51 protein-coding genes, 1 pseudogene and 2 riboswitches (1 of these 54 only partly in view) are annotated in these 56,664 nt (G+C 69.5%); of the genes and pseudogenes, 32 read left to right on the plus strand and 20 right to left on the minus strand.

Translation table 11 applies throughout. The features are described 5' to 3' along the window. The 5 genes from V6M37_RS02975 to V6M37_RS02995 form a co-directional block, all read right to left on the minus strand. Positions 1-1,390: FHA domain-containing protein (locus V6M37_RS02975; RefSeq protein WP_332670941.1), on the minus strand; the 1,390-nt coding region annotated here is incomplete at its 3' end. An 89-nt stretch (positions 1,391-1,479) separates the two neighbouring features. Beyond that, positions 1,480-2,970 carry an efflux transporter outer membrane subunit gene (locus V6M37_RS02980; protein WP_332670942.1) on the minus strand — a complete coding sequence of 497 codons (1,491 nt, stop codon included), beginning with the start codon at positions 2,968-2,970 and terminating at the stop codon, positions 1,480-1,482. 28 nt (positions 2,971-2,998) lie between these two features. Continuing rightward, positions 2,999-4,924 carry an HD domain-containing phosphohydrolase gene (locus V6M37_RS02985; protein WP_332670944.1) on the minus strand — a complete coding sequence of 642 codons (1,926 nt, stop codon included), beginning with the start codon at positions 4,922-4,924 and terminating at the stop codon, positions 2,999-3,001. Positions 4,925-5,109: 185 nt separating this feature from the next. Beyond that, on the minus strand, positions 5,110-5,403 hold the full coding sequence (locus tag V6M37_RS02990; protein ID WP_332670946.1) for a hypothetical protein: 294 nt from the start codon (positions 5,401-5,403) through the stop codon (positions 5,110-5,112). Between the two features lie 71 nt (positions 5,404-5,474). Beyond that, positions 5,475-5,762 (minus strand): hypothetical protein, encoded by a 288-nt coding sequence (locus V6M37_RS02995; protein WP_332670948.1) that lies wholly within the window; start codon positions 5,760-5,762, stop codon positions 5,475-5,477. 563 nt (positions 5,763-6,325) lie between these two features. Between V6M37_RS02995 and V6M37_RS03000 the strand changes: the two genes are divergently transcribed. Continuing rightward, a complete protein-coding gene (locus V6M37_RS03000; RefSeq protein ID WP_332670949.1) occupies positions 6,326-8,365 on the plus strand; it encodes a serine/threonine protein kinase in 2,040 nt (679 codons plus the stop codon). A gap of 11 nt (positions 8,366-8,376) precedes the next feature. Here the strand turns inward: V6M37_RS03000 and V6M37_RS03005 are convergent, their stop codons facing one another. Continuing rightward, a complete protein-coding gene (locus tag V6M37_RS03005) occupies positions 8,377-10,275 on the minus strand; it encodes an SUMF1/EgtB/PvdO family nonheme iron enzyme (protein ID WP_332670950.1) in 1,899 nt (632 codons plus the stop codon). A gap of 313 nt (positions 10,276-10,588) precedes the next feature. On the opposite strand from V6M37_RS03005, the gene V6M37_RS03010 reads away from it, so the two are divergent. The 3 genes from V6M37_RS03010 (at position 10,589) to V6M37_RS03020 (ending at position 12,316) form a co-directional block, all read left to right on the plus strand. Beyond that, complete coding sequence (locus tag V6M37_RS03010; RefSeq protein WP_332670952.1) at positions 10,589-11,005, plus strand: DUF4399 domain-containing protein; 417 nt, start codon at positions 10,589-10,591, stop codon at positions 11,003-11,005. Positions 11,006-11,060: 55 nt separating this feature from the next. Continuing rightward, entirely contained in the window at positions 11,061-11,495 is a 435-nt protein-coding gene (locus V6M37_RS03015) for a DUF4399 domain-containing protein (protein ID WP_332670953.1), read from the plus strand. A 230-nt stretch (positions 11,496-11,725) separates the two neighbouring features. Next, positions 11,726-12,316, plus strand: coding sequence for a hemerythrin domain-containing protein (locus V6M37_RS03020; protein ID WP_332670955.1), 591 nt, complete (start codon positions 11,726-11,728; stop codon positions 12,314-12,316). 77 nt (positions 12,317-12,393) lie between these two features. Here V6M37_RS03020 and V6M37_RS03025 read toward each other — a convergent pair whose 3' ends face one another. Beyond that, positions 12,394-12,942: a hypothetical protein gene (locus V6M37_RS03025; protein WP_332670957.1), complete on the minus strand. Its 549-nt coding sequence runs from the start codon at positions 12,940-12,942 to the stop codon at positions 12,394-12,396. A gap of 11 nt (positions 12,943-12,953) precedes the next feature. Beyond that, entirely contained in the window at positions 12,954-14,123 is a 1,170-nt protein-coding gene (locus V6M37_RS03030; RefSeq protein ID WP_332670958.1) for a zinc-dependent alcohol dehydrogenase, read from the minus strand. A 195-nt stretch (positions 14,124-14,318) separates the two neighbouring features. Between V6M37_RS03030 and V6M37_RS03035 the strand changes: the two genes are divergently transcribed. Next, positions 14,319-15,257: a YihY/virulence factor BrkB family protein gene (locus V6M37_RS03035; protein ID WP_332670959.1), complete on the plus strand. Its 939-nt coding sequence runs from the start codon at positions 14,319-14,321 to the stop codon at positions 15,255-15,257. Between the two features lie 100 nt (positions 15,258-15,357). Here V6M37_RS03035 and V6M37_RS03040 read toward each other — a convergent pair whose 3' ends face one another. Both V6M37_RS03040 and V6M37_RS03045 read right to left on the minus strand, forming a co-directional pair. Beyond that, entirely contained in the window at positions 15,358-16,566 is a 1,209-nt protein-coding gene (locus tag V6M37_RS03040; protein ID WP_332670960.1) for a hypothetical protein, read from the minus strand. A gap of 374 nt (positions 16,567-16,940) precedes the next feature. Next, positions 16,941-18,377, minus strand: coding sequence for a carbonic anhydrase (locus tag V6M37_RS03045; RefSeq protein ID WP_332670961.1), 1,437 nt, complete (start codon positions 18,375-18,377; stop codon positions 16,941-16,943). A 92-nt stretch (positions 18,378-18,469) separates the two neighbouring features. Next, a riboswitch (yybP-ykoY riboswitch) is annotated at positions 18,470-18,651 on the plus strand. Positions 18,652-18,657: 6 nt separating this feature from the next. Between V6M37_RS03045 and V6M37_RS03050 the strand changes: the two genes are divergently transcribed. The 3 genes from V6M37_RS03050 (at position 18,658) to thiC (ending at position 22,270) form a co-directional block, all read left to right on the plus strand. After that, entirely contained in the window at positions 18,658-19,245 is a 588-nt protein-coding gene (locus V6M37_RS03050; protein WP_332670962.1) for a TMEM165/GDT1 family protein, read from the plus strand. 67 nt (positions 19,246-19,312) lie between these two features. Beyond that, positions 19,313-19,413, plus strand: a riboswitch (TPP riboswitch). 44 nt (positions 19,414-19,457) lie between these two features. After that, entirely contained in the window at positions 19,458-20,303 is an 846-nt protein-coding gene (gene thiD, locus V6M37_RS03055) for a bifunctional hydroxymethylpyrimidine kinase/phosphomethylpyrimidine kinase (protein ID WP_332670963.1), read from the plus strand. Positions 20,304-20,353: 50 nt separating this feature from the next. Next, positions 20,354-22,270, plus strand: a complete 1,917-nt coding sequence (thiC, locus tag V6M37_RS03060; protein ID WP_332670965.1) for a phosphomethylpyrimidine synthase ThiC — start codon at positions 20,354-20,356, stop codon at positions 22,268-22,270. 79 nt (positions 22,271-22,349) lie between these two features. On the opposite strand, the gene V6M37_RS03065 is transcribed toward thiC, so the two are convergent. Beyond that, positions 22,350-22,763, minus strand: a complete 414-nt coding sequence (locus tag V6M37_RS03065; protein WP_332670967.1) for a type II toxin-antitoxin system VapC family toxin — start codon at positions 22,761-22,763, stop codon at positions 22,350-22,352. After that, positions 22,760-23,008, minus strand: a complete 249-nt coding sequence (locus V6M37_RS03070; RefSeq protein ID WP_332670968.1) for a type II toxin-antitoxin system Phd/YefM family antitoxin — start codon at positions 23,006-23,008, stop codon at positions 22,760-22,762. The genes V6M37_RS03065 and V6M37_RS03070 overlap by 4 nt, the downstream gene beginning before the upstream one ends. A gap of 58 nt (positions 23,009-23,066) precedes the next feature. On the opposite strand from V6M37_RS03070, the gene V6M37_RS03075 reads away from it, so the two are divergent. The 12 genes from V6M37_RS03075 to mgtE all read left to right on the plus strand — a co-directional run bounded on the left by V6M37_RS03075 (position 23,067) and on the right by mgtE (position 36,713). Next, a complete protein-coding gene (locus V6M37_RS03075) occupies positions 23,067-26,351 on the plus strand; it encodes a DEAD/DEAH box helicase (protein WP_332670970.1) in 3,285 nt (1,094 codons plus the stop codon). A gap of 103 nt (positions 26,352-26,454) precedes the next feature. Further along, complete coding sequence (locus tag V6M37_RS03080) at positions 26,455-26,988, plus strand: DUF2478 domain-containing protein (protein ID WP_332670971.1); 534 nt, start codon at positions 26,455-26,457, stop codon at positions 26,986-26,988. Then, on the plus strand, positions 26,988-27,263 hold the full coding sequence (locus V6M37_RS03085) for a YkgJ family cysteine cluster protein (protein WP_332671021.1): 276 nt from the start codon (positions 26,988-26,990) through the stop codon (positions 27,261-27,263). Before V6M37_RS03080 ends, V6M37_RS03085 begins: the two co-directional genes overlap by 1 nt. Before the next feature lie 74 nt (positions 27,264-27,337). Further along, positions 27,338-28,162, plus strand: a complete 825-nt coding sequence (locus tag V6M37_RS03090) for an undecaprenyl-diphosphate phosphatase (protein WP_332670972.1) — start codon at positions 27,338-27,340, stop codon at positions 28,160-28,162. Between the two features lie 60 nt (positions 28,163-28,222). After that, positions 28,223-28,807, plus strand: coding sequence for a YqiA/YcfP family alpha/beta fold hydrolase (locus tag V6M37_RS03095; RefSeq protein WP_332670974.1), 585 nt, complete (start codon positions 28,223-28,225; stop codon positions 28,805-28,807). Beyond that, positions 28,804-29,694: a methyltransferase domain-containing protein gene (locus V6M37_RS03100; RefSeq protein ID WP_332670975.1), complete on the plus strand. Its 891-nt coding sequence runs from the start codon at positions 28,804-28,806 to the stop codon at positions 29,692-29,694. Before V6M37_RS03095 ends, V6M37_RS03100 begins: the two co-directional genes overlap by 4 nt. Beyond that, positions 29,691-30,599: an EamA family transporter RarD gene (gene rarD / locus V6M37_RS03105; RefSeq protein ID WP_332670976.1), complete on the plus strand. Its 909-nt coding sequence runs from the start codon at positions 29,691-29,693 to the stop codon at positions 30,597-30,599. The genes V6M37_RS03100 and rarD overlap by 4 nt, the downstream gene beginning before the upstream one ends. A 116-nt stretch (positions 30,600-30,715) precedes the next feature. Further along, complete coding sequence (locus tag V6M37_RS03110) at positions 30,716-32,626, plus strand: ribonuclease catalytic domain-containing protein (RefSeq protein ID WP_332670977.1); 1,911 nt, start codon at positions 30,716-30,718, stop codon at positions 32,624-32,626. Between the two features lie 78 nt (positions 32,627-32,704). After that, a complete protein-coding gene (locus tag V6M37_RS03115) occupies positions 32,705-33,580 on the plus strand; it encodes a TonB family protein (RefSeq protein WP_332671022.1) in 876 nt (291 codons plus the stop codon). Between the two features lies 1 nt (position 33,581). Continuing rightward, positions 33,582-34,412: a shikimate dehydrogenase gene (gene aroE, locus V6M37_RS03120; RefSeq protein ID WP_332670978.1), complete on the plus strand. Its 831-nt coding sequence runs from the start codon at positions 33,582-33,584 to the stop codon at positions 34,410-34,412. Continuing rightward, positions 34,412-35,104: a monofunctional biosynthetic peptidoglycan transglycosylase gene (gene mtgA / locus V6M37_RS03125; RefSeq protein WP_332670980.1), complete on the plus strand. Its 693-nt coding sequence runs from the start codon at positions 34,412-34,414 to the stop codon at positions 35,102-35,104. The genes aroE and mtgA overlap by 1 nt, the downstream gene beginning before the upstream one ends. A gap of 166 nt (positions 35,105-35,270) precedes the next feature. After that, positions 35,271-36,713, plus strand: coding sequence for a magnesium transporter (mgtE, locus tag V6M37_RS03130; protein ID WP_332670981.1), 1,443 nt, complete (start codon positions 35,271-35,273; stop codon positions 36,711-36,713). Positions 36,714-36,987: 274 nt separating this feature from the next. Here mgtE and V6M37_RS03135 read toward each other — a convergent pair whose 3' ends face one another. After that, on the minus strand, positions 36,988-37,122 hold the full coding sequence (locus V6M37_RS03135) for a hypothetical protein (protein ID WP_332670983.1): 135 nt from the start codon (positions 37,120-37,122) through the stop codon (positions 36,988-36,990). A gap of 14 nt (positions 37,123-37,136) precedes the next feature. Here V6M37_RS03135 and V6M37_RS03140 point away from each other — a divergent pair. Beyond that, positions 37,137-37,619, plus strand: a pseudogene (locus V6M37_RS03140) (DUF481 domain-containing protein); the annotation flags it as partial. Positions 37,620-37,648: 29 nt separating this feature from the next. On the opposite strand, the gene hemL reads toward V6M37_RS03140, so the two are convergent. The 3 genes from hemL to thiD (V6M37_RS03155) are packed head-to-tail and all read right to left on the minus strand — an operon-like array spanning position 37,649 to position 40,433. Continuing rightward, positions 37,649-38,929 (minus strand): glutamate-1-semialdehyde 2,1-aminomutase, encoded by a 1,281-nt coding sequence (hemL, locus tag V6M37_RS03145; RefSeq protein ID WP_332670984.1) that lies wholly within the window; start codon positions 38,927-38,929, stop codon positions 37,649-37,651. A 36-nt stretch (positions 38,930-38,965) separates the two neighbouring features. Continuing rightward, positions 38,966-39,598 (minus strand): thiamine phosphate synthase, encoded by a 633-nt coding sequence (thiE, locus tag V6M37_RS03150; protein WP_332670986.1) that lies wholly within the window; start codon positions 39,596-39,598, stop codon positions 38,966-38,968. Beyond that, positions 39,591-40,433, minus strand: coding sequence for a bifunctional hydroxymethylpyrimidine kinase/phosphomethylpyrimidine kinase (gene thiD, locus V6M37_RS03155; protein WP_332670988.1), 843 nt, complete (start codon positions 40,431-40,433; stop codon positions 39,591-39,593). The genes thiE and thiD (V6M37_RS03155) overlap by 8 nt, the downstream gene beginning before the upstream one ends. 132 nt (positions 40,434-40,565) lie before the next feature. Between thiD (V6M37_RS03155) and V6M37_RS03160 the strand changes: the two genes are divergently transcribed. From V6M37_RS03160 to V6M37_RS03210, 11 genes are all read left to right on the plus strand, one after another. After that, complete coding sequence (locus V6M37_RS03160) at positions 40,566-40,718, plus strand: rubredoxin (protein WP_442880985.1); 153 nt, start codon at positions 40,566-40,568, stop codon at positions 40,716-40,718. 111 nt (positions 40,719-40,829) lie between these two features. Next, the gene (locus V6M37_RS03165; protein WP_332670991.1) at positions 40,830-41,216 is read left to right on the plus strand and encodes a response regulator; all 387 of its coding nucleotides are present in this window, start codon (positions 40,830-40,832) and stop codon (positions 41,214-41,216) included. 25 nt (positions 41,217-41,241) lie between these two features. Further along, positions 41,242-41,607, plus strand: coding sequence for a response regulator transcription factor (locus V6M37_RS03170; protein WP_332670993.1), 366 nt, complete (start codon positions 41,242-41,244; stop codon positions 41,605-41,607). Between the two features lie 5 nt (positions 41,608-41,612). Further along, positions 41,613-42,125: a chemotaxis protein CheW gene (locus V6M37_RS03175; protein WP_332670994.1), complete on the plus strand. Its 513-nt coding sequence runs from the start codon at positions 41,613-41,615 to the stop codon at positions 42,123-42,125. 70 nt (positions 42,126-42,195) lie between these two features. Further along, positions 42,196-44,331: a methyl-accepting chemotaxis protein gene (locus V6M37_RS03180; RefSeq protein WP_332670995.1), complete on the plus strand. Its 2,136-nt coding sequence runs from the start codon at positions 42,196-42,198 to the stop codon at positions 44,329-44,331. A 27-nt stretch (positions 44,332-44,358) separates the two neighbouring features. Continuing rightward, positions 44,359-50,418, plus strand: a complete 6,060-nt coding sequence (locus V6M37_RS03185; RefSeq protein WP_332670997.1) for a hybrid sensor histidine kinase/response regulator — start codon at positions 44,359-44,361, stop codon at positions 50,416-50,418. Between the two features lie 188 nt (positions 50,419-50,606). Then, positions 50,607-51,173: a YqgE/AlgH family protein gene (locus V6M37_RS03190; RefSeq protein WP_332670999.1), complete on the plus strand. Its 567-nt coding sequence runs from the start codon at positions 50,607-50,609 to the stop codon at positions 51,171-51,173. Beyond that, entirely contained in the window at positions 51,166-51,633 is a 468-nt protein-coding gene (gene ruvX, locus V6M37_RS03195; RefSeq protein ID WP_332671000.1) for a Holliday junction resolvase RuvX, read from the plus strand. Before V6M37_RS03190 ends, ruvX begins: the two co-directional genes overlap by 8 nt. Next, entirely contained in the window at positions 51,620-52,120 is a 501-nt protein-coding gene (pyrR, locus tag V6M37_RS03200; protein ID WP_332671001.1) for a bifunctional pyr operon transcriptional regulator/uracil phosphoribosyltransferase PyrR, read from the plus strand. The genes ruvX and pyrR overlap by 14 nt, the downstream gene beginning before the upstream one ends. Then, positions 52,113-53,087 (plus strand): aspartate carbamoyltransferase catalytic subunit, encoded by a 975-nt coding sequence (locus V6M37_RS03205; RefSeq protein ID WP_332671002.1) that lies wholly within the window; start codon positions 52,113-52,115, stop codon positions 53,085-53,087. Before pyrR ends, V6M37_RS03205 begins: the two co-directional genes overlap by 8 nt. Beyond that, positions 53,084-54,361, plus strand: a complete 1,278-nt coding sequence (locus V6M37_RS03210; RefSeq protein ID WP_332671004.1) for a dihydroorotase — start codon at positions 53,084-53,086, stop codon at positions 54,359-54,361. Before V6M37_RS03205 ends, V6M37_RS03210 begins: the two co-directional genes overlap by 4 nt. A 159-nt stretch (positions 54,362-54,520) precedes the next feature. On the opposite strand, the gene V6M37_RS03215 is transcribed toward V6M37_RS03210, so the two are convergent. The 4 genes in view from V6M37_RS03215 to V6M37_RS03230 are tightly spaced (at most 14 nt apart) and all read right to left on the minus strand, a layout consistent with a single transcriptional unit that may run on beyond the window. Continuing rightward, positions 54,521-54,820, minus strand: a complete 300-nt coding sequence (locus tag V6M37_RS03215) for a DUF167 domain-containing protein (RefSeq protein ID WP_332671006.1) — start codon at positions 54,818-54,820, stop codon at positions 54,521-54,523. Then, positions 54,820-55,398: a YggT family protein gene (locus tag V6M37_RS03220; RefSeq protein ID WP_332671007.1), complete on the minus strand. Its 579-nt coding sequence runs from the start codon at positions 55,396-55,398 to the stop codon at positions 54,820-54,822. The genes V6M37_RS03215 and V6M37_RS03220 overlap by 1 nt, the downstream gene beginning before the upstream one ends. A 6-nt stretch (positions 55,399-55,404) precedes the next feature. Beyond that, positions 55,405-56,217, minus strand: a complete 813-nt coding sequence (gene proC / locus V6M37_RS03225; RefSeq protein WP_332671024.1) for a pyrroline-5-carboxylate reductase — start codon at positions 56,215-56,217, stop codon at positions 55,405-55,407. Positions 56,218-56,231: 14 nt separating this feature from the next. Continuing rightward, a protein-coding gene (locus V6M37_RS03230) for a YggS family pyridoxal phosphate-dependent enzyme (protein WP_332671008.1) crosses the window boundary here: on the minus strand, positions 56,232-56,664 show its 3' portion. Its footprint extends 263 nt past the window's final position; 433 of the gene's 696 nt are visible here — the last part of the coding sequence; the start codon falls outside the window, past its right edge; it ends in the stop codon at positions 56,232-56,234.

The following is a 56,664-nucleotide window of genomic DNA, read 5'->3' on the forward strand; positions in this document are numbered from 1 at the left end:
CGTAGATGTCGATCGGCGCGTCCGGCCCGCCGCGTTCGGCGACGAAGCGCTCGATGTCGGCCACCCAGTCGAGTTCGCCGAGCAGCGCCTGCGCCTCCGCGTTGTGCGGCACCCGCGCTTTCATGTCGGCGAGCAAAGCGGCGGCGACGTCGAACTTGCCGTCTTCGATGTCGCCGATCCACTCCGGCAGCTTCGCCTTCAGGATCGCGTCCGCGCCGATCGTCTTTGCCCCGGCGTCGTCCGGATCGCTTGCGAGCTGCGCGTCGGCGACGGTGGCCGCGCGCGCATAGTCGCCGTCGGCGACCAGCGCCTCGAGCTCGCGCTCGTCGTTGCCGGCGAACCGCAGCCCGACGGCGGCCGCGGCGACCAGCGCGAGAACCGGCACGCCCCACTTCAGCGCGCGACGGCCGGCGCGACGGTCGTCGCCGGCGAACGCCCGGCCGAATTCGCGTGCGAACACGGTGGCGCGGCGCTGGCGCTGCGGCGCGGGGCGGGCCGCGTCGTCGCCCTTTGCCGCCGACTCGGCCGGCGCTTCGTCCGCGGGCGGCGGCGCGAGACAGAAGATGTCGAGGAAGGAGTCCGGCGCCGCGACGAAGGTCGTCTTGTCGGCGTTGCCGGCATCCGCGGCCGGCGCGGGCGGGCGAAAGCGCGTCAGCGTCGGCTCGGTCTCGACTTCGCGCTGCAGAGCGACCTTGTAGACGAAGTGGCTGCCGCCGAACGCGAGCACATCGCCGTCGTGCAGCTCGACCGCGCGCTCGTCGAGCCGCGTGCCGCCGACGAAAGTCCCGTTCGTGCTGCCGAGGTCCTCGACGAACGGCACGTCGTCCTTCAGGAAGATGTGCGCATGGCGCCGCGACACGTAGGTCACCTGGTGCGGATAGGCGTCCTTGTAACGCGCGAAGACGTCGTCGATCTTGCCGACGAGGAACGGGAAGCGCGTGATGACGATCGGTTCGAGCAGCAGGTCGTCGCGCTCGGGCGTGAGCGTCAGGCTCAGCAACGTGCCGGCCTTGCGCGCCGTCCGCGCGCGCGGCAGCAGCTTGACGCGGTACGTCAACAGGTCGCCGAAGCGCAGTTCGTCGCGCTCGTGCAGCCGGCGCGCGCTCTCGGCGACCGCCGCGCCATTGACCTTCGTGCCGTTCTTGCTGCCGAGGTCGGCGACGTACAGCTCGCCCCCTTCCCAGAAGATCCGCGCGTGCCGGCGCGACAGCGCCGCGACGACGTCCTTGTCGTACGACGCGAACGGCAACTCGTTGCGCCCGACCGCGAACGGCGTCGCGTCGATCAGGATGTCGCCGAATTCGGGGTGCGACACCGCGCGCAGGAGCACCGAAGTCTCCCGGCCCGCCGCAGCGCTCGCTTCGGCGATGAACGCGCCGTCATCGGTCATGTTCGGATACCGTCATGCACGCCTCGTTCCGCTGCTCGTCAACGATCGGCCCGCGCCGCGCCCTTCGACGCGACCCGCGGCTCGCGCGCTCATCGCGGCGCGTTCGCGACCTCGACGACGGGCCAGCCGCCGCCGAGCGCCTTGTACAGCGTCACCGTGTCGGCGAGGATCTGCTGGTGGTTCGCGAGCAGCGCGAGCTGCGCCGACAACAGCGAACGCTCGGTCTCGAACACTTCGAGCTGCGACACGACGCCTTCGCGCACCTGCGCGGCGATCTGCTCCGCGACGACCTGCAACTGCTCGATCTGCTGCTGCAACTCGAGGCGCTGCTGCTTGTGCGCGTCGAGATTCGTCAGCGCGTTCTCGACTTCCTCGAACGCGCCGATCACGGTGCGCTGGTATTCGTGCTCGAAGACTTTCGTCTGCGCCTCGCTCGTCTTCAGCCGCGCCTTGATGCCCGGGTCGAACGCCGGGATGTTGATGCTCGGCAGGAAGCCGAACGTGAAGGACTTCAGCAGGTCGCCGAGCGCGAAGCTCGACGTGCCGGCGCGGCCGGTCAGGCTGATCGACGGCAGCTGCGCGAGCTTCGCCTGCCCGACGAGGTCGTACGCTTCGAGCACGCGGAATTCGGCGGCGACGATGTCGGGCCGCCGGCCGAGGAGTTCCGACGGCAGCCCGGCCGGCACCGCCGGCAACAGGACGCGGTCCTGCAGGTGGCCCGGAGGTACCGTGAATTCGCCGGCCGGCACGCCGAGCAGCGTCGCGAGCGCGTGGCCCGCGAGCTCGCGAGCGCGGCGCAGCTCGATCAGGTCGTGCGTCAGCCGGTTGTTCTCGGCGCTCTGGCGCAGCACCTGCGTCTTCGGGATCAGCCCCTGGCCGTGCATCGCGGTGTAGGTGTCGAGGATCAGCCGGCTGCGCTCGAGCGCGCGCTGCTGGCGGTCGATCTGCTCGTCGAGCTGGAGGATCTGGAAGTAGGTCGACGACACATCGGACACCAGCGCGAGATAGCCCGCGCGCCAGTCGGCCTCGGTCGCGCGGTATTCGGCGGTCTGCGCCTCGACGCCCTTCTCGACCTTGCCCCAGACGTCGACCTCCCAGTTCACCTGCGTGCCGAGGTTGAACGTCTTCGAGAATTTCTCGCCGGTGGTCTTCTCGAAGCTCGCGCCCGCGCCGATGTCGAGCGTCGGCAGCGCGCCGGCGCGCGCCTCGTCGATCTGTGCGTTCGCAACCTGGATGCGCGCGGCGAGGATCTTGACGTCGAAGTTGCCGGCGATCGCGCGGTCGACGAGCCCGTCGAGGTAGGGGTCGCCGAACGCGCGCCACCAGTCCGGCGCGATCGTGTCCGCGGCAAACACCGCCGGGCGAGACCACGCTGTCTTCTCGGGCGTCTCGGGCCGCGCGTGCTCGGGCACGTCGACCAGCCCGGCGCAGCCGGCGAGCAGCGTCGCCGCGAGGCCGGCGAGCGCCAAGCGGACCGTGCGCGACGGCGCGCACCCGCCCCGGTAGCCGTCGCTCCCGGCGTTCCGCGGCACGGGGGCGCGGCGTTGCAGGACGGACGGGAGGGTCGGTTGGCGCAGCATCGTTCGCTCCGGGGTCAGGTGCAAGGCGTCAGGCCGCGGCCCACGCCTTCGATTCGACGAACACGCGGAACAGCCGGGGGTCGAGGTGCCCCGCGCGGCACTCCGCGTCGAGGAGGTCGAGCGCCGCTTCGAGCGACACCGCCTTCTTGTACGGCCGGTCGCCGGCGGTCAGCGCGTCGTAGATGTCGCAGATGGTAAGGATCCGCGTCTGGACGCAGATCTGCGCGCCGCGCAACCCCGTCGGGTAACCCGAACCGTCGAGCTTTTCGTGGTGGCCGTGCGCGATCGCGGGCACGCCGGCGAGGTCGCGCGTCCACGGGATCAGGATCAGGAACGAATACGAGTCCGCGACGTGCGCCTCGATCTGCCTGCGCTCGTCGGCGGTCAGGCAGCCCTTCGCGACGCTGAGCGCCAGGAACTCTTCGGCGTCGAGCAGCGGCACGCGGCCGCCCGCCGCGTCCTCGAAGCGGTAGTCGAGGATCGCGTCGAGCTCGGGCAGGCGCTCGGTCCGCGAAATCGCCGGCTCGTTCGCGCGGCGGATCGTCGCGAGGAAGCCGTCGAGCCGCGCGAACTCGTCGCGCAGCCGCTCGTCGAGGCGCCGCTTTTCGTCGCGGAACGCCGCGAGGTCGAGCCCGTGTTCGCAGTGCCGCTCGGCGAGCGCGCGGTACGCCTGCCGTTCGAGGCTCGCGCACGCGTATTCGAAGCGCTGCTCGAGCCGCCGCATCTCGGCGTGGTGCAGCTTCTTCTCCTTGCGCAGCACGTGCTCGCGCACGCCGACTTTGCCGAAATCGTGCAGCAGCGCGGCGTAGCGGATCTCGCGCAACTGCTCGCCGGTGAAGCGGACCGCGCGCAGCTCGGAGCCATCGGCGCGATCGACGGCTTTTGCGAGGTTTTCGGCGTAGCTCGCGACGCGGAACGAGTGCCCCGCGGTCACCGGGTCGCGCTCCTCGATCGCCTGCACGGACGCGCGGACGAAGCCGTCGAGGAGGCGCTCGATGTCGGAGTAGAGCTGGAAGTTCTTCAGCGCGACGGCCATCTCGGCGCACACGCCGGTGAGCATCTCGAGGTCCGGCCCCTTGAACGCGTAGGGGTCCGACGACGTGTCGACCTGGACCAGGCCGAGCACGTCGCCTTCGAGCAGCAGCGGCACGCACATCACGCTGCGGATCGCCTGCGCGATGATCGATTCCTGGCGGCCGAAACGCCGATCGGCGAGGGTGTCGACGGAAAGGATAGACAGCTTCCTGTTCAGCACCTCGTCGACGATCGTGCGCGAGATCCGCACCGACGCCGGGTCCTCGATGGTGCCGTCGCGCCGCCGCGCGGCGACCGGAACCGGCGCTTCGCCGTCGTTCTTCGCGAGCAGGATGAACGCGCGCTCGGCGAGCGGGAACAGCTCGAAGATCAGGTTCATGATCTTCTCGATCAGCGTCGCGGAATCCGTCACCGCGCCGAGCGCGATGCCGACCTGCGCCATCGCGTGCAGCTTGCGGATCGTGACCTCCGGGTCGCCTTCGCCGTCATCGGCCGGCGTCTCCAGCGGACGCGCGTATTGCGTCGCGTCGACGGTCTGCTTGATCACCGTCGGCTGGCTTTCGCGGACCGGGACGAGCAGCGAATGGAACACGAGCTGCGCGGACGACACCGACACTTCGTCGCTGTCGTGCAGCGGATGCCACGTGCCCGGCGTCAGCCGTTCGCCGCCGACGAAGGTGCCGTTGAACGAATGCAGGTCCTCGATGAAATACTCGGCGCCGGAGAGGCACACGCGCGCGTGGCGGCGGCTGACGGTGTGGTCCGGAATGCACAGAAAGCGGTCGGACGCGAGCGAGTCCTGCGCTTCCCGGCCGATGACCACTTCATCGTGCAGCGGGAACACCTTGCCGCTCCCCGTCACTTCGAGATAGGCCGTTACCGGGCCATCGGATTCGGGAATGATCGCCGTGTTTCGCATTCCCCGTCCTCCCGCTTCCGCCGGACCCGCAGGTCCACCGAAATTCGACCGGGGCCGGGACACGCGGTTCCGGCGGTCCGTGTCGCTCGGCAGCTTTCCAACGGTTCGCATCGTCGCGGACGGCATCGGCGGGGGGAGGTCGGGACAGGGGCAGGCGGAAAGCCGCCGCCCCTGCGGTCGCTTCGTCAGAACGTCACGTTGTTCGTGATGTCTGCGTGCTGCGTCGCGGTGACCGGCACCGACGGCGACGCCATGCCGCCGAGCACGGCGACGTTGGTGTTGACGTTCGTTGCGACTTGCTGGCCCTGGTTGATCTGCTGGACCGCATCGAACGAGAAGTTCTTCACGGAGCTGTCGGAGGAGCCGTACCACGGGTACAGGCCGTAGTGCGCCATCTTCATGCCACCGCGCACATCGCTCATCGCATCGCGGCCCAATTCTTCGGTGATCGAAAGGTCGGTGATCGTCAGTGTGGTCATTGCAGTTCTCCTGGAGGAATTTGGAATCGTCGGGCGGTGCGGAGGCGCCCGGCCTCCGCGCCCGAGGGAAATCAGAAGGTAACGTTGTTGGTGATGTCGGCGTGCTGCGTCGCAGTAACCGGCACCGACGGCGACGCCATGCCGCCGAGCACCGCGACGTTCTTGTTGACGTCCGTCACGACCTGCTGTCCTTGGTCGATCTGCTGGGCGGCATCGAACGAGAAGTTCTTCACGGAGCTGTCGGAGTAGCCATACCACGGGTAGTAATGCGCGAGCTTCATGCCGCCGCGCACTTCGCTCATCGCGTCGTGGCCCAGCTCTTCGGTGATCGAAAGGTCCTTGATCGTCAGCGTTTTCATCTCGGTTCTCCTGGTACGTCGTTTGGGTTGGGGGTCTGATTCGAGCACTTCGGTGCGCTCGACAGTCCTATCGCAGAGAGCGTGCCAGAGCGCGGAGGGTCGCTCTGCAAACACCGTATGCACTTGATTTTTATTGACTTTAATTCTGATCGCACCGAATTCAGGACGCGACGGCCGGAGGCAAGGGCGACTGCGTTGGTGGGCAACGCCGAACATCTTGCGGTACTCCTGTCCGCAAAATGCAAACACCTCTTCCGCCCACGTGTGCACCAGCCGCCGTCCGGCCCCCGCGTCCGGTCCGCCACCGCGCTCGGCCGGCTCCGCCCGGCTCCGCACTTCCGGTCGCTTTCCGCGCCGCGGCCAAGCCGTTCGAGATGGACTATATTTTTCTTGAACCCCGATTGAGGAATCCATGCTGGTGACGCCGCGGTTGCTCCCTTCGTCCGACTTCACGCCGCGACGCACATATCGTCCGACTCCCGCGCTCGCCCGGCTCGTCCTCGTCATCCGCAGCGAACGAGAGTCCGAGCCCGGGAGATTCCAGGCCGGCTGAGGGGAAGCGCATGGCGAGCCTTTCACACGCGCTGCATGCCTTTCAGGCCGGCGGTCTTTCTCCGAACGAGTTCTTCGCGCAGGTCGATCAGGCGCTTGCGGCCGAGCGCAGCGACTCGGCGCGCCTGCTCGAAATCCTCAGCGAAGAGCACACGAAAGTGCCGCTGCCGCCCGACGTCTATGCCGAAGTGCATCGCCGCATCGAGCACCTCGCGGGCCCCGGGCACGGCGAGAACGACGACCAGACGCGGATGCTGATCCGCGGGGCCACCCCGCCGGGCCCGGCGGCTACGCCGGGCGCCGCCGCCGAACCCGAACGCGTCAAGGGCGTCGGCGACACGGTCAACGGCCGCTTCTTGCTCGAGGAATGTCTCGGCTTCGGCGGGATGGGCACGGTGTACAAGGCGCTCGACCTGCGCAAGCTCGAAGCGTCCGACCGCAACCCGTACATCGCGATCAAGGTGCTGAACGTCCAGTTCCGCGGCCATCCGAAATCGCTGATCGCGCTGCAGCGCGAGGCGCGCAAGGCGCAGACGCTCGCGCATCCGAACATCGTCACCGTGTACGACTTCGACCGCGACGGCTCGATGGTCTATCTGACGATGGAGTACCTGTCGGGACAGCCGCTGAGCCGCCGGCTGCGCGCGCCCGATTTCCACGGTCTGGCGTATCCGGAGGCGCTGCCGATCATCGTCGGCATGGGCAACGCGCTGTCGTACGCGCACGAGCGCGGCTTCGTCCATTGCGACTTCAAGCCGGCGAACGTCTTCGTCACCGACAAGGGCCAGGTCAAGATCATCGACTTCGGCATCGCGCGCGTTTTCCGCCGCTCGGAAGAGGAAGCGGAAGCGACGGTGTTCGACGCGGGCACGCTCGGCGGCCTCACGCCTGCGTACGCGAGCCCGGAAATCCTCGAACACCGCGAACCCGATCCGCGCGACGACATCTACGCGCTCGCGTGCATCACCTACCAGTTGCTGACCGGCGCGCATCCGTTCGGCCAGTTGCCGGCGACGCAGGCGCGCGCGGCCGCTCTCCGCCCGCAACGCCCGAAGAAGCTGCCGGCGCGGCAATGGCGGGCCTTGCGCAACGCACTCGCGTTCGAACGTGAAGCGCGCACCCCCACCGTCGCGCAGTTCCTCGCCGGCATGAACCCCGAGCGTCGCGTCACGACGCCGGCGGCAGCGGGGATCGTCGGGGTCGCCGCGGTCGCGCTCGTCGCGCTCGCGCTGCTCTATCTCCGCGAACCGTCCGGCACGCTCGGCCCTGGCTCGGCACCGCCTGCGGTCGTCCCCGAGGAGGACGTCCCGCCCGTCGAAGCCCCGTCCGCGACGGCCGAACCTCCCGCCGCCGCAGAGCCGCCCGAACCCCCGCCGCTGTCGCTCGCCGCCGTCACACCGGTGCTCGCGGGCGTGCCGTGCTCCGCCTTCACCGCGTCGGTCGACGGCACGACCTTGAACGTGCAGGGCTATCTTCCCGGCAGTTTCGGCGTCCCGCGACTGCGTGACGCGCTCGGCGCGATTCCCGGCGTCGCAACGCTGAAGACCGACGTGCAGACGGTCACCGACGAGAAATGCCCGATCCTCGAGACCTTCGGCCGCTACTGGGCGGCGAACCAGCAGGCGGGCGGCGAGGCGTCGGTGCGCATGGACGCAAACCGCCGCGAACTGACCGAAGGCGATCGCCTCGTCATCGACGTGACGACGCCCGCGTACGAGTCCTACGTGAACGTCGACTACTACGTGCTCGACGGCAACGTCGCCCACCTCGTGCCGAGCCCGCGCGCGACGGCGAACCGTGCGCCGCCGCGCTACTCGGCCGAGATCGGCACGCTCGCTCAATGGACGATCTCGAAGCCTTTCGGCACCGAGCTGATCGTGCTGGTGACGACGCCGGAGCCGCTGTTCGACACGCTGCGGCCCGAGTACGAAGCGCGCCCGGACTACCTGCGCGCGGTGGAGGAGCGGCTGCAGCAGATCGCCGAAAAACACGGCGCGGACAAGATCCGCGCCGATTTCGTGCAGATCACGACGCGGGCGCGCGGAGGCTGAACGCCCGGTGCCTAGTCCATGTCGCGCGCGACGCGGAAGCCGTTCTGCGAGTGGCGCACGCTGGCGTCGTACTTGAAGCGCGTCGACGCCAGCATGTAGTCGGCCCCTTCGCGCCATGAGCCGCCGCGGATGACGCGGGCGCGGCAGTTCGCCTCGTCCCACGCGCGCCCGTCGTCCGGCGCGCCCTTGTACGTGCTGTGCCAACAGTCGGCGACCCACTCCCAGACGCTGCCGTTCAGGTCATACAGCCCGTAAGGATTCGGCGCGAACGAGCCGACGTTCGCCGGCCCGTCCTGGTTCCACGGTTCGCCGCAGTCCTTGCAGTTCGCCTTGCCGGGCGCCATCTGCGCGCCCCACCAGTAACGGGTCGCGGTGCCGCCGCGGACTGCGTACTCCCACTCGGCCTCGGTCGGCAGCCGGTAGGACTTGCCGGTCGTCTTGCTCAGCCACTGGACGTACTGCCGCGCGTCGTTCCAGCTCAGGTCACGCGCCGGCGCGTTCTTCATCGCGGCGTCGTCGCCCGCGAGCTTCGCGCACGCGGCCGCGGCGACACACGCGGCCCACTGCTCGTTCGTGACCTCGTACTTGCCGATCGCGAACGGGCGCCCGATCGTGACGCGGTGCGCCGGCCGCTCCGACGGATCGTCGGTGTTGCTGCCCATGCCGAACTCGCCGCGCGGCAACTCGACCAGCGCGGGACAGGCCGGGCAGTCCTTGATTTCCTTCAGCTGCGACGGGGCCGCGGGTTTCGCCGCCTGTGGCGCGGGAGCCGGAGACGCACGCTCGGGCACGGCGGGTGTCCGCGGCGCGGCTGCGGGCGCCGCAGGCTTCGCCGGCGTCTCCGCTTTCGGCGCTGCCGGCGCCTTCGCCGGCGTGTCGGTCTTCGGCGCGGCCGCGCGCAGGCGCTCGATGCGCGCGCGGGCGAGCGCCGCGAAGCGACCGTTCGGATACACCTTCAGGTAAGCCTCGTAATCGCTCGCGTGCTCGCTGTCCTTGATCGAGTCCCAGAACGCGAGCTCGTACTGTTCGGCGCTGTCCTTCGGCAGGATGCCCCGGGTCCGCGTGCCGTCGGGAACGTTTTCCGCTACGACCGCCGCGAGCGGCGCCGGCAGCGCAAGCCCGCTCGAGGCGCTGCCGGCCAGCACAAATTCCGCCGTCAGGGACGACGAGATCCGCGGTGTCTGCGCGCCCGCGGTGTCGCGCGCGACGGTCGCTGCGGCCCGCCGCAGCGCGTGCTCGATGCCCGCTCCGGGCACGGCGACGGTGCGCAGCAACGCATCGGTGAATGTCCCCGCCGTCACGCCGTCCGCGGCGAGCCCGCCGGGCGCCGCCGCATAGGCGACGAGCGTGTCGTCGGGCAGCGCTTCGGCCGCGTCGGACAGCGCACCGGCGAACGGACTGTTCCGACAAGTGTCGAGGATCACGAGATTTAGCCGGCGCGGCCGGGGCGCCGCCATGCCGTCGAGCACATCCCGCAGCGCGACCCCCTTCGCGACGAGGCCCGCCGGGGCGCGGCGGTCGGCGTCGACCGGCGCGAGGAGCGTCTCGTCATGGACGCGGAATCCATGCCCGGCGAAATAGAAGAGGCCGACCCCGCCCGCCCGCAGCTGCGCGTGGAAGTCGGCGATCGCCCGTTTCATCTGCCGCGCGTCGAGATCGACATGCGTGACGACCTCGAAGCCGAGCGAACGCAAGGTCCGGCTGACCGCGTCCGCATCCTCGACCGGCGTCACGAGCGGATCGCCCGCGTAGCGCGCGTTGCCGATGACCAGCGCAACACGCCGTGACGCGGCGTGGGCGTCGAGCGCGACCGCCGGGGATTCGTCCGGTTCGGCCGTCCCGAACCCCGCTTCGACTGCGCCGGAAACGAACGTCGCGCATGCGCCAACGATGAGCAGTTCTCGCCACACGTCCAGACCTCGCTTGTCTTGTCGTTGAGGATGTCGCCGGCGGCGGAAAACGGGGAATTCTCCGCCGCTGCAAATCGATTCAGTACGCCACCGGCACGGAGTTCGCGCGGAGGGAGACAGGTTCGCGGCCGGGCCCCGGCGGCGGGGCGGCGGTCGAAGTCTGGCCCGGAATCAGGCCTGTTTCTCGGTTCATTATATGTATCTTTCCCGCGACTTCCGTCCTAATCTTGGTTAGGCAATCGGTTTGAACCGGACGCGAAGCAGTCCTGCGCGGCCGGATTCGCCGGACATTTCTCTGGGAGGATTGCCCAGCATGTTCAGGGAAATCGCGCTCGCCGCGCTGGCGGCAGCAAACCTGGCGTCCGCCTCGGCCGCCGGAACTCCCTCTCCGGAGAACGCCGAGGCGTACATCATCTGGCCGCCGGACGGCGCCGTGATTGGGGGCGGCAAGCTGTGGGTGCGCATGGGACTGCGCAACATGGGCGTCTGCCCGAAAGGCGTTGAACTGCCCAACGTCGGCCATCATCACCTGCTGATCGACACCGAGCTGAACACCGACCGGCAGATCCCGTCCGACCGGAACCACCTGCACTTCGGCGCCGGCGAGACCGAAGCGCGCATCGAGCTTCCGCCCGGCAAGCACACGCTGCAGATGCTCCTCGGCGACCACAACCATACGCCGCACGATCCGCCGGTGTTTTCGCAGAAGATCACGATCACGGTGCCCTGACGGGCGCCCCCTGCCGCGTCTCGCCGTCACGAGCGAACGAACCGGGAGCGAATCGATGGACAAGCGCCTCCACATGCCCTTCGTTGCCGCCGCAGCGGTGCTGCTGTTCGCCGGCGCCGCCGTCGCCGGCCCGACCGAGGCGCCGCACGACGCCCATCTGTACATCGGGTGGCCGAACGACGGGCAGGTCCTGCCGGCCGGCAAACCATTCCGGGTCTGGTTCGGCCTGCGCAACATGGGCGTCGCGCCGAAGGACGTCAAATTCCCGAACACTGGCCACCATCACCTGCTGGTCGACACCGACCTGCCGCCGGCCGACCAGGAGATCCCGTCCGACCGCAGTCACCTTCATTTCGGCGCCGGCGAGACCGAGACGATGCTCGAACTGCCGCCCGGCCGGCATACGCTGCAGTTGCTGATGGGCGACGACAAGCACATCCCGCACAACCCGCCGATTTCGTCGAGGAAGATCACGATCACGGTCCGGTGACCGGGCCGGCGACAAAAGGGGCCGGTTCCGATATCTACAAGCCGGCTGTAAGACTTACCGGAGCGGAATGTGCCGTCGGCATCGCGGGCGAAGCCGCCGCCGGCGCGAGGCGCCTCCCCTTGCGCGCTCGTGCCCGCCCGATGCGCTGGCTTGAGGGCGGTCCGGCAATGCCGCCACCGGGAACGGCGATTGCGGACTCGCAGGCCCCCCGAACCGACCGGAGAGAGACGATGAACCCGCTCATGCGCAAGCTCGCGCCGACCGCGACGCACCAGATCCGCACCGACCACACGCACGTGCTGTCGATCTTCCATCAATACGAGACGGACACCGCGCCACAGACGAAGAAGGCGCTCGTCAACAGCGCCTGCCTGTCGCTCGAAATCCACGCGCAACTCGAAGAGGAGATCTTCTACCCGGCGATGCGCCAGGCGATGGCCGAAGGTGGCACGGTCGACAAGGCGGTCAGCGAGCACGAGGAGCACCGCCGCCTGATCGCGCAACTGCGCATGATGGAGCCGACCGACATGGATTACGACGAGACCTTCATGACGCTGATGCGCGACGTGCTGCGTCACGTCGCGGAGGAAGAGACGATCCTGCTGCCGAAAGCCGAGCGCCTGCTCGGCAGCCACCTCGCGGATCTCGGCGGCGAGATGATGAAGCGCCGCCTCGAACTGGCCACGCCGCATGCGGGCGAGATCGCGATGAACGGCGTCCGCACGATGCACACGTCGACGCTGCTGATGACGACCGGCGCCGTCGCCGCCGGCGCCTACCTCGTCAAGAAGGTGTTCGATCGCGGGCACCATCACGTGTGACGTGTGACGGCGCCGCCGAGCGCCGGATCGAAGGCCGCTGTCCCAACTGGGGCAGCGGCCTTTTCACTTGTCGCCGATCAGAGGATCGCCGCGGTCGGCGGCCACGGCGCGAGCAGCGCCGGCGTGGCCATGTCGGGCGGCATCTCGAAGTCCTTGAGCGCGGCGCCGCGCATCGCGTTCGGCGGCAGCGGCAGGCCGCGCCGGTCGCTGTAGTTGCGCAGCGGCGGCTTGCCGCGGCGCTCGATGCGGTCGATCGCGCTCGCGCAGCCGGCGTCGAGCATCGCCGCGCCGGCGATCGCCGCGAGCGCGAGGCTGCGGTTTCCGCGCCGGCCCGCGCGCGTTCCGACGGTCGCGAAATCGAGCGCGTCGCCGGCGACGCGCGCCCACAGCCACGGGCCGGGCCGACGCGCTGCGAGGATCCCGATGCCGGTGACGATCTCGCGCACGCCGCAGGCTCGGACCATCCCTTCCCGCCCGCGCAGTCCGGCTGCGCCCGCGAGCGTGCGCGGCATCAGCAATTCGGCAACGCCCACGCCGATGCTGAGCCAGCCGATGCCGCGGGCGGTCGCGCGCACGGCGCGTTGGCGGCGCCGCGCGGCGTTCGTTGCAGGCCTGTAGGCATTCATCGTCGCTCTCCTCATGGCTTCAGGACGACCTTGATGCAGCCGTCCTTCTTGTCGCGGAACGTCTTGTACATCTCGGGTCCGTCCTCGAGCGCGACGGTGTGCGTGACGACGAAGGACGGGTCGAGCTGCCCTTCCTCGATACGGCGCAGCAGGTCGTCCGTCCAGCGATTGACGTGCGTCTGGCCGGTGCGCAAGGTCAGCCCCTTGTTCATCAGCGCGCCGAACGGCAGCTTGTCGATCAGCCCGCCATAGACGCCCGGCACCGACAGCGTGCCGGCCGGGCGGCAGACGTAGATCATCTCGCGCAACACGTGCGGCCGGTCGGTTTCGAGCATGATCGCCTGCTTCGCGCGGTCGTACAGCGAGTCGAGCGAGCGCGTCGCGTGCGCCTCCATGCCGACCGCGTCGATGCATTTCTCCGGCCCCTTGCCGCCGGTCAGGTCGTTGAGCCGCTCGATGACGCTTTCGTGGTCGAAGTCGATCGTCGTCGCGCCGCCCGCCTCGGCCATGCCGAGACGCTCCGGCACGTTGTCGATCACGACGACCTGCTTCGCGCCGAGCAGCACCGCGGCGCGGATCGCGAACTGCCCGACCGGCCCCGCGCCCCAGATCGCGACCGTGTCGGTCGGCTGGATGTCACACTGCACCGCCGCCTGCCAGCCGGTCGGCAGGATGTCGCCGAGGAACAGCACCTGGTCGTCGGTCAGCCCGTTCGTGATCTTCACCGGCGCGACGTTGGCGTACGGCACGCGCACGTACTCGGCTTGGCCGCCGGCGTAGCCGCCCGTCAGGTGCGTGTAGCCGAAGAGCCCCGCCGTCGCGTGGCCGAACATCTTCTCGGCGAGCGCCTTGTTGCGGTTCGTGCGCTCGCAGACCGAGAAGTTGCCGCGCCGGCACTGCTCGCATTCGCCGCAGCAGATCGTGAATGGCACGACGACGCGGTCGCCCACCGCGAGGCGGTGATCGGCCGAACCGACCTCGACGACCTCGCCCATGAATTCGTGCCCGAGGATGTCCCCGGCCTCCATCCCCATCATGAATCCGTCGTACAGATGCAGGTCCGAGCCGCAGATCGCGCAGCTCGTGACCTTGACGATCGCATCGCGCGGATCCTCGATGCGAGGGTCGGGGACGTCGTCGCAGCGGACGTCCTTCTTGCCGTGCCAGCACAGTGCCTTCATCAGCGCAGCTCCTTCGGTTCCCGGGTTTTCCTGTCGCCGCTCCGGTCCGTCCGGCGGCCGGCGTGCGTCCGCAGCAAATGTCATTCCCATGGCGGCCGCGCTGGCACCCGGAAAAGCCGCGTGGAAGAATGCGCACGCAGGGCACGGCGGAGCGAAAAGTGCTTCGCACCGGGAGCCGCAATCGAGGACAGGTTCATGAAGAAGTTCTTTGGCTACTGGTTCGGCGTCCTGCGCAAGACCGTCGATTACTGGCTCGATAGCGACGCGTTCATCCACGCCGCGGCGCTCGCGTTCTTCACCGTGTTCTCGGTCGCGCCGGTCGTCATCATCGCCGTCAGCATTGTCGGCGCGGTGCTCGGCGAGGACGCGGCGCGCGGGGAGATCTCGCGCCAGCTGCAGCAGACGATCGGCCCGGAGGCGGCGCAGGCCGTCGAAACCGCGGTCGCGAGCAGCCGCATCGAGGCGAGCGGGCTGGTGCCGACGCTCGTCGGCATCGGCGCGATGCTCTTCGGCGCGACCGGGGTGTTCGCGCAGATGCAGCGCTCGCTGAACACGATCTGGGGCGTCATGGCGAAGCCGACGCGCAGCAGCATCTACCTGCTGGTGAAGGCGCGGCTGCTGTCGCTCGCGGTCGTGCTCGCGATCGGCTTCGTGCTGCTCGTGTCGCTGCTGCTCAGCGTGATCCTGAACGCGATCATCGCGTGGGCGCGCGAGTGGCTGCCGGTCCCGGCCCCGCTGCTGACGGGTGTTGAGACCATCACGTCGCTGACCGTCATCACGCTGCTGTTCGCGACGATCTTCCGCGTGCTGCCCGACGTGATCCTGCGCTGGAAGGACGTGATGCTCGGCGCGTTCGTGACCGCGGCGTTGTTCACGTTCGGGCGCTCGCTGATCGCGCTCTACCTCGCCGAAACGGCGCCCGCATCGGCCTACGGCGCGGCAGGCTCGCTCGTCCTGCTGCTGCTATGGGTCAATTATTCGTCGCTGATCCTGCTCTTCGGTGCCGCCTTCACGCGCGCCCACCGCGAATCCCACGGCCTGCCGGTCCGTCCGCGGAACACCGCGGTGCTCGTGCACACGGAGGTCGTCGAAGAGACGGACACCGGCCCGGCCGGCCGCCCTCCCCCTGACTAGCCTCGCGGAGCGGGACGACCGCCACCGTCGGCCGGCGGGCCGGCACGCGAGGCCGCGCAAAAACCGTCCCCCGCGTCGAAGTCACGGACGGCGCGGGCCGCTACCGCGGCGACGGCTCCTTCACCGCGATCTCGAATTCGCTGCCCGGGTCGAGCGCGAGGACGAGCGCGTTGCAGCGCAGCAGCGCGGCATCGAGCGACGGCGCGCGCCAGCGCTTTCCTTCGAAGGCGAACGCGCCTTCGCGGTGGAAGTTCCACTGGGTCGGCCCGAGGACCGCGTAGTCGGCGACACGCTCGCCGTCGAGCCGCAGCACGTGCAGCAGCAACCCGCGCGGCGTCTCGACCCACGCCAGCCCGCCACCGTCGGCCGCACCGGTCGCATCGACGAGCTTCGGCATGTCGTCCGCGAGCGGGTGACGGAGCCGGCTCGCGCAGTCGGCGAGGTCGATGACGCGCGCGAAAAGCCGGGCCGCGATGCGGTGGCCGTTGCCGAGCAGGATGCGTACGAGCATCGAGTCGGCGTGGCGGGCGAGGACGCCGGTTTCGAACGCCTTGCCATACAGCGACGGCGCCGCGCAGAACTCCGCCGACGGGATGCCCGCGAGTTCATGGCGCCAGGCTTCGGCGCTCAGCACCGGCATCAACGGCGCCGACTCGGCTTCGGACGTCGACGAGCCCATCTCGATCAGGTCGGCGAGCGCGGCGCCGATCGTCCCGCCGCGGCGGGCGCGGTCGACGAACTCGCGCAGCGCCGTCGGTTCGCGGGTCGCACGGAAAAAACCGCCGAGCAGTTCGACCGCGACGAGATCGAGGAGCTCGCCTCCGAGGTCGAACGCAGTGCGCGCGTTGCCGACGTGGAACAGCCGGCGGTAGAGGACGTCGAACCGCTCGCGTCGCGGCACGTGACCGAACAGCGCCGGCCAGTCGAGCATCAGCCGCGACAGGTGGATCTGTGCGGTCTCGGCGGCGATCTCGCGCTCCTCGGCCCAGGCCTCCTGGCGGCCGACGCCGGTCGCCCCGGCGGCTGCCAGGGCCGACAATGCCGCGATCTCGTGCATCCGCGGGCTCGCCCCGCCGAGACGGCCGACGCGCTCCAGCGCCTCATCGACGGTCAGGCCGACGAGTTGCCGCGCGTCCGGAACCGGCGAGTCGACCAGCGCAACGTCGGTCACCCACTCGCCGTCCCAGTCGACCTCGATCCGCAGCAAATCGGGGCGCGCGCGCCGCTCCGCCTTCCCGTCGCCTGCGACGCCCGGGGCTTCTCCCCGCGCCGCGACGATTCCGCTGCGCGCTCCCGCTCCCTCCGACATGAATCCTCCTTCGATGCGACGCTTCGTCCCCGGGCGTATGCCGGGGCGACGCGGGCGGATGATATTCCCCCGGCCCCGACGACGAAAGACCATGATTAGGGTATTACCGGAAGGCCGGGACGTCGCCGCGAAAACGGTAGGCGACTCATCGTGGGGCGCCCGTCGAAGCGGCAAGCGAATCGCCGTTCGGTCCGGAACCTGTCACGGCCGTTCCGACAAACGCCGCGACCGGAAAGGAAGCCTGTTGCGACGAAGCCGGAAAACGAACGGTCGAAGCCGTTGCGACAAACACCGCGCCCCCAATCGAGCAGGGCAGGGTCACCACCGTTCGATCGGAGGCGGTCCGAGCTGTTCGCCGTGAGCCTGTCGCGCGGCTAACGCGACTCGAGCACGATGCGCCCGTTGCGCGGCTGGAGGGGGCGGCCGTTGCGCGGGTAGAGACGCGCGAAGATCGCGAGTTGGTCGTCGGAAAGCGTCAGCTTCGATTTCATGACGACCCACGTGACTCCCTCGGTACACGGCGGCGTCACGAGCGACCCGAGGTAGAGGTAGTGCGACGGATCCGCGGGAATCAACGTCGCCGGTTCGATCGTCGCCGACGCGGGCATGTAATGTCCGCCGCGCTCCAGCGGCAGGCTGTTCCACAGCGTCTGCACGAGCGGATGCGCGGCCTCGCCGCGTTCGAACAGGACCGCGACGATCGCGATCCGCCCGTTTGCGGCACGGTGATGAAAGTGCACCGTCATCGCGGACGCCTGCCCGCCGACGCGCTCGACCGACGGCCGGTGGAATTGCAGGTGCTCGAGTTCGTAGCGCTGGCCGCGGATCTCGACGCCCATGCCTTCGCCGACGTCGACCTGCAGCGTCCGCCCGGTGTCGGTGATGCGGAAATGCGTCGGCCGGTAGTCGAAGCGCGGCGGATCGAGATCGACCGCGATGCCGCCGGCGACGTCGATCGGCGACTGCTGCCTGCCGTCGGCGCACAGGTTCCATTCCGGCCGCAGCCTGCCCCACTGCTCCGGGCCGGTGTCGCCGTCGTAGCTCCACTGTGCGACCGGGCCTGCTGCCGCGACGATCGCGGCGCTCCGGGGGGATCCACCCGGCCGTTCGCTGTGCGCCGAAGCTGCGGCCGGAGAAGGCGAAGCGCCGGACGCGCTTGCGGCCGGAGAAGGCAAAGCCCGGCTCATGCTTGCGGCCCGCGAAGACGAAGCTCGCGTCGTGCTTGCGGCCGGCGTCGAATCGGGCATGGACTCGGCGATCGCGGCGATCGCATCCGTCGGTGCCGGCGCCGCGGAGGCGGGCGCCGCACGAGAGGCCGCAACCGGCGGCGATTCCGGCTGGCGCTGTTCCGTGACCGCCGCCGCCTGCTGCGCCACCTTCTGCAGGTCGCCGACCGACGGCGGACGGCACACCTCCTGCCACAGCCGCTCATCGACGCTGTTGCGCGCAGCCAGCACGGGGCTCTGGTCGAGCACGCCCTCCTCGCGCAGCACGAGGTGCCGCGAATCGAGATAGACCCGCTTGACAGTGAAAAAACTGCGGTTATAGCAATCGAAGCGGTTCAGCGCCTTGACCGCCGCATAACCTTCCGTCGCCGCCCGCTCCGGCGACAGCACGATCCGGGCCCACGCGACCTTCGCGCCGTTGTCGGACTGAATCACCGTCGAGCGGTCGATCTCGACCTGGCGCTCGCGGTCCTTGACGATCAGTTCCCAGTGGTCGGCGGCCGCGGCCGGCATGGCAAGCGACAGCAGCGCGAACAGCGGCTGCCGGAGTGAAGCACGCACGAGTTTCATCAGGGCGGAGAACATGCCTTCATCTTCGGCCCCGCGTTGCCGATCTTTAGTCCTGCCGGCCGGCCGCGCGCTGCCGACACCCTTCCCGGTCGCGTCGCGTCGAGGTTACAATGCGCGCCGTCATTAGGGAGTAGCCGCCCGCGAGCCTTTCGCGGGGGCCACGTCAACAGACTTGCCCGTCCGGGCATGGCGTGGCCAGCCTTCGGGCCTGGCGAGACTTTTGACCGCATGCACTCCGCTTTTTCGGGCCGGGAGGCGTGCGGTCATCGGTCATCCGCCGGCCCGGAGAACCTTGATGAGCCTGCCTTTCGAACCCTTTCTGATGTCCACCGGCATCGTCGCGCTCGCCGAAATCGGCGACAAGACGCAATTGCTCGCGTTCATGCTCGCGGCGCGCTTTCGCCGCCCCTGGCCGATCATCGCCGGCATCCTCATCGCGACCGTCGCGAACCACGCATTCGCCGGCGCCGTCGGCACGTGGATCACCACGCTCGTCGGTGAGGACGTGCTGCGCCGGGGGCTCGGCCTGTCCTTCCTCGCGATGGCGGTCTGGATCCTGATCCCGGACAAGATCGACGACGAGCTCACCGCGCCGAAGTTCGGCGTGCTCGGCACGACGATCGTCGCGTTCTTCCTCGCCGAGATGGGGGACAAGACGCAGATCGCGACCGTCGCGCTCGCCGCGCAGTACGGCGCCTATGTCGCCGTCGTCGCCGGCACGACGCTCGGCATGATGATCGCGAACGTGCCGGCGGTGGTCGCGGGCGACCGGGTCGCGAACCGCCTGCCGGTGCGCCTGATCCACGGCGTCGCGGCCAGCCTTTTCGCGGTGCTCGGCGTCGCCGCGCTGCTCGGGCTGGGCGACGCCGGCCCGAGTGCATGAGGAAATGAACGGCAGCGATCACGACGGCAAAAACGCTTGCCGTCGCCGTCATCGTTCGGTAACGTGGGCGCCTCGTTGGGGGTGCCCGGACCCGCTCGTCCAGGCTGAGAAAAACCCTTTGAACCTGATCCGGCTCGCACCGGCGTAGGGAAACGCTCCATGCACACCCGTCTACCGCACCGCCCCTCTTCCCGCCTCGCGGGCCGCCGCGCATGAAGCGCGCGATCCCGAACGTCGTGTCGATCGCCGGCGTCGACCCGTCCGGCGGTGCCGGCGTGCTCGCCGACATCAAGACCTTCTCCGCGCTCGGCGCCTATGGCTGCGGCGTCATCGCCGCGCTGACGGCGCAGAACACGCAGGCCGTCACCGGCGTGCACACGCCGCCGGTTGACTTCCTGCGTCTGCAGATCGACACGCTGTTCCAGGACGTGAAGATCCATGCCGTGAAGCTCGGCATGCTCGGCACCGCCGATATCGTCGCGACCGTCGCCGACCGGCTCGCGCATTTCGACGCCCCGTTCGTCGTCTGCGATCCGGTGATGGTTGCCAAGAGCGGTGACCACCTGCTCGCGAAGAGTGCGGTCGCGATGCTGATCGAAGCGCTTCTGCCGCGCTGCTTCATGATCACGCCGAACCTGCCCGAAGCCGGCGTGCTGCTTGAACAGCGCCCGCCGGAGACGGTCAAGGAGATGTATCGCGCCGCCGAGCGGCTGCGCGAGATGCTGCCGCTGTCGTCCGAGCGCTGGGTGCTGCTGAAAGGCGGCCACCTCCCCGGCAGCGAGGTCGTCGACCTGCTGTTCGACGGCGACCGCATGATCGAGCTGCCGTCGCCGCGGCTCGACACGAAGAACACGCACGGCACCGGCTGCACACTGTCGTCGGCGATCGCGGCGTTGCTGCCGCAGCACGCCGGCGGGCTGCGCCCGGTCGAAGCCGCGGTGCGCGACGCACGAAGCTATCTGCTGCGCGCGATCGCATCGGCCGACCTCCTCGCCGTCGGCCAGGGCCATGGCCCGGTCCATCACTTTCACGCCGTCTGGCCGCGCCAGTCCGCATAACGAGCGCCGCCGACGCCGCGGCCCCTCATCCCCGACAATACGGAGACACCATGAACGCCAACGACACCTTCCTCGCCGCGAACGCGCACGTCGACGAAGCGGCGATCGCGCCGCTGCCGAATTCCCGCAAGATCCACGTCGAAGGCTCGCGCCCGGACATCCGCGTGCCGCTGCGCGAGATCTCGCAGGCCGATACCCCCACCGCCTTCGGAGGCGAGAAGAATCCGCCGATCTTCGTCTACGACTGCTCCGGCCCCTACACCGACCCGCAGGCAAAGATCGACATCCGCTCGGGCCTGCCCGCGCTGCGCCGGGCCTGGATCGAGGAGCGCGGCGACACCGAAGTGCTCGCGGACCTCTCGTCCGAATTCGGCCGCCAGCGCGCCGCCGACAAGAGCCTCGACGAGCTGCGCTTTCCCGACCTGCACCGCCATCCGCGCCGCGCGAAGGCCGGCGCCAACGTCAGCCAGATGCACTACGCGCGCCGCGGCGTCATCACGCCCGAGATGGAATACGTCGCGATCCGCGAGAACCTGAACCGCGCGGCCTACGTCGAGTCGCTGCGCGCGACCGGCCCGACCGGCGAGAAGATGGCGAAGCTCCTGACGCGCCAGCATCCGGGCCAGTCCTTCGGCGCATCGATTCCCGCCGAGATCACGCCGGAATTCGTGCGCTCCGAAGTCGCGCGCGGCCGGGCGATCATCCCGAACAACATCAACCACCCCGAGTCGGAGCCGATGATCATCGGCCGCAACTTCCTCGTGAAGATCAACGCGAACATCGGCAACTCGGCGCTGGGCTCGTCGATCTCCGAGGAAGTCGACAAGATGACGTGGGCGACCCGCTGGGGCGGCGACACGGTGATGGATCTCTCGACCGGCAAGAACATCCACGAGACGCGCGAGTGGATCGTGCGCAACTCGCCGGTGCCGATCGGCACCGTGCCGATCTACCAGGCGCTCGAGAAGGTCAATGGGAAAGCCGAAGAGCTCACGTGGGAGATCTTCCGCGACACGCTGATCGAACAGGCCGAGCAGGGCGTCGACTACTTCACGATCCACGCGGGCGTGCTGCTCCGCTATGTGCCGATGACCGCCAACCGCATGACCGGCATCGTCTCGCGCGGCGGCTCGATCATGGCGAAGTGGTGCCTCGCGCATCACAAGGAGAGTTTCCTCTACACGCACTTCGAGGACATCTGTGAAATCATGAAGGCCTACGACGTCGCGTTCTCGCTCGGCGACGGCCTGCGTCCCGGCTCGATCTACGACGCGAACGACGACGCGCAGCTCGGCGAGCTGAAGACCCTCGGCGAGCTCACCGACATCGCGTGGAAGCACGACGTGCAGACCATCATCGAAGGTCCGGGCCACGTGCCGATGCACTTGATCCGCGAGAACATGGAGCTGCAGCTCGAGCACTGCAAGGAAGCGCCCTTCTACACGCTCGGACCGCTCACCACCGACATCGCGCCGGGCTACGACCACATCACGAGCGGCATCGGCGCCGCGCAGATCGGCTGGTACGGCACCGCGATGCTCTGCTACGTCACGCCGAAGGAGCACCTGGGCCTGCCGAACAAGCAGGACGTCAAGGAAGGGATCATCACCTACAAGCTCGCCGCGCACGCCGCCGACCTCGCGAAAGGCCACCCGGGCGCGCAGATTCGCGACAATGCATTGAGCAAGGCGCGCTTCGAGTTCCGCTGGGAAGACCAGTTCAACCTCGGCCTCGACCCGGACAAGGCGCGCGAATTCCACGACGAGACGCTGCCGAAGGAATCCGCGAAGGTCGCGCACTTCTGCTCGATGTGCGGCCCGCACTTCTGCTCGATGAAGATCACGCAGGACGTGCGCGACTTTGCGGCGAAGGAAGGCCTCAAGGACGAGGAAGCTCTCGCGAAGGGAATGGAAGTGAAGGCTGTGGAGTTCGTGAAGAGCGGGGCCGAGGTGTATCGGCAGGTATAAGCCGGTCAGCACTGTTTCAAGACATAGGCGCAATTGCGGCCTATGTCTTTTTCCGCGCGCTATTCCGCACCGACGTGTTTCAGGCCGACCAAGGGTTGAACACTTCAATCGGCAAACCGGAGAAGTCCTTTGTATTCCGCGTAACCAGCACCAGATCATGCTCGAGCGCAGTGGCGGCAAGCAGACTGTCGATGGCCGGAAGGGGGCGTCCGGCCACGGCGACGAGCCGCCCCCAACGATCGGCGACGGCGCCGTCTATGGGCAGTATCCGGCCGGTGAAAAAAACCGGCAAATCGGTTTCAAGCCAGTCAATCAGCGTCTGTTTCCGTGCTTGATCCCGGCTGGCCTCGATTCCCTTGCGAATCTCGCCCAGTGTCAGCACGCTCAAATACAGGGTGATCGACAGGCGCCGGGAAAACCACTCCACGACGCCCGGATCCGGCGCCTTCCTGCACAGTTCGGACAAAACGTTCGTGTCGACCAGATAACTCAAAAGTTGACCTCCCGGGTCGGGCTCCGGTCACGTTCGAACTCGGCACCTTCGACGCCGAAGAGTGGCGACGCGCGCATAAAGTCCACCAGCGAACCCTGATTTCGCGTCAGGCGATCGAAAGCCGCCCGCGACACCACGACCGCAACCGACTTGCCGTGCGACGTAATATCCTGAGGCTCGAACTGAGCCCGCTTGACCACTTCCGACATCCTTGCCTTGGCTTCCTGCACTTGCCAGCTTCGCATAGAGCACCCCCAATTCTGACTAGACTAGTCAGATTATAGCCTTAATTTCCACGACGGTATGATCACCCTCGACAGCTACTCCGAAGCCGACATCACCCACTGGCTGGGCGCGCACGAAGTCGCGAAGGGGCGCGGCTATGTGACGGCGGTGTCGGACCTCGTGCGCGAGGGCGACGTGTTGCGGGCGCGGGTGAGCGGCACGGAGCCGCGGCCCTATCAGGTGATGGTGCAGCTTGCGGAAGCGGGCCGGCAGGCGGGGCGGCGGGTCGCGCATTGCTCCTGCCCGGTCGGAATCGGTTGCAAGCACGCCGCGGCGACCCTGCTCGCGTGGCTCGCGCGGCGCGAGGATCCGAACCGTCCGCGCCAGGAGGTGCTCGCGTGGATCGAAACGTTCCGCGGTATCGCCGCGTCGCCGCCAGTTGCGCCGCGAGCGGCAACGAAAAGCACGACGCACACGCTGCTGTACCTGATCCGCTTCCACGCCTTCTCGCACCAATACGGGGTGTCGTGCTTCAAGGCGAGGCTCGGGCGTGACGGCGGCGTGCGCGGGACCGAGAGCTGGAGCAACATCGACCGCGCGCTCGACGTCCCGCCGGCTTTCGTCGACGACGCCGACCTCGAGATCCTGCGCCTGTTGCGCGCGCAGCGGCCGCGCGGAGGCTTGCACGACGACTGGCTGCCGCTCGACGGGCGCAATGCCGGGGCGGTGATGGCGAAGCTTGCCGCCTGCGGCCGAGCGCACTTCGAGCAACTCGCTAGCGCGCCGCTGCAGCCCGGCGACCCGCGGCCCGGCAGTCCGGCGTGGGTCAGCACTGCGGAGGGCCTGCGCGCACCTGCGTTGCGCCTGACGCCGCCCGCCGACGTCGCGCTGCCGCTGACGCCGCCGTGGTATGTCGATCGCACGACGCGCGAGACCGGCCCGATCGAACTCGACGGGCCCGCGGAGCAGATTGTGCCCTTGCTGCGGCTGCCGCCGCTGACGCCGGTCGAGGCCGAACTGGTCAGCGTGACGCTCGCGGAGTCCGCGCCCACCTTGCCGCTCCCGATGCAGGTCGGCGAGCCGCCGCTGCGTCTCGACGGCCCGCCGGTGCCGGTGCTGCGCATCGGCACGCTGCCCGTGTTCGGCATCAAGTTCCGCGACTATCCGCGTTACGGCATCGAGGCGTTCGACTACGCGACCCTCGCGTTCCGCTACGGCCCGGTCGCCGTCGAAGCGTCGAGCACCGCGATGTTCCACACGCTCGACGACGGTCGCAGCGCCCGTATCGAGCGCGACAGGGCGGCCGAGTCGGCGGCCGCGCGACGCCTCGTGCGCGCCGGCCTCGGCAGGATCCCGCGCAGCACGATCTTCACGGCCGCCGCGAAGGTGCCCGACGATCTGTTCGGACTCGCGAGCGACGCCGCGTGGGGCCCCTTCACCGCGAACGAGATCCCGACCTTGCGCGCCGAAGGGTGGGAAGTCGCGCTGCCGGCGGACTTCCGCCATCGCGCGACCGACATCGACGCCGTCGTGCTCGACGTCGACAGCCTCGACGACAGCGAAAACGGCTGGCTCGACGTCTCCCCGGGCATCGAGGTCGACGGCCGGCCGCTCGCGCTCGCGCCGCTGCTCGCGGAGCTGTTCGCTCACGACCCGCGCTGGCTCGGCGGCGGACTCGACCGCATCGACGACACCGAGGCGGTCATCCTGCATCACGCCGAACTCGGGCGCCTGCGCATCGCCGCCGCGCGCCTGAAGCCGCTGGTCGGCGCGCTGGTCGACCTCTTCGACCGGCCCGACGCGCGGCTGCGCCTGTCGCGGCTCGACGCGGCGCGACTTGCCGACCTCGACTTGCCGGGGCGCGGGCGCGACCAGCTCGCCGCCTTCGCGAAGCGCCTGCGCGATGCGAGCGGCATCACCGCCGTCGCCGCGCCGCGCGGCTTTCGCGCCGAGCTGCGCCCCTACCAGCTCGAAGGGCTGGCCTGGCTGCAGCATCTCGTGCGCCACGACCTCGCCGGCATCCTCGCCGACGACATGGGTCTCGGCAAGACCGCGCAGACGCTCGCGCACCTGCTCACCGAAAAGCATGCCGGCCGCCTCGACCGCCCGGCGCTGGTGATCCTGCCGACGTCGCTCGTCTTCAACTGGCAGGCCGAAGCCGCGCGCTTCGCGCCGGGGCTGAGAACGCTGAGCCTGCACGGCCCCGATCGCCACCGCCGCTTCGACGCGCTGGACGGCACGGACGTCGCGCTGACGACCTACCCGCTGCTGTGGCGCGACGCGGGGGCGCTCGAGGCGCGCGAATGGAGCCTGCTGATCCTCGACGAAGCGCAGACCGTGAAGAACGCCGCGAGCAAGGGCGCGCAGGTGATCCGGCGGCTGCGCGCGCGCCACCGCCTCGGGCTCACCGGCACGCCGCTGGAAAACCATCTCGGCGAGCTGTGGGCGCAGTTCGACTTCCTGCTGCCCGGGTTTCTCGGCTCCCAGCAGGAATTCACGCGCCACTGGCGCACGCCGATCGAAAAGCGCGGCGACCTGCAGCGGCGCGACCTCCTCGCGGCACGCATCCGGCCGTTCATGCTGCGGCGGCGCAAGGAGGACGTCGCGAAGGAGCTGCCGCCGAAAACGGTGATCGTCCGCAGCGTCGGCCTCGAAGGCGGGCAGCGCGACCTGTATGAAACGGTCCGCGCCGCGATGGACGAGAAGATCCGCCACGAAGTCGCGGCGAAGGGCTTCGCGCGCAGCCAGATCGTGATCCTCGACGCGCTGCTGAAGCTGCGGCAGGTGTGCTGCGACCCGCGCCTGCTGAAGACGCCGGCAGCGGCGAAGGTCAGGGAACGCGCGAAGCTCGACCTGCTGATGGAAATGCTGCCCGAACTCGTCGCCGAGGGGCGGCGCGTCCTCGTCTTCTCGCAATTCACGCAGATGCTCGCGCTGATCGCCGCCGAACTCGACCGCGCGAAGATCGGCTGGGTGAGCCTGACCGGCGACACCCGCGACCGCCGCATCCCGGTCGAGGACTTCCAGAAAGGGCGCGCCCCGGTGTTCCTGATCAGCCTGAAGGCCGGCGGCGTCGGGCTCAACCTGACCGCGGCCGACACCGTGATCCACTACGACCCGTGGTGGAACCCGGCCGCCGAGAACCAGGCGACCGACCGCGCGCACCGCATCGGCCAGGACAAACCGGTGTTCGTGTTCAAGCTGATCTGCGGCGGCAGCATCGAAGAGCGCATCCTCGCATTGCAGGAACGCAAGGCCGCGCTCGCCGCGGGCGTACTGTCGGAGGACGCGAACGCACTGGCGAAGTTCGGCGAAGCGGACATCGCCGCCCTGCTCGCCCCGCTACCGACGCTCGGGCGCTGACGCGCCCCCGCCTTTGCCGCAACCGAGGGAAAACCGCAAACGGCTTCTTCGATGCCGGCGCGGATGAGACAATCGCGTCATCCCTCTTCGTACCGCCCGCCCGATGTCCACCGATACCTTTCCGATTGCCGCGATCGTCTACAAGCCCACCGATCACATCGAGCCGATCCTGATCGAAGCGGCCCGCGCGCTGGCCGGCCGCGGCGTGCGCCTCGGCGGGGTGCTGCAGCACGACATCCCGACGACGACCGCCGACCCCTGCGGCATGGAACTCGAAGACCTCGCGAGCGGCGAACGCATTCCGCTGTCGCAGGACCTCGGCAGCGCGTCCGAGGTCTGCCGGCTCGACCCCGACGCGCTCGCGCAGGCGGCCGTCGCGGTGCGCAACGCGCTCGCCGGCGGCGCGGAAGTCGTCTTCATCAACAAGTTCGGCGCGCAGGAGGCCGCCGGCTCCGGCCTGCGCGACGAGATGGGTCTCGCGGTCGCCTCCGGCATCCCGGTCGTGACCGCAGTCGGCGAGCGCTTCCTCGACGAATGGCAGCGCTTCACCGGGGACGCGTCGACGCTGCTGCCGCCGGAGAGCGCGGCGATCATGCAATGGTGGGAGACCGTGCAGCGAGCGACGCGAGCCGCATGATGCGGTGCCGCCCCGGCTGCGCGGCCTGCTGCATCGCACCGTCGATCTCGTCCGCGATCCCCGGAATGGAGCACGGCAAACCCGCCGGCGTGCGCTGCATCCAGCTCGACGACGAGGGCCGCTGCCGATTGTTCGGCGACCCCCGGCGTCCCGCGGTGTGCGCGAGCCTCGCCCCATCCGAAGAAATGTGCGGCGACCGGCGCGAAATCGCGATGGCCTTTCTCGACCGGCTCGAACGGCTGACTGCGGCCGACCCGATATCGTCCTGCCGCTGAATTACAGACGCTTTCGCGGCGATGCAACATCGCCATCCGTATAATCGCCGGGTTTAACCGCCCGAGGACCCGGCATGGATTTACCCCTTCTCGTTGTTGCGCTCATTCTCGGCATCGTCGAGGGGCTCACCGAATTCCTACCGATCTCCTCGACCGGGCATCTGATCATCCTCGGCGACCTGCTAGGTTACAGCGACGAGACGAGCAAGGTCTTCAAGATCGTGATCCAGCTCGCGGCGATCCTCGCGGTGTGCTGGGACTACCGGGAACGGCTGACGCGCGTCGCGGGCGGGCTGTCGGACGATCCGGCGTCGCGGCGCTTCGTCGGGCTGCTCTTCGTCGGCTTTCTGCCCGCCGCCGTGCTCGGCCTGATGTTCCACTCTACGATCAAGGGGCTGCTGTTCAATCCGCTGACCGTCGCAACGGCGCTGGTCGTCGGCGGCGTCCTGATCCTCTATCTCGAACGCCGCGCGTACCACCCGCACATCGGCACGATCGAGCGGATGAAATGGCCCGACGCGCTGAAGGTCGGCTTCGCGCAGGCGCTGGCGATGATTCCCGGGACCTCGCGTTCGGGCGCGACGATCCTCGGCGGCCTCTACTTCGGCCTGTCGCGCAAGGCTGCCGCGGAGTTCTCGTTCTTCCTCGCGATCCCGACGATGTGCGCGGCGACCGCGTACGACCTGTACAAGAACCGCGCGCTGCTCGACGTCGCCGACGTGCCGGTGTTCGCGGTCGGCTTCGTCGCGTCGTTTTTCGCGGCGATGTTTGCGGTCAAGGCATTCATCCGCTTCATCTCGAACCACACTTTCGTCGCGTTCGCGTGGTACCGGATCGTGTTCGGACTGATCGTTCTCGCGACCTGGCAGCTCGGGCTCGTCGAATGGAGCGAGTTCTGAGCGTCTCGCGACGCGACCCCGCACGTTAGACTCCTTCCGTTTCCGACGACGGCATTCCCGATGATCATCTACCTTCACGGCTTCCGTTCCGCGCCCGCGTCGATCAAGGCGCAAGCCCTGCGCCGCCACCTGGCAGCGAAAGGACTGGCGGGCGAATTCTGGTGCGAACAGCTGGCGGTGTCGCCGCGCGACGCGATCGCGGTCGTCGAGGCCCGCATCGCGCGCTGCGTGCGCGAGCAGCCGGACCTTCCGCCGGTGCTGGTCGGCAGCTCGCTCGGCGGTTTCTACGCGACCTGGCTCGCCGAGCGGCACGGGCTCGCCGCGGCGCTCGTGAACCCGGCCGTCGTCGCGCCGCTGTCGCTCGAAGCGTGGATCGGCGAGCAGACGAACCTCTACACCGGCGAGCGCTTCGCGTTCACGGCCGGCCACATCGCCGAACTGCGCGCGCTCGACGTGCCGGTCGTCACGCAGCCCGAGCGCTACTGGCTGCTCGTCGAGACCGGGGATGAAGTGCTCGACTACCGCGATGCGGTCGCGAAGTACGCCGGCGCGCGCCAGACGGTGCTCGAAGGCGGCGACCACGGTTTCTCGCGCTGGAACGACTATCTCGACGACATGATCGCGTTCGCGAGGCTCGCGTCATGAGCGCGTCCGGATTCGATGCACGGCGTTTCAAGACGCTCGAACGCGCCGGTTTCAACCGCATCGCCGCGCGCTACGCGGACACTGCGCACCTGCGCGCCGCCCTCGCGGACGCCCTGCTCGACGCGGCCGAACTCGCGCCCGGGCAGACGGTGCTGGACCTCGCGAGCGGGCCGGGGCTGCTCGCGCGCGCGGCGGCGCAGCGGGTGCAGCCCGGCGGCTGGGTGCTCGCGAGCGACATCGCCGAGGAAATGCTCGCCGAAGGCGCGCGCCGCGCCGCGGACGAGGCGACCGGCGCGACTCACGACGATGCGGGCGCCGCGCACGCGGGCGGGCCTGCCGCCGTCTCGTTCGCTGCGGCCGACGCCGAACACCTGTGCGTCCCCGACACGAGCTTCGACCGCGTGCTCGCCGGGCTCGCACTGTTCATGTTCCCGCACCCCGACAACGCGCTCGCCGAGATGCGCCGCGCGTTGCGCCCCGGCGGCCGCGTTGTGCTGTCGGTGTGGGGCGTCCGCGACGAAGTCCCGCTGATCGCGCGCGCCCAGGACTGCATCGCGCGCCTGCTGCCGGCGCCGAAAGTCGCCCGCCCGTCGGTGTTCCGCTTCGGCGAGCCGGCGGTGCTCGAAGCGGCGCTCGGCGCGGCCGGCTTCGGCGACGTGAGGATCACGCCGTGCCGCTTCACCTGCACGTTCGCCGACGCCGCCGAATACTGGCAGGCCTTCCTCGATCTCGCCGGCGGCGCAGCCGAAGCGCTCGCGCGGCTGCCGGACGCGACGCAGCAGCAGCTGCGCGACGCCGTCACCGACGAGCTCGCGCCCCATCGCCCGCCGGACGGCGCGGGATACGCGGTCGACGCCCTCGCGCTCGTCGCTTCGGCGCGCGCATGAACCTCGCTCCGACCGACCTGCAATCCCGCCGCCGCGGAGCGCTCGCCGCGCTCGTCGCGTTCACGATCTGGGGCCTCGCGCCGTTGTACTTCAAGGCCGTCGGTAGCGTGCCGCCGTTCGAGATCGTCGCGCACCGCGTCCTGTGGTCGCTGGTCTTCCTCACCGCACTGCTCGCATTCTGGCGTGGCTTCGACGGGCTGTGGCGGCTGCGCCGGGAGCCGCGATTGATCGGGCTGCTCGCGCTGACGTCGCTGCTGACCGGCAGCAACTGGCTGGTGTTCGTCTGGGCGATCTCGGTGGAGAGGCTGATCGAGGCGAGCCTCGGCTACTTCATCAACCCGCTCGTCAGCGTCCTGCTCGGCCGGCTGTTCCTCGGCGAGCGCCTGCGGCCCCTGCAGCGCGCGGCCGCGGTGCTCGCGACAATGGGCGTCGCGTCGCGCGTCTGGCAGGTCGGCCAGCTGCCGTGGATCGCGCTGTTCCTCGCGCTGACGTTCGGCTTCTACGGTCTGCTGCGCAAGCGCGCGCCGGTCGACCCGATCAACGGCCTGTTCGTCGAAACCGCGGTGACTGCCCCGCTCGCGCTCGCGTGGTTGTTTTGGGTCGCGCGCAGCGGCGAGCTGCACTTCGGAACCGACCCGCTGACCGACGCGCTGCTCCCGCTCGCCGGCGTGCTGACCGCGGTGCCGCTAATGCTGTTCGCGGTCGCCGCGCGGCACCTGCCGCTGTCGACGCTCGGCTTCCTGCAATACCTCGCGCCGAGCCTGGGCTTCCTGCTCGCGGTGTTCGTCTTCGGCGAGCCGTTCGACGCGGGCCAGCTTGTCGGCTTCGCGCTGATCTGGCTCGGGCTGGCGGTCTACACTGCCGACATGCTGAAGACGAGCCGCGCGATCGCCCGGGAGCAATGACCGAAGTGGATTGCAGCGCGCGCCCAATCGAGGACATTGAGGCGGACACTCGGACGCGAACCCCCGGCGGGCGAATCCTTTAAACTGTCGCGCTTGCTCATTGATGGCGGTCGCCGATGTTTGTGCTGTTCGAAGAGGACGGGGCCTTCAAGGCCGGGACGGTTCTCGCTGATAACGACTCCTCGCTGCAAGTCGAGACTTCGACCGGCAAGCGCGTGAAGCTCAAGAGCAGCCACGTGCTGCTGCGCTTTCGCGAACCGTCGCCGGCGGAGCTGCTCGAGCGCGCGGGCGCGGGGGCCGAGGAACTCGACACCGGTTTCCTGTGGGAAGTCTGCGGCGACGACGAGTTCGGCTTCGAGGACTTCGCCGCCGAGTATTACGGGCATGCGCCGGGCGCGGTCGAGGCCGCGGCAGTGCTGCTGCGGCTCCATTCGGCGCCGATCTGGTTCCACCGCAAGGGGCGCGGCCGGTTCCGCAAGGCGCCGTCCGACATCCTGCAGGCGGCGCTCGCCGGCCTCGAGAAGAAGCGACTGCAGGCCGAGGCGATCGAGCGCATGCGCGCCGAGCTCGTCGACGGCCGGCTGCCGGACGAACTCGCCGGGATGCTGCCGCAACTGCTGTACCGCCCCGACCGCAACCGCATCGAGACGAAAGCGCTCGAAGCCGCCTGCGTCGACGCCGGCCTGTCGGCCGCGCGGCTGCTGTTGAAGTGCGGCGCGCTCGCGTCGAGCCACGACTTCCACTACCACCGCTTCCTGTTCGAATACTTCGAGGACGGCGTCGCATTCCCGCCGCACGAGCCGGCCGCCGATCCGGCGGACCTGCCGCGCGCGGAGGTCGCCGCGTTCTCGATCGACGACGCGACGACGACCGAGATCGACGACGCGTTCTCGGTGACGCCGCGCGAAGGCGGCGGCTGGCGCATCGGCATCCACATCGCGGCACCGGCACTCGGCTTCGCGCGCGGCTCGTCGCTCGACGCGATCGCGCGGCGGCGCTTGTCGACGGTCTACATGCCCGGCAACAAGATCACGATGCTCCCCGACGCGGTCGTCGAGAGCTTCACGCTCGGGGCCGGGCGTGACTGTCCCGCGGTGTCGCTATATCTCGACGTCAGCGCCGCGCTCGCGATCGTCGGCCACGAGAGCCGCGTCGAGCGCGTGCCGATCGTCGCGAACCTGCGCCATCACGACATCGAGCCGCTGTTCAACGAGCAGGTGCTGCACGAACAGACCGACGGCCCCGACTTCGAATGGAAGCGCGAGCTGACGCTGCTGTGGGATCTCGCGACGGTCCTCGAGGCCGGCCGCGGCAAAGCCGAGGACAACCGCAACCAGGTCGATTTCAACTTCTACGTCGACTGGCAAACCGGGACCGCGGATGGCGCCGGCTACGTGACGATCTCGCAACGCCGGCGCGGTTCGCCGCTCGACAAGCTGGTCGCGGAGATGATGATTCTTGCGAACGCGACGTGGGGGAAGCTCCTCGACGAGGCCGGCATCCCGGGGTTGTACCGCGCGCAAAGCGGCGGCAAGGTGCGGATGACCACGGTCGCGGCGCCGCACGACGGGCTCGGCGTCGATTGCTACGCGTGGTCGAGCTCGCCGCTGCGCCGCTACGTCGACATGGTCAACCAGTGGCAGATCATCTCGGTGCTGCGCAACGAGCCGCCGGCGTTCGCGCCGAAGTCCGCCGATCTGATGGCGGCGCTGCGCGACTTCGAACTGACTTACGCCGCGTACGCGGACTTCCAGCGCCAGATGGAGCGCTACTGGTGCCTGCGCTGGCTGCGCCAGCAGCCGGACATCCTCGTCGACGGCAAGGTGCTGCGCGACAACCTCGTGCGGCTCGAGACGATCCCGCTGCTGCTCAAGGTCCCGTCGCTGCCGGTGCTGCTGCCCGGTTCGCGCGTGCGGCTGAAGATCGACGGCAGCGACCTGCTCGACGTCGATGTTCATGCGCGCTACGTCGAAACGCTCGCCGAGCCCGACCCCCACGAGGCGGCGGACTCCGCGCTCGAAGGCTAGCCGGACCGCGCGATGCCGATTGACCTGACCGCTGGCCGCGCCGCGCTTGCCACCGGAATGGCTCGCGCGCTGGCCGCGATGACGAGCGGCGCCCCGCGGGCGCAGCGGCGCTTGCACCTCGCTTTCGCCGCGTCGCTGCTGCTGCACGCGATCATCCTGAGCGTGAATTTCGCGCTGCCGAAGTACGACGCGGAGCGCGACCACGACAGCAAGCTCGAAGTCGTCCTCGTCAACGCCCGCCACGCCCGCGCGCCGGAGAAGGCCGAGGTGCTCGCACAGTCGAACCTCGACGGCGGCGGCAACAGCGAACACAAGGTGCGACCGAAGTCACCGCTGCCGCCGCAGGACACGCGCCGCGACGGCGACGCCCTCGTCGAAGCCCGCAAGCGCGCCGAGACCCCGCCTCCCGAACCGGTGCGGCGCAACGTTCTCACCGCGCCGAAGGCCGACACGAAGATCGCGACGGCGCCGTCGCAGCCCGACCCGGCCCCCGCCGAACCCGAGCGCCCGACGTCCGGCCTCGATCTGCTCGACAGCGCGGTCGCGATCGCGCGCATGGAAACCGAGATCAATCGCAAGCTCGAGGAGTACGCGACGCGACCGCGCAAGAAGTTCATCGGCGCGCGCGCGAAGGAATACCGCTTCGCGCAGTACGTCGAGGACTGGCGGCAGAAGATCGAACGCGTCGGCACGCTGAACTACCCGGAAGCCGCACGCGGAAAGCTGTACGGCAGCCTGCTGCTGCTCGTCGCGATCCGCGCCGACGGCTCGATCGAGCGCGTCGCGGTGCAACGCTCGTCGGGCGAAACGGTCCTCGACGACGCCGCGAAGCGCATCGTCGAGCTCGCGGCGCCGTTCGCGCCGTTCCCGAGCGACATCCGCCGCGACACCGACATCCTCGAGATCGCCCGCACCTGGACTTTCACGAACACCGACAAGATGAGCGCGAACTGACATGGACCGCTACGCCGTCATCGGAAACCCGGTTTCCCACAGCCGCTCACCGGCGATCCACGCCGCGTTCGCGCGCGAGACCGGCCAGCGCCTGACTTACGAGGCGCTGCTCGCGCCGCCCGACGGCTTTGTCGACGCCGTGAAGCGGTTCCGCTCGGAAGGCGGTCGCGGGCTCAACGTGACGGTGCCGTTCAAGCTCGATGCGTTCGCGTTCGCCGACACGCATACGCCGCGCGCGCTCGCGGCCGGCGCGGTCAATACGCTCGCATTCGGCCCGGACGGCGTCCTCGGCGACAATACGGATGGCGTCGGGCTCGTCCGCGATCTCACGCAGAACCTCGGCTGCGCGCTCCACGGCCGGCGCGTGCTGCTGCTCGGCGCGGGCGGCGCGGCCCGCGGCGCGATGCTGCCGCTGCTCGACGAGCACCCGACGAGTCTCACGCTCGCGAACCGCAGCATCGACAAGGCCGACGCGCTCGCCGCGCGGTTTCCCGCACACGCGCCGGCCGTCGCCCTCGACGCCTGCGGCTTCGCCGCCCTTGCCGGGCGGAGGTTCGACGTCGTCATCAACGCGACCGCCGCGAGCCTCGCGAACGACGCACCGCCGCTGCCGGCGGGCATCTATGCGCCGCAGTCGCTCGCGTACGACATGATGTACCGCCGCGGCGACACGCCCTACCTCGCCGCCGCGCGGCGGGACGGCGCGGCCCGCGTCGTCGACGGCCTTGGGATGCTCGTCGAGCAGGCGGCCGAGAGCTTCCTGCTGTGGCGCGGCGTGCGCCCGACCACCGCGCCGGTCCTCGCAGAGTTGCGGCGCCAGATCGGCGGCTGATGAAACGGGTGCTGCGCCGCGTCGGCTGGGCCCTGCTCGCGGTCGTCGCGCTGTTCGCGCTGTACCAACTGTGGATCTTCACGCTGGTGCTGTGGTGGAGCCACTTCAATCCGTCGAGCACGAGCTTCATGCGGCTGCGCCTCGACGAACTGCAGGAGAAGCGGCCCGACGCGGAACTGCGCCACCAGTGGGTGCCGTACGAGAAGATCTCGATCCACCTGAAGCGCGCGGTGATCACCGCCGAGGACGACACCTTTACCGAGCACGACGGTTTCGACTGGAGCGGGATCCAGCGCGCGCTCGAGAAGAACCAGCGCCGTGGCCGCGCGGTCGCCGGGGGCTCGACGATCAGCCAGCAGCTCGCGAAGAACCTGTTCCTGACGCCGTCCAAGAGCTATTTGCGCAAGGCGCAGGAAGCCGCGATCACGGTGATGATCGAGGCCGTCTGGAGCAAGCGCCGCATCCTCGAGGTGTATCTGAACGTCGTCGAGTGGGGCGAGGGGATTTTCGGCTGCGAGGCCGCGGCGCAACGCTATTTCCGCGTCCCGGCGAGCCGTCTCGGCCCGGCCGAAGCGGCACGGCTGGCGGTGATGCTGCCGAATCCGCGGCGCTACGAGAAGCGCTTCGGCGGGCGAGTCGCCGCCCATGCCGAACGGATCCGCTCGCGCATGGCCGACGCGGTCGTACCCTGAAACCGGCCCCTGCGGCCTCTCCGCGGAAGCCGCGGAAACGGCCGCGCGGCGACCGGTGCCGCAGCGCAACAAATTCTCCGGCGCCGGGGTCGCACCGGCGCGGCGAAGCCCGTAGAATTCGCGCCTTACGCCCCACTCCCCCAGCCCAAGCCACCCGGAGGCGCCGATGAGCGCGGAAGAGGAACTCCACCCGGACGACGTCCAGCAGCACCTGCGCGAAGTGCAGGCGCTGCTGTCGCGTCACAAGCTGGTGGAGAACCTCGTTCATCGGCAGGACATGCCGCGGCACGAGCTCGTCGAGGGCCTCGTCCACAAGCAGCATCTGGCTGAACTGCAGGCCCGGCTCGACAAGCTCCATCCGGCCGACATCGCGTACATCCTCGAAGCGCTGCCGCCCGAGGACCGCCTGTTCATCTGGGATCTCGTCAAGGCCGAGCGCGACGGCGACATCCTGCTCGAAGTCTCGGATGCGGTCCGCGAAACGCTGATCGAGACGATGCGGCCGGACGAGCTGATCGCCGCCGCCGAAACGCTCGACGCCGACGAGCTCGCGGACCTCGCGCCGGACCTGCCGCCGGAGGTCATGCAGGACGTCTTCCAGTCGCTCGACAGCGAAGGCCGCGAGCAGCTGCGCGCGGCGATGTCGTTCCCGGAGGACTCGGTCGGCGCGCTGATGGACTTCGACATGGTGACGGTGCGCGAGGACGTCACGCTCGAAGTCGTGCTGCGCTACCTGCGGCGCTTCGACGAACTGCCGGACCACACCGACAAGCTGTTCATCATCGATCGCAACGACCATCTGAAGGGCATCCTGACGCTCGAGTCGCTGCTGATCAACGACCCGGAGATGAGCGTCGCGGACGCGATGCACCGCGAGAACATCATCAGCTTCGAACCCGACGACGAAGCCGACGACGCGGCGCAGGCGTTCGAGCGCTACGACCTCGTGTCGGCGCCGGTCGTCGATCGTGAGCGACGCGTGATCGGCCGGTTGACCGTCGCCGACGTCGTCGACTTCATCCGCGAGGAATCCGAAGCCGAGATCCTGAGCCACGCCGGTCTGCGCGAGGAGGAAGACATCTTCGCGTCGGTATGGGACTCGGTGAAGAACCGTTGGGCGTGGCTCGCGGTGAACCTCGTCACCGCGTTCATTGCGTCGCGCGTCATCGGCGCCTTCGAGGGCTCGATCGAGAAGCTCGTCGCGCTCGCCGCGCTGATGCCGATCGTCGCCGGCATCGGCGGGAACTCCGGCAACCAGACCGTCACGATGATCGTGCGCGCGATCGCGATGGGCCAGGTCGAGCAAACCGCGATGAAGCGCCTGATGAAGAAGGAGGTCGGCGTCGCGCTGGTCAACGGCCTCGTCTGGGGCGGCCTCCTCGGCGTGCTCGCATGGTGGCTCTACGACAGCGCGTCGCTCGGCGTCGTGATGACGGCGGCGATGACGCTGAATCTGCTGCTCGCCGCCGCGGCCGGCGTCGTGATCCCGATGCTGCGCCTGCGCCTCGGCGCCGACCCCGCGATGGGCGGCTCGGTGATGATCACCGCACTAACCGACTCCGGCGGCTTCTTCATCTTCCTCGGCCTCGCGACGCTGTTCCTGCTCTGACGTCCCGCAACGCCCGCGAGGCGTTGCACATTTTTTCGGCCGTCCCGACCCCGGCCGGCAAGCCCGTATCCTCTCCGCTGTTCGGCACGCGCAAGCGCCGGTGACATCCGGCGCTGCCCGCAGGCATCCGGGAGACGATCGCCCCATGCGACTCCAGCGCGCTGGGCCGGCCCTGCTGGTCGCCTCGCGGTCCTCGCCACGCCGCTGTGGGCCGACGAAATCCGCTCGCAACGGCGACCGCATCACCGGCACGGTCCTCCGCAAGAGCGGGGATTCAGTGCGCGTGCGCACGGCGTACGCCGGCGAGATCGCGGTGCGCTGGGACGAGGTCGAGTCGATCGCGACGACCGAGCCGGTCCGGCTGCAGGCGCAGGGCGACGAGGAGGTCGTTCGCGTGCGCCTGCGGCACGGCACAAACGGCGACGCTGGCGGGCGAGCGGCGACCGCGACCGGTTCATCGCGCGAAACCGCTTTCTCTACGGCCGCACGTCGTTCGAGCACGACCGCTTCGCCGACGTGCGGCTGCGCTCCGCGGTCGGCGCCGGCCACGGCTGGCAGCTCGTCGACAATGCGGACACGTCGCTGTCGCTGCGCACCGGTCTCGATTACGTCGTCATCAACCACATCGACGCGTCGGACGAGAGCTTTCCCGCGCTCGGCCTCGGCGTGAAGTACCGGCACCGCCTGTTCGGTCGCCGCGTCGAGGTGTTCCACGAGCAGGACGGCTACTGGAACCTCGAGAGCACCGACGATCTCGCGCTGATCTCGCGCACCGGCCTGCGCCTGCCGATCCTGCCCGGGCTCTATACGACGACGCAGGTGAACCTCAACCTGGACAACGACCCGCCGCCCGAGCGCGAGGCGCTCGACGTCATGCTGCTGTTCGGCGTCGGTTACGAATGGTAGGGGCGGCGGTCGCGAAGACCGCCCGGACCTTACCCGCGCGCGAACACGTCGCGTGCGGCGGTGACCGTCGCGGCGATGTCGGCCTCGGTGTGCGCGGCGGAAACGAAGCCGGCCTCGAACGCCGACGGCGCGAAGTAGTGGCCGGCGTCGAGCATCGCGTGGAAGAAGCGGTTGAACGCGTCGCGGTCCGACGCCATGACGTCGGCGAACGACTGCGGCGGCTGCGCGCTGAAATAGACGCCGAACATCCCGCCGACCGAATCGGCGCTGAATGTCACGCCCGCGTCGCGTGCCGCCGCCGACAGCCCGTCGACGAGCTGCGTCGCGCGCGCGGCGAGGTTCTCGTAGAAGCCCGGTTCGCGCAGCAGCTTCAGCGAGGCGAGCCCGGCAGCGACCGCGACCGGGCTGCCCGACAGCGTGCCGGCCTGGTACACCGGGCCGAGCGGCGCGATCTGCTGCATGATGTCGCGCCGCCCGCCGAACGCGCCGACCGGCATGCCCCCGCCGATCACCTTGCCGAGCGTCGTCAGGTCCGGCGTGATGCCGGCGAGCCCCTGCACCCCCTGCGGCCCGACGCGAAACCCCGTCATCACTTCGTCGAAGATCAGCACGACGCCGTATTCCGTGCACAGGCGCCGCAGCCCTTCGAGGAAGCCCGGCACCGGCTTCACGAGGTTCATGTTGCCCGCGACCGCCTCGACGATCACCGCGGCGATCTCGTTGCCGCGCGCGCGGAACACGTCCTCGACCTGCTGCAGGTCGTTGTAGTCGAGCACGATCGTGTGCTTCGCGAAATCCGCCGGCACGCCGCCCGACGACGGGTTACCGAACGTCAACAGGCCGGAGCCGGCCTTCACGAGCAGGCTGTCGGCGTGGCCGTGGTAGCAGCCTTCGAACTTGACGATCGCGTCGCGCCCGGTGAAGCCGCGCGCGAGCCGGATCGCGCTCATCGTCGCCTCGGTGCCGGAGCTGACCAGCCGCACCATCTCGACCGACGGCAGCAGGTCGCAGATCAGTTCGGCGATCTCGACTTCGGCTTCCGACGGCGCGCCGAACGACAGGCCGGCGAGCGCCGCCTCGCGCACCGCCTCGACGATCGCCGGATGCGCGTGGCCCGCGATCGCGGGCCCCCACGAGCCGACGTAGTCGATGTAGTCCTTGCCGTCGGCGTCCCAGACGCGCGCGCCTTCCGCCCGCGCGATGAAGCGCGGAGTGCCGCCGACCGAGCGGAACGCGCGGACGGGCGAATTGACGCCGCCCGGGATGGTGTTCTGGGCGCGCTGGAAAAGGGCTTCGTTTCTGCTGGTCATGTCGATGGCGATCCGGTAGGAAATGGAGGAGAAAAATCAGGCCGACGCGTCGAAGAGCGCAGCGTAGCCCGCCGCACGCGCGGCCGGCTCGGGCGCGTCGAAGACGTCCGAGATCACCGCGAGCAGGTCGGCGCCGGCCGCGACCACGTCCGCGGCATTGTCGAGCGTGATGCCGCCGATCGCGGTCAGCGCGACGCCGAGCTCGCGCCGGCCGCGGGTGAAGAGGTCGAGCGGCGCGTGCACCGCGGCCGGCTTCGTCGCCGACGCGAACACCGCGCCGAACGCGACATAGTCGGCGCCGGCGGCGACCGCGGCTTGCGCGCGCGGCCATTCGTCGTAGCAGGTGACACCGAGGATCCCGCGAGCGCCGAGCGCCCGGCGCGCGCCCGCGAGGTCGCCGTCCTCGAGGCCGAGATGGACGCCGTCGGCGTCGACCGCGAGCGCGAGTTCGAGGCTGTCGTTGACGATGAACGGCACACCGGCCCGCCGGCACAGCGTTCGGATCTCGCCCGCCTGCTCCCGCCGCAGCAGCGCGTCGGGCTGCTTGCTGCGGTACTGCAGCAGCGCCGGCCGGCCGGCGAGCGCGGCTTCGACGCCGACGAGCAGGCTCGCGGTGTCCGCGGTGTCCGGCGTCACGAGGTACAGGCCGCGCAGGCGCCGCTCACGCATCGGACGCCTCCTCCGGCCGCGCCCAGAAAAACCGGTCCGGCAACGCGAAGCCCATGCCGGGCTGGTACGCGCCGGACAACGCCTGCCACGTGAATTCCTGCGCCTCGCGCACCGCCTCGGGCACTTCCATGCCGCGCGCAAGCGCCGCGACGAGCGCCGCGGCGAGCGTCGCACCGGCGCCGAGATAGCGCCCGGGCAGCCGTTGCCACGCATCGGTGCGCACGACGCCTTCGGCGCTCATCAGGATATTGACGACCTGCGCGCCGGGTTCGCCGGCCCCGGTCAGCAGCACGTAGCCGGCGCCGAGTTCGAGCAGGTGCGCGACCGCGTCGTCGAGCGAGAGGTCCTCGTCGTCGTCCGTCTCGAGGCTCGCCGCTGCGAGACGCGTGGCCTCGTGCCGGCTTGCGACCAGCACGGTGGTCTGCGGCACGATCAGCTCGGCGAGCGCCGCGAGCACTTCCTCCGCGACCGCCTCGTCGCCGTCCATGTAGGACAGCGCGGGTTCGAGCACCAGGGGCAGGTCCGCGTAGTCGGAGAGGATCTCGGCGATCGCCGCGACGTTCTCGACGCTGCCGACCATGCCGAGCTTGAACGCGCGCACCGGGATGTCCTCGAGCACCGCGCGCGCCTGCGCCGCGACCGCATCGGCATCGAGCGCGAGGAGTTCGTCGACGCCGCGCGTGTCGCGCACCGCGACTGCCGCGACGACCGTCAGCGGATGGCACCCCATGCTCGCGAGCGTCAGGACATCCGATTGAAGACCGCCGCCGCCCGTGGCGTCGCCGCTGGCGAAACAAAGGACCGAGGGAGGAACGTCGGGGGAAGCGAGGGACATGATGGAGGTCTGCCGGAAGGGCGACGCCGGTGATCTGGCACGGCAGGAAAAATGCGGTAAGATGCGCCGGATTTTACAGCCAATTCGCCCAGAGCACGCCGCCAGATGGCCGAACCGCAATACAAGACGTACATGTGCCTGATCTGCGGCTTCATCTACGACGAAGCCGCCGGAATACCGGCCGAGGGCATCCCCCCCGGCACCCGCTGGGAAGACATTCCGCCGAACTGGATCTGCCCCGAGTGCGAAGCCCGCAAGGAAGACTTCGAGCTGGTCGAAATATGACCATCCGGCCAACCGTCCGGTCGCGGCGCGTCGCTCCACTCGCCGCCGCACGCCCTGCCCGGTCGCGCGCCGGCGGGAACGGCCCGGCCCCCACCGCCGAGGATTGACGCCATGGACCTGACCGGACTCAAGGTAATGGTGATCGACGACAGCAACACCATCCGGCGCAGCGCCGAGATCTTCCTCGGCCAGTCGGGATGCCAGGTGCTGCTCGCCGAGGACGGCTTCGACGCGCTCGCGAAGATCGCCGACCATCACCCCGACGTCATCTTCGTCGACATCATGATGCCGCGCCTCGACGGCTACCAGACGTGCGCGCTGATCAAGAAGAACCCGCAGCTGTCGGCGACGCCGGTGATCATGCTGTCGTCGAAGGACGGCCTGTTCGACCGTGCGCGCGGCCGCATGGTCGGCTCGGACGAATACCTGACCAAACCCTTCACGAAGGACAGTCTGCTCAAGGCGGTCGCCGCCCACACCGCGCGCGGGGCGCCGTGACGGCGGCGACGGGAGCACGAACGCAATGACGATCAAGAAGATCCTGGTGGTCGACGACTCGCCGACCGAACGGCTCGCGCTGACCGAACTGCTCACCGCGCGCGGCTATCAGGTCGTCACGGCCGAGAACGGCGAGGACGCGATCGCGCGCAGCAAGAGCGAGACGCCCGACCTCATCTTGATGGACGTCGTCATGCCGGGGATGAACGGCTACCAGGCGACGCGGACGATCTCGCGCGCCGAGGACACCCGCCGGATCCCGATCATCATGTGCACGAGCAAGGGCCAGGAAACCGATCGCATCTGGGGCATGCGCCAGGGCGCGTTCGACTATCTCGTCAAGCCGGTCGACCCGGCCGAATTGCTCGCGCGCATCCAGGCGCTGGGCTGAGGCCGATGGCGAAACGACTGAGCCTGCGCGAATTCCAGGAAGACCTCGTACGTCGCTTCGCCGAAGCGCGCAGCGGCGACCGTCGGGCGCTGCTCGGCGTGCGCGCCGGCCGCGAAAACTGGCTGATCGACCTCACCGACAGCGGCGAGATCCTGCCGGTGCCGCCGCTCGCGCCGGTGCCGCTGACCTGCGACTGGTTCCGCGGCCTCGCGAACGTGCGCGGCACGCTGTTCAGCGTCGTCGATCTCTCCGCGTTCCACCAGGGCAGTCCGGTCGCGCCCGCCGGGCCGGCGCGGCTGCTGCTCGTCGGCCTGCGCCACGGCGTCAATTGCGCGATCCTCGTCTCGCGCGCGGCCGGCCTGCGCAGCGCCGACGAATTCCAGCCCGACGACGAATCCGCCGACGAACGCCCGTGGGTTCAGGCGCGCTTGCGCGACGCCCGCGATCACCTGTGGCTCAAGCTCGACGTCCCGCGCCTGCTCGCGGACCGGCGCTTCCTCCAGGCCGGTCTCGACTGAGCCGAGACCGCGCCGCTCGCCGCGAACACGACCCGAACCAGCAATCGGATTTCCCCGGAGCACACCACCCATGGCCCTCAAGCCGCCGAAGCTGAGCCTCAGCACGTCGAAGAAGTCGTTCCCGGAGGACGCCGCCGTCGCGACGACGATCATGGAATCCCCGCGGCGCGCGCCTGCCCGGGCTGCGAAGAAGCGCCCGAACGACAAAGCGCGGACCGCGTCCGACAGGATCGGCCTGCTCGGCATCGCGTTCGCGCTGGTCTCGATCGTCGGCCTCGGCCTGATCTTCTACCAGTTCCGCGAGTCGGCGAATGCGACGACCTACACTTACGCGGCCGGCGAAATGGAAACGCTGTCGCAGCGCATCGCAAAGGCCGCGCAGCTGTCGCTGCAAGGCAAGCCGGAAGCTTTCGCGGAGCTGCGCGACAGCACGCGGCGGTTCGGCGAACTCCTCGGCGCGCTCGACCAGGGCGGGACGATCGACGGCGACCGGATTCCCGCCGCCCCGTCGTCGGCGCGCGAGCAGATCGACGCGCTGGCCGCCACGTGGGCCCCGGTTTCCGAGGACGCCGGGCAGCTGATCGCGCAGGAGAAGAACCTGCTCGAGTTGAACCGCTCGGTCGCATCGATCAACGCGCAGGATGCCGCGCTCCTCGAACAGGCCGAGCAACTCGCGCAATACCGGCTGCAGGCCGGCGCCGGCCCGCGCGAAGTCGCCGGCCTGGCCAGCGGCGTCGCCCTCACGCAGCGCATCGCGAAGAACGCGAACGCGCTGCTCGTCGCGAACACGATCGATCCGCAGACGGCGTTCGCGCTCGGGAAGGACACGAAGGGCTTCGCCGACCTCGTCGCCGAGCTGAAGCAGACGAGCGTCGATCCCGAGTCGCGCCGCCGGCTGCAGGGGCTCGACGAGAGCGCCGGCAACACGATCGGCGCGGTGACCGCGATCATGGAAAACATCCAGGCGCTGGTGCAGGCGAAGCATGCCGGCAGCCGGATCCTGGAGGCCGCCGAACCGCTCACCGCGCGGGCCGGCGCGCTGTCCGAGACGCTCAACAACGCCTACCGAGGACTGACGCCGGCGACGATCGGGATCGCCGTCGTCGCGCTCGTCGGGCTCGGCATCCTGAGCCTGATGGCGCGAATCAACAATGCCGAGATCGCGGCGCGCCGCGCCGAGGCCGAGGCGCACCAGAAGAGCGCCGAAGAAGAACGCAACCAGGCGCAACAGGCGATCCTGCGGCTGATGAACGAGATGGGCGACCTCGCCGACGGCGACCTGACGGTGCGCACGACGGTGTCGGAAGACATCACCGGCGCGATCGCGGATTCAGTCAATTACACGATCGAGGAGCTCTCGGTGCTCGTGCGCCGCATCAACGACGCCGCCTCGCGCCTGACGGCCGCGACCGAATCCGCGCAGCGCACCTCGACCGAACTCCTCGGCGCGACCGAGCGCCAGTCGACGGAGATCAAGGAAGCCGGCGCGACGGTGCAGCAGATGGCGCAGTCGATGACGGAGTCATCGGGCCTCGCGCTGCGTTCGGCGCAGGTCGCGCGGCGCTCGCTCGACTCCGCGCGCAAGGGCGCGGGCGCCGTCGAGAACACGATCAAGGGCATGAACGGCATCCGCGAGCAGATCCAGGAGACGTCGAAGCGGATCAAGCGGCTAGGCGAGTCCTCGCAGGAGATCGGCGAGATCGTCGAACTCATTTCCGACATCACCGAGCAGACCAACGTGCTCGCATTGAACGCCGCGATCCAGGCCGCCTCGGCGGGAGAGGCCGGGCGCGGCTTCACCGTCGTCGCCGAGGAAGTGCAGCGGCTCGCCGAGCGCTCGGGCGAAGCGACGAAGCAGATCGCGGCGATCGTCAAGACGATCCAGACCGACACGAAGGACGCCGTGGGCTCGATGGAAAACGCGACGCGCGACGTCGTCGAGGGGGCGCAGCTTTCCGACGCCGCAGGTCAGGCGCTCGCGGAGATCGGCGACGTCTCGCTCGAAGCCGCCCGCCTGATCGAACAGATTTCGAGCGACACGCAGCACCAGGCCGCCACCGCGAGTCGCGTGGCCGGGACGATGCAGGACATTCTCGCGATCACCGAGCAGACCGCGCGCGGCACGCAGCAGACCGCGGGGTCGGTCGGCCAGCTCGCGGACCTCGCGGTCGAACTCAAGGGTTCGGTTTCGGGCTTCAAGGTCTAGCGCGGACTTGCCGCGGCAAGGAACACGATGACGCATCCGACCGAACTCGACCTCGGCCCGCTCGCCTGGGTCAAGACCGAAATCGACGCCGCGCTTGCGCGCGCCGACGAATCCCTGGACCGCGCCGAGCGCGCGCCCGACGCGCCGACGCACGTGCAGTTCGCCCAGACCCACCTGCACCAGGTCGGCGGCGCGCTGTCGATCGTCGGCCTCGACGGGCTCACCCAGTTCGCCTTGTCGCTGGATCAGACGCTCGGCCTGCTGGCACGCGGCGAACATCCCGTCGACCCGGCGACGCTCGCACTCGCCCGCCGGTCGCTCGCGACGATCGGCAACTATCTCGAAGAGCTCGTCCACGGCACTCCCGACCAACCGCTGCGCCTGCTGTCGCTGTACCGCGAAATCGCCGCGGTCCGGAGTCCCGACGCGGTGTCGCCGGCCGAGCTGTTCTTTCCCGACCGGTCAGTGCGTGCGCCGCACACCGCCGTGGCGGTCGAAGGGCTCGACGACGACGCGCGGCAGCAGCAGCAGCGCGCCCTGCGCGCGACGTTCCAACGCGGCCTGCTGCAATGGCTGCGCAACGGCGCGGACCCGGCGGGACCGCAAGCGATGCTCGACGCGGTCGCCGGTGTCGCGGCGCTCCACGCAGGCACGTCCGCCGCGACCCTGTGGTACGTCGTACAAGCCGTCCTCGAGGCGATTCTCCACGGCGACCTGCCGCCGAATGCTGAGATCAAGCGGCTGTGCTCGCAGCTCGATGCGCAGTTGAAGCGCCTGGCCGAAGGCGTCGCCGCGATCCCCGACCGGCTGCTGCGCGAACTGCTGTACTGGACGAGCCAGGCGCCGGCACGTACCGAGCGGCAACGGTCGGTGCGCGCCGCGTGGCGCCTCGACACGCTGATCCCGGAGACGGGTGCGGCGGTCAGCGCCACGCCCCTCGGGCCGCTGCTGAAGTCGCTGCAAGCGACGATGAGCTCGGCCAAGCTCGCCTGGGACGGCTTCTCGACCGGCCATGCCGCCGACCTGCCACGGTTCGAATCGCTGCTGTCGGAGCTGATCGGCTACGCGCCGCAACTCGGGCGTCCGGCACTCGACCGGCTGCTGCGCGCACTCGTCGACTTCGTGCGATGGCTGCGCAAGGACCCGCTGCGCTGCAGCGAGGTGATCGCGCTCGAAGTCGCGACCGCGCTGCTGCTCGGCGAGACCGCGCTCGAACGCGGCGCCCCGGACGCCGGTTTTTCGGCGCAGGTCGCCGACACCGACGCCCGGCTGCGCGCGGTGATGCGCGGCGAGGCGATTGCGCCGGCCGAGAGCTCGTGCACCGTCGAGACCGCGCGGCGCACGCAGGAACGCGAAGCGCTGCGGCAGCTGTCGCGCGAAATCCTCTCCAGCCTCGCGCAGGTCGAGCAGATCCTCGACGACTACTTCCGCAACCAGCAAAAGCGCGCGCCGCTCGCGACGCTCGCGGCGCCGTTGAAGCAGGTCGAAGGCGCGCTGACGCTCGTCGGCGACGGCGCCGCGATCGCGCTCGTGCATTCGGCCGCGGAGACGATCGCCGCGTTCGCCGAAGCCGAAACGCCGCCGCCCCTTGCCGCTTTCGAAGCCCTCGCGCGCCAGCTTTCCGCACTTGGCTTCTACGTCGAGGCGCTGCAGCACGGCCCGGCGAACCTCGACCGCTTCCTCGCGCCCGCGACCGCGGCAGCGCGGCCCGGCGCCGATGAAACCTCGCCCGGTACGGCGCGCGAGAAGATCTGGGCCCACGAAGCCGCGCCCGCCCCGCTGCCCCATCGCGCGCCGGCCGAAGCCGTCGACGAAGCCGTCGTCGACCTCTCGGGCGACTCCGGCGACTCCGGCGACTTCGCTTTCGCAGCGCAACCGGCAACGGCAGAGCCCTCCGTGGCTGACCTCGAACAGCCCGAACTTGCCGCGCCGGTCGCCGGCGCCGCGCCGGACGTCGTACCCGAACCCGGCTTCCCCGACGATTTCACGCTCGCCCCCGCGCTGCGCTCCCCACCAGCGAGCGGAGCGGACGCTGCCGAGGAAACCCGCGAAGACTCCGGAGCGTCAGCACACCCTGGGGCGGACGACGTTCTCGAAAAAACCCTCGCGCTGCTCGACGACATCGACCTCGAACTGCCGTCCGTCGCACCGACCGAGCTCGCCGACACCGCATCCGCAACCGCGCCCGAAGCAGCCCCGCAGCCCGCGGCGGACGCCGACCGCGCGCCGGTCACGGCGGGTGGACCGGCCACCCCGGCGGCGAGCGCGAGCGACATCGATGCCGAACTCCTCGAGATCTTCCTCGAAGAGGCGCACGACGTCCTCGCGACGATCGCCCGTCTCGTCGAAGTCTCGCGCCGCGACCCCGCCGACCTGAGCCAGCTGACCGGCATCCGCCGCGGCTTTCACACGTTGAAAGGCAGCGGCCGGATGGTCGGACTGCGCGACCTCGGCGATGCCGCGTGGGGCCTCGAACAGACGCTGAACCGCTGGCTGCAGCTCGACTGGACGCCGACCCCGGCGCTGCATCGACTGATCGAACGCGCGCACGGCGAGTTTTCCGCATGGGTCCGGGCGCTCGAAACCGGCGGAAGCCAGGCGCGCGACGTCGCCCTCCTGCTTGCCCACGCCGAGCGCCTGCGCAGCAGCGACGCGCCGATCGTCGACGAGCAGGAGGCCGACGTCACGGAGCCACCGCAAATCACCGCTTTCGAAACAGCCGCGGACGAAACTTCGACAGCGCCCGCCGCCGAGACCGCAGCGCAAACGCCCGACGACCTCGCAGTTCCCGCCGAGGCGCGCGACGACGCGTTCGCGACTGGCGGCTTCGATGCGGACATGATGTTCGACTTCGATCTCGAACTTCCGTCCGCAGCGGATATGCCCGCAGACATCGCGGAGGAAGCCGCGGAGCCCGACCTCGTCTCGCTCGACTTCGACGACTTCGCTCTGCCGGAAGCCGCCGGCGTCGGGCTGCCCGCGCCCGGCGACGAAGCCGACCTGCCGGCCGAGGAGATTGCGCTCGACGACGACTCGCTGCCGGAAGCCGAAGCTGCGCCGGCCGAGGCCGACGCGGTCGAGCCGGGTGCGCGCGACGTGGCGGATCTCGACGCGGGAGCGCTATTCGGCGCCGAGATCGAATCATCGATCTTCGATTTCGGCGATCTCCCGGAGAGCGAAGGCAATGCGGCGCCCGACGCGCTTCCCGCCGAAGTCGCCGAAGACGTGCTTCCGGAGTCCATCCCGTCCGAACCCGCCGACGCGGTCGTCGACGTCGCCGCCCTCCCCGCCCCGGCCGTGGCGGAACCGGTCGCGCCGGATCTCGTGCGCATCGGCGACACAGCGCTCAGCCGCCCGCTGTACGACCTCTATCTCGCCGAAGCGCGCCACCATCTCACCGTCCTGCACGCCGAGCTCGCGCGCCTCGAGGCGAACCCGACCCTCGTGCCCGCGGAGCAGGCGCTGCGCGCGGCGCATACGCTCACCGGCATCTCCGGGACGACGCGCGTGATCGCCGTGCATGGTCTCGCGCGCGCGCTCGAACACGCGATCGAACGCCTGCACGACCACGGCCTCGCGCCGACGCCCGAACAGGCGGCGCTGCTGAACACGACGAACGACACGCTCGAAGCGATGCTCGCGGAAGTGAGCGCCTGCAAGATGCCCCTCGACGTCCCGGAACTCGCCGAGCAGCTCGACGGCGTCGGCCGCGAAGTGTCGCTCGAGACGCTCGGCGAAGCGGACGAGACACTGTCGTCCCCCCGCGCCCCGGCCGCGCTCGCCGGCACGACGGGCGAAACGCAGGAGCCGGGTGCGCCGGCGCCGGTCGTCCATGACGACCTCGACGCGCAGTTGCTGCCGCTCTTCCTCGAAGAAGGCGCCGAGCTCGTCGGCGAGCTGCACGCCGCGCTGCGCGCGTGGCGCAGCGGCGACGACGCGGACGCCGCCGCGAAAGCGGTCGCGCGGCTGCTGCACACGCTGAAGGGCAGCGCGCGGATGGCGGGCGCAATGACGCTCGGCGAGCATATGCACAAGCTCGAATCACGTCTCCAGGCCGGCCAGGAAGCGGGGGCTGACGCGAACACTTTGATCGACGAACTCGTCGCGGGCCTCGACCTCGCCGAGCAGATGTTCGACCGCATCGCGGCCGGAGAGCCTGCCGCACCGGAGCCGTCGCCGATCGAAAGCGCCGCAGCAGCCGCAGGCGCCGTGGCGCACACCGAATCCGAGACGATGGCCGCCGCGACGACGCTGCGAGTCCGCGCCGAGGCGGTCGACGGCTTCGTCAATGCGGCCGGCGAGATCGGCATCGCGCGCACGCGCATCGCCGGTGAACTGCGCACGATGCGGCGCGCGCTGCTCGATCTCACCGAAAACGTGATCCGGCTGCGCAACCAGTTGCGCGACGTCGAAATCCAGGCCGACGTGCAGATGCAGTCGCGGATCACGCAAAGCGGCGCGCACGACGGCGAATTCGACCCGCTCGAGATGGACCGTTACACACGCCTGCAGGAACTCACGCGGATGATGGCCGAGAGCGTCGGCGACGTGACGACCGTGCAGCAGAACCTGCTGCGCAACCTCGACGCGACCGAACTCGCGCTGAACAACCAGGCGCGCCTGTCGCGCGACCTGCAGCAGTCGCTGATGCAGGTGCGCATGGTGCCGTTCGACAGCCTCGCCGACCGGCTGCACCGCGTCGTCCGGCAGACCGCGAAGGAACTCGGCAAGCGCGCGAACCTCGACCTGCGCGGCGGGCGCATCGAGGTCGACCGCAGCGTGCTCGAGCACATGACCGCGCCGCTCGAACACCTGCTGCGTAACGCGATCGCGCACGGCATCGAGACGCCCGACATGCGCCGCGACGCGGGCAAGGACGAGATCGGCCAGATCACGCTGACGGTCGCGCAGGAAGGCAACGAAGTCGCGATCATGCTCGCCGACGACGGCGGCGGGCTCGATTTCGCGAGAATCGCCGAGCGCGCGCAGGCGAGCGGCCTGCTCGCGGCGGACGCGCTTGCGGACGAACGGCGCCTCACGAACCTGATCTTCATCCCCGGCTTCTCGACGGCGGGCAACCTCTCGACGGTCTCGGGGCGCGGCGTCGGCATGGACGTCGTGAAGTCCGAGACCGCCGCAGTCGGCGGACGCATCGACATCCACTCGGCCCCCGGCCGCGGCACCGAGTTCCGCATCTACCTGCCGCTGACGCTCGCGGTCACGCAGGCGCTGCTGATCCGCGCCATTGGGCGCACGTACGCGGTGCCGTCGAGCGTCGTCGCGCAGGTGCTCGAACTGAAGGCCGACGCGCTCGCGGCGCTGCAGCGCGACGGCGGCACCGATTGGCAGGGCCAGCGCTTCGCCTATCGCTACCTGCCGCGCCTCCTCGGCGACCGCCGCGCGCAGCCGGAACCGCAGCGCTTCAACTGGGTGCTGCTGCTGCGCGCCGGCGCGCAGACGCTCGCGCTGCACGTCGACGCGCTGCGCGGCAACCAGGAAATCGTCGTCAAGAACGCCGGCCCGCAACTCGCGCGCATCGTCGGCATCTCCGGCGCGACGGTGCTCGGCGACGGCGAGATCGTGCTGATCCTGAACCCGGTCGCGCTCGCGAGCCGCGGCCTGTCGACGTCGGGGGAAGCCGTCGAATTGCGCGCCGTGCCGGCCGAGGCGCTCGAACCGCTCGAGCCGTTCGAAGCGCCCATCGACCGCGCGCCGACCGTGATGGTCGTCGACGATTCGCTGACGGTGCGGAAGATCACCGGCCGATTGCTCGAACGCGAAGGCTACCGCGTCGTCACCGCCAAAGATGGCGTGGACGCACTGGAACGGCTCATCGAGACCGTCCCCGACGTGATCCTGTCGGACATCGAGATGCCGCGCATGGACGGCTTCGACCTGTTGCGCAACATCCGCGCGGACGAGCGGCTGAACGGAATCCCGGTCGTGATGATCACGTCGCGACTCGCGGACAAGCACCGGCAGTACGCGGAGAAGATCGGCGCGAGCCATTATCTCGGCAAACCGTACGAGGAAACGGAACTGCTCGGGCTGCTGCGGCAATATACCGGGAGGACGGTTTCGGCCTGAACGGCGATGCGGAGCGGCAGCGGAAAGGGGCGCGCGGTGAAAAGCGCTCTGACCGTCGCACGGCGCGAACCCGCGTCGCCGTCGCGGCCGGCGGCCTCTCGATTGCTTGACACGCCGTTCGGACGCGACCCCTGCGGCAGCGCGCACGTTCCCCCTCATACCGCCGCACGAACGGCTAAAATGCAGCCATGAGCGAAATCACGTCGAACCTCACGCATCACTTCCTGATCGCCATGCCGCGCATGACCGATCCGAATTTCGTCCGCTCGCTGACCTACATCGCCGAACACAACGAGCAGGGTGCGCTCGGGATCATCGTCAACCGGCCGATCGACATGACGCTCGCGGCGCTGTTCGAACGCGTCGACCTGCCGCTCGAAGCAGAAGGCTTCGCCGCGCAGCCGGTCTATTTCGGCGGCCCGGTGCAAACCGACCGCGGCTTCGTGCTGCACCGCCCGGCCGGCGAATGGCACTCGACGCTGGTCGTCAACGACGAGATCGCGCTGACGAGTTCGCGCGACATCCTGCAGTCGATCGGCACGCAGGGCGAACCGCTCGAAGTGCTCGTGACGCTCGGCTACGCCGGCTGGACCGCCGGCCAGCTCGAACAGGAAATCGCCGAGAACAGCTGGCTCACCGTCCCGGCCGACCTCGCGATCGTCTTCGGCCTGCCGCCCGAGGAGCGCCTCGCCGCCGCGATGCAGAAACTGGGGATCGATTTCGCGAACCTCAGCGAGTCCGCAGGGCATGCCTGACCCGGCGCGCGACGCGCCCGCCCTGCCCGCCCGCGGCACGCTGCTCGGCTTCGATTTCGGTCTCGCCCGCGTCGGCGTCGCAGTCGGCGAACTTGAAACCGGCCACGCGAACGCGCTGCTGACACTCGCAGGCGAAGCGAGCGCGCCGCGCTTCGCCGCGATCGAAAAACTCCTTGCCGAGTGGCGCCCCGCCGGCCTCGTCGTCGGCGTGCCGCGCCACCTCGACGGCACCCCGCACGAACTGACCGCGCGCTGCCGCCGTTTCGCGAACCAGCTGCGCGGCCGGTTCGGGCTGCCGGTCGTCGAATGCGACGAGCGCCTGTCGTCGGCCGCCGCCGAGGCCGCGCTCGTCGACGGCGGCCAGCGCGACTGGCGAGCCCGCAAGGAAGTCCTCGACGCCGTCGCCGCACAGATCATCCTGCAACACTTCCTGGACCACAATCGACATGCAAAGTCTTGATGCAGAAGCGCTCTTCCGGACGCTGGTCGAGCAGATGCGACCGCACGTGTCGCCGGACACCGCGCTCGTGGGCATCCACACCGGCGGCGTCTGGCTCGCCGCCCGCCTCCATCAGGCCCTCGGGCTGTCACGCCCGCCGGGCTCGATCGACGTCTCGTTCTACCGCGACGATTTCGCGTCGAAAGGCCTGCATCCGCAGCCCAAGCGCACCGACATCCCCTTCCCGGTAGAAGGCGCCGACGTGATCATCGTCGACGACGTGCTCTACACCGGGCGCACGACGCGGGCCGCGATCAACGAGCTGTTCGATTTCGGCCGCCCGGCGCGCGTCGACCTCGCGGTGCTCGTCGACCGCGGCGACCGCGAACTGCCGATTGCGCCCCGCTGGTGCGCGCTGACCCTGCCCGACCCCCTTCCCGCGAGCCAGAGCCTGCAGCTCGAATCCGGCGCCGCGGGCGAACTCACGCTGAGGCTGATCGATGCGTAACCCGCAGCTCAACAAACACGGCGAACTGCAGCACCTGCTGACGATCGACGGCCTGCCGCGCGACGTCCTGACCGCGGTCCTCGACACCGCGGCGCCCTTCACCGAAGTCGCCGAGCGCGAGGTCAAGAAGCTGCCGCTGTTGCGCGGCAAGAGCATCTTCAACCTGTTCTTCGAGAACTCGACGCGCACGCGGACGACTTTCGAGATCGCCGCGAAGCGGCTGTCGGCCGACGTCGTGAATCTCAACGTGTCGACGAGCTCGACCGCGAAAGGCGAGAGCCTGCTCGACACCGTCGACAACCTGTGCGCGATGCAGGCCGACATGTTCGTCGTGCGCCACGCCGCGAGCGGCGCGCCGTTCCTGATCGCACAGCACCTGCTCGCGACCGGCCGCGACCACATCCATGTCGTCAACGCCGGCGACGGCCGCCATGCGCATCCGACGCAGGGCCTGCTCGACATGTACACGATCCGGCACTACAAGCGCGACTTCACGAACCTGACGGTCGCGATCGTCGGCGACGTGCTGCACTCGCGCGTCGCGCGCTCGCAGATCAGCGCGCTGACGACGCTCGGCGTGCCCGAAGTCCGCGTCATCGGTCCGAAAACGCTGCTGCCGACCGACGTCGAGCGGCTCGGCGTGCGCGTCTTCCACGACATCCGCGAAGGACTGCGCGGTGTCGATGTCGTGATGATGCTCAGGCTGCAGAACGAACGCATGAACGGCGCGCTGCTGCCGACACCGCAGGAGTTCTACAAGGTGTGGGGCCTGACCGCCGAGAAGCTCGCGCTGGCGAAACCGGACGCGATCGTGCTGCACCCCGGCCCGATGAACCGCGGCGTCGAGATCGACTCGTCGGTCGCCGACGGCGCGCAGGCGGTGATCCTGCAGCAGGTCACGTTCGGCATCGCGGTGCGGATGGCAGTCATGAGCATGTTGGCAGGTCAGCAGGGGAGCAATAAATGAAGATCCGCATCGCCAATGGCCGCGTCGTCGACCCGGCCAATGGACTCGACGACACGCGCGACATGTATCTGGCCGAGGGCAAGATCGCTGGCGTTGGCCGCGCGCCCGACGGCTTCTCGGCCGACCGCACGATCGACGCCGCGGGCCTCGTCGTCGCGCCCGGGCTCATCGACCTCGCCGCCCGGCTGCGCGAGCCCGGCTTCGAATACCGCGCGACGCTCGAATCCGAGATGGACGCCGCGATGGCCGGCGGCGTCACGAGCCTCGCGATCCCGCCCGACACCGACCCGGCGCTCGATGAGCCGGGCCTCGTCGAGATGCTGTGTTACCGCGCGAAAAAACTGAATCGCGCGCACGTCTATCCGGTCGGCGCGCTGACGATCGGCCTCAAGGGTGAACGCCTGTCCGAGATGGCCGAACTCGTCGAAGCCGGCTGCGTCGCGTTCGGTCAGGCGAACGTGCCGATCGTCGATAGCGCCGTGCTGCTGCGAGCGATGCAGTACGCGGCGACCTTCGGCTTCCGCGTCTGGCTGCAGCCGCTCGCTCCGTTCCTGTCGAGCGGCCATGCCCATGACGGCGAGGTCGCGACGCGGCTCGGTCTGCCGGGCATTCCGACCGCGGCCGAGACGATCGCGCTGTACGCGCAAATCCAGCTCGCGCGCATCACCGGCGCCCGCCTGCACGTGACGCGCCTGTCGAGCGCCGAGGGGCTCGCGCTCGTCGAGCAGGCGCGCGCGGACGGCCTCGACATCACCTGCGACGTGTCGATCAACCATCTGCATCTGTCCGAGATGGACATCGGCTTCTTCAACAGCAACTGCCACCTGGTGCCGCCGCTGCGCAGCGAGCGCGACCGCGACGCGCTGCGGCAGGGGCTTGCCGACGGGCGCATCGATGCGCTGTGCTCCGACCACACGCCGGTCGACGACGACGGCAAGCTCACGCCGTTCAGCGAGTCGGAACCCGGAGCGACCGGCCTCGAGCTGCTTCTGCCGCTGACGCTGAAGTGGGCCGCCGAAGCTCGCCTGCCGCTCGCGAAAGCGCTCGCGCGCGTGACCTCGGACGCCGCACGCATCGTCGGCATCACGAAAGCCGGGCACCTTTCCCCCGGCGCACGAGCCGACCTGTGCGTATTCGATCCGGCCGCGCACCTCACCGTGAGCCGGGATCAGCTGCGCAGCCAGGGCAAGAACACCCCCTTCCTCGGGCTCGAACTGCCCGGGCGCGTGCATTACACAGTCGTCGAAGGCCAGGTGATGCATGAACTGAGCTGACGGCGCCGCCTCGGGCTCGGGTGAGCCCGTAGGTAGGTCGCGGTCGGAGATACGCAGGTCGGAGTGGGCCGCAGGCGAAGTCCGACGTCGAGGCTCCCCCACTCCGCGTCGGAGTTCGCTTCGCTTACCCCGGCCTACACGTTTTTCTGCCGGGCCCCGCTAGCCCAGCTGCCGCAGGCGTTCGCGCGCCGCGGCGCCGATGCCGTCGATCCGCACCCGTTTCGCGCGCGACGTCTCGCCACTGACGAGCGTCACCGCGGCGCGGCCGACGTTGCAGAAACCGGCGAGGAACACGACGAGCGCGGCATTCGCCTTGCCGTCGACCGGCGGTGCGGCGAGGCGCAGCTTCATCGCGTCGCCGTGCGCGCCGACGAACTCGGTCTTTTTCGCGCCGGGCTGCACGTGCAGCGACAGGACGACGTCCCCGTCCGCTGTTTCACGCAGCCATTCGGCGTTCATCAGGCGATCAGCAGTGCGGCGAAATTGCCGCGCAGGCCGCCGACGATCATCAGCACGATCTGCAGCACCAGCAGCAGCACGAGCGGCGACAGGTCGACGTTCGCGATCGGCGGGATGACGCGACGGAACGGGCGCAGGAATGGCGCGGAGAGATTGTGGAAGACCGAGGCGGCGGGCGCGTGCGGATTGACCCACGACAGCACGGCCGACATCAGCACGACCGCGATGACGAGGTAGATCGCCATCCGCAGGAGTTCCAGCAGCCCGAGGCCGAGGACACCGAGCGACACGCCGACCATGTTCGCCCCGAGCGGCGCACCCCGCAGCCACAGCTCGACGAACACCAGCAGCGTCTGCAGCGCCCACGCGGGCAGCAGGCTCGCGAGGTCGAAGCCCATGAAACCGGGAATCACCCGGCGCAGCGGCCGCACCAGCCAGTCGGTCGTCGCGACGACGAACTGCCCGATCTGGTTGCGGAAGGACACGCGCTGCCATTGCATGAAGAAGCGCGCCAGCAGCATCAGCGTGAGAAAGCCGACTGCGGTATTCAGGATCAGGAGAACGACGTTGCCGAGCATGAGCGGTCAATCCTTTCCGAGTTGCTCGCCGAGCTCGCGGCCACGTGCATCGGCCGCCTGCACCGCGCGCACGATCGCGTCGGAGACGCCTGACGCGGCCATGCTCGCGAGCGCGGCCTCGGTCGTGCCGCCTTTCGACGTCACGCGTTCCCGCAGCACGGACGGGGCCTCGTCCGACCCCGCCGCGAGTTTCGCCGCGCCGAGGACGGTGTCGATCGCAAGGCGTCTCGCCGTCGCTGCATCGAAGCCGAGCGAAGTGCCGGCCGCTTCGAGCGCCTCGATGAAATGGAAGACGTAGGCGGGGCCGCTGCCGGATACCGCGGTCACCGCATCCATCTGGGCCTCGGCGGCGATCCAGACCGTGCTGCCGACCGCCGCGAGGACCCGCTCGGCCGCCGTGCGCCCGGCGTCGTCGACCGACGGGTCCGCGTAAAGGCCCGTTATCCCGGCCCCGATCAGCGCCGGCGTGTTCGGCATCGCACGCACGAGGCGGCGGTAACCGCCCAGCCAGCGGCCGATGTCGGCGAGTCGAAGGCCGGCGGCGATGCTGACGACGGTCTGGTTCGTGAGCCGCCCCGCGAGCGGCGCGAGGGCCGCCTTCATCTGCTGCGGCTTGACTGCAAGCACGAGGACGTCGCACGCGAGCACGTCGTCATCGACCCTCTCGACCGCGCGCACGCCGAAGCGCCCGGCAAGCCGTGCGCGGCTCTCCGCCTGCAGATCGACGACCTGGATGTCGGTAGCCGCGAAACCGCGCTCGGCGAGCCCGCCGGTCAGCGCCGTCGCCATGTTGCCGCCGCCGAGGAAGCTGATTTTCAATCGTTCAGTCATGTTCATCCTTCGCGCGCGTTCCGCGCACCGAAAATCGCCGTACCGACCCGCACCATCGTCGCCCCTTCCGCGATCGCGATCTCGAGATCGTCCGACATGCCCATCGACAGCGTGTCGAGCGTGAAACCCGAACCATTGAGTTCGTCGCGCAGGCGGCGAAGCGTCGCAAAGCGCGACCGCAGCAGCGCCTCGTCCCGCGTCGGCTCCGGAATCGCCATCAGGCCGCGCAGCTGCAGCCGCGGCAGCGCGGCGATCCGGTCCGCGAGCCCGCGGACGTCGTCGGGCGCGACGCCGCTCTTGCTCTCCTCGCCGCTGACGTCCACCTGGATGCAGACATTCAGCGGCGGCAGCTCGCCGGGCCGCTGCTCCGCCAGCCGCTCGGCGAGCTTCAGCCGGTCGACGGAATGCACCCAGTCGAACTGCGCCGCGACGGCC

It is taken from the genome of Aromatoleum sp. (assembly GCF_036675785.1).
GTDB lineage: Bacteria > Pseudomonadota > Gammaproteobacteria > Burkholderiales > Rhodocyclaceae > Aromatoleum.

Bases quoted from the DNA above. Each gene is read 5' to 3' on its own strand.
- V6M37_RS02980 (WP_332670942.1), bottom strand. From the start codon at position 2,970: ATGCTGCGCCAACCGACCCTCCCGTCCGTCCTGCAACGCCGCGCCCCC.
- V6M37_RS02985 (WP_332670944.1), bottom strand. From the start codon at position 4,924: ATGCGAAACACGGCGATCATTCCCGAATCCGATGGCCCGGTAACGGCC.
- V6M37_RS02990 (WP_332670946.1), bottom strand. From the start codon at position 5,403: ATGACCACACTGACGATCACCGACCTTTCGATCACCGAAGAATTGGGC.
- V6M37_RS02995 (WP_332670948.1), bottom strand. From the start codon at position 5,762: ATGAAAACGCTGACGATCAAGGACCTTTCGATCACCGAAGAGCTGGGC.
- V6M37_RS03000 (WP_332670949.1), top strand. From the start codon at position 6,326: ATGGCGAGCCTTTCACACGCGCTGCATGCCTTTCAGGCCGGCGGTCTT.
- V6M37_RS03010 (WP_332670952.1), top strand. From the start codon at position 10,589: ATGTTCAGGGAAATCGCGCTCGCCGCGCTGGCGGCAGCAAACCTGGCG.
- V6M37_RS03015 (WP_332670953.1), top strand. From the start codon at position 11,061: ATGGACAAGCGCCTCCACATGCCCTTCGTTGCCGCCGCAGCGGTGCTG.
- V6M37_RS03020 (WP_332670955.1), top strand. From the start codon at position 11,726: ATGAACCCGCTCATGCGCAAGCTCGCGCCGACCGCGACGCACCAGATC.
- V6M37_RS03025 (WP_332670957.1), bottom strand. From the start codon at position 12,942: ATGAATGCCTACAGGCCTGCAACGAACGCCGCGCGGCGCCGCCAACGC.
- V6M37_RS03030 (WP_332670958.1), bottom strand. From the start codon at position 14,123: ATGAAGGCACTGTGCTGGCACGGCAAGAAGGACGTCCGCTGCGACGAC.
- V6M37_RS03035 (WP_332670959.1), top strand. From the start codon at position 14,319: ATGAAGAAGTTCTTTGGCTACTGGTTCGGCGTCCTGCGCAAGACCGTC.
- V6M37_RS03040 (WP_332670960.1), bottom strand. From the start codon at position 16,566: ATGTCGGAGGGAGCGGGAGCGCGCAGCGGAATCGTCGCGGCGCGGGGA.
- V6M37_RS03045 (WP_332670961.1), bottom strand. From the start codon at position 18,377: ATGTTCTCCGCCCTGATGAAACTCGTGCGTGCTTCACTCCGGCAGCCG.
- V6M37_RS03050 (WP_332670962.1), top strand. From the start codon at position 18,658: ATGAGCCTGCCTTTCGAACCCTTTCTGATGTCCACCGGCATCGTCGCG.
- thiD (WP_332670963.1), top strand. From the start codon at position 19,458: ATGAAGCGCGCGATCCCGAACGTCGTGTCGATCGCCGGCGTCGACCCG.
- thiC (WP_332670965.1), top strand. From the start codon at position 20,354: ATGAACGCCAACGACACCTTCCTCGCCGCGAACGCGCACGTCGACGAA.
- V6M37_RS03070 (WP_332670968.1), bottom strand. From the start codon at position 23,008: ATGCGAAGCTGGCAAGTGCAGGAAGCCAAGGCAAGGATGTCGGAAGTG.
- V6M37_RS03075 (WP_332670970.1), top strand. From the start codon at position 23,067: ATGATCACCCTCGACAGCTACTCCGAAGCCGACATCACCCACTGGCTG.
- V6M37_RS03080 (WP_332670971.1), top strand. From the start codon at position 26,455: ATGTCCACCGATACCTTTCCGATTGCCGCGATCGTCTACAAGCCCACC.
- V6M37_RS03085 (WP_332671021.1), top strand. From the start codon at position 26,988: ATGCGGTGCCGCCCCGGCTGCGCGGCCTGCTGCATCGCACCGTCGATC.
- V6M37_RS03090 (WP_332670972.1), top strand. From the start codon at position 27,338: ATGGATTTACCCCTTCTCGTTGTTGCGCTCATTCTCGGCATCGTCGAG.
- V6M37_RS03095 (WP_332670974.1), top strand. From the start codon at position 28,223: ATGATCATCTACCTTCACGGCTTCCGTTCCGCGCCCGCGTCGATCAAG.
- V6M37_RS03100 (WP_332670975.1), top strand. From the start codon at position 28,804: ATGAGCGCGTCCGGATTCGATGCACGGCGTTTCAAGACGCTCGAACGC.
- rarD (WP_332670976.1), top strand. From the start codon at position 29,691: ATGAACCTCGCTCCGACCGACCTGCAATCCCGCCGCCGCGGAGCGCTC.
- V6M37_RS03110 (WP_332670977.1), top strand. From the start codon at position 30,716: ATGTTTGTGCTGTTCGAAGAGGACGGGGCCTTCAAGGCCGGGACGGTT.
- V6M37_RS03115 (WP_332671022.1), top strand. From the start codon at position 32,705: ATGACGAGCGGCGCCCCGCGGGCGCAGCGGCGCTTGCACCTCGCTTTC.
- aroE (WP_332670978.1), top strand. From the start codon at position 33,582: ATGGACCGCTACGCCGTCATCGGAAACCCGGTTTCCCACAGCCGCTCA.
- mtgA (WP_332670980.1), top strand. From the start codon at position 34,412: ATGAAACGGGTGCTGCGCCGCGTCGGCTGGGCCCTGCTCGCGGTCGTC.
- mgtE (WP_332670981.1), top strand. From the start codon at position 35,271: ATGAGCGCGGAAGAGGAACTCCACCCGGACGACGTCCAGCAGCACCTG.
- hemL (WP_332670984.1), bottom strand. From the start codon at position 38,929: ATGACCAGCAGAAACGAAGCCCTTTTCCAGCGCGCCCAGAACACCATC.
- thiE (WP_332670986.1), bottom strand. From the start codon at position 39,598: ATGCGTGAGCGGCGCCTGCGCGGCCTGTACCTCGTGACGCCGGACACC.
- thiD (WP_332670988.1), bottom strand. From the start codon at position 40,433: ATGTCCCTCGCTTCCCCCGACGTTCCTCCCTCGGTCCTTTGTTTCGCC.
- V6M37_RS03160 (WP_442880985.1), top strand. From the start codon at position 40,566: ATGTGCCTGATCTGCGGCTTCATCTACGACGAAGCCGCCGGAATACCG.
- V6M37_RS03165 (WP_332670991.1), top strand. From the start codon at position 40,830: ATGGACCTGACCGGACTCAAGGTAATGGTGATCGACGACAGCAACACC.
- V6M37_RS03170 (WP_332670993.1), top strand. From the start codon at position 41,242: ATGACGATCAAGAAGATCCTGGTGGTCGACGACTCGCCGACCGAACGG.
- V6M37_RS03175 (WP_332670994.1), top strand. From the start codon at position 41,613: ATGGCGAAACGACTGAGCCTGCGCGAATTCCAGGAAGACCTCGTACGT.
- V6M37_RS03180 (WP_332670995.1), top strand. From the start codon at position 42,196: ATGGCCCTCAAGCCGCCGAAGCTGAGCCTCAGCACGTCGAAGAAGTCG.
- V6M37_RS03185 (WP_332670997.1), top strand. From the start codon at position 44,359: ATGACGCATCCGACCGAACTCGACCTCGGCCCGCTCGCCTGGGTCAAG.
- V6M37_RS03190 (WP_332670999.1), top strand. From the start codon at position 50,607: ATGAGCGAAATCACGTCGAACCTCACGCATCACTTCCTGATCGCCATG.
- ruvX (WP_332671000.1), top strand. From the start codon at position 51,166: ATGCCTGACCCGGCGCGCGACGCGCCCGCCCTGCCCGCCCGCGGCACG.
- pyrR (WP_332671001.1), top strand. From the start codon at position 51,620: ATGCAAAGTCTTGATGCAGAAGCGCTCTTCCGGACGCTGGTCGAGCAG.
- V6M37_RS03205 (WP_332671002.1), top strand. From the start codon at position 52,113: ATGCGTAACCCGCAGCTCAACAAACACGGCGAACTGCAGCACCTGCTG.
- V6M37_RS03210 (WP_332671004.1), top strand. From the start codon at position 53,084: ATGAAGATCCGCATCGCCAATGGCCGCGTCGTCGACCCGGCCAATGGA.
- V6M37_RS03215 (WP_332671006.1), bottom strand. From the start codon at position 54,820: ATGAACGCCGAATGGCTGCGTGAAACAGCGGACGGGGACGTCGTCCTG.
- V6M37_RS03220 (WP_332671007.1), bottom strand. From the start codon at position 55,398: ATGCTCGGCAACGTCGTTCTCCTGATCCTGAATACCGCAGTCGGCTTT.